Source organism: Marinibaculum pumilum (assembly GCF_042646425.1).
Taxonomy (GTDB): domain Bacteria; phylum Pseudomonadota; class Alphaproteobacteria; order Ferrovibrionales; family Ferrovibrionaceae; genus Marinibaculum; species Marinibaculum pumilum.
Map to the genome: position 1 here is coordinate 85,407 of NZ_JBHRTR010000007.1, position 42,496 is coordinate 127,902.

The 42,496-nt window shown below is 69.6% G+C and carries 39 protein-coding genes; 17 read left to right on the forward strand and 22 right to left on the reverse strand.

What is annotated here, in order from left to right:
- From ACFOGJ_RS02825 to ACFOGJ_RS02855, 7 genes are all read right to left on the reverse strand, one after another.
- Positions 1–465 (reverse strand): DUF4040 domain-containing protein (locus ACFOGJ_RS02825; protein WP_379897947.1); only part of this gene is annotated, 465 nt, incomplete at its 3' end.
- Positions 465–965 carry a monovalent cation/H(+) antiporter subunit G gene (gene mnhG / locus ACFOGJ_RS02830; RefSeq protein WP_379897948.1) on the reverse strand — a complete coding sequence of 167 codons (501 nt, stop codon included), beginning with the start codon at positions 963–965 and terminating at the stop codon, positions 465–467. The genes ACFOGJ_RS02825 and mnhG, both read right to left, overlap by 1 nt.
- A complete protein-coding gene (locus ACFOGJ_RS02835; RefSeq protein WP_379897950.1) occupies positions 962–1,324 on the reverse strand; it encodes a monovalent cation/H+ antiporter complex subunit F in 363 nt (120 codons plus the stop codon). The genes mnhG and ACFOGJ_RS02835 overlap by 4 nt, the downstream gene beginning before the upstream one ends.
- Complete coding sequence (locus ACFOGJ_RS02840; RefSeq protein ID WP_379897952.1) at positions 1,321–1,836, reverse strand: Na+/H+ antiporter subunit E; 516 nt, start codon at positions 1,834–1,836, stop codon at positions 1,321–1,323. The genes ACFOGJ_RS02835 and ACFOGJ_RS02840 overlap by 4 nt, the downstream gene beginning before the upstream one ends.
- A gap of 116 nt (positions 1,837–1,952) precedes the next feature.
- Complete coding sequence (locus ACFOGJ_RS02845) at positions 1,953–2,507, reverse strand: O-acetyl-ADP-ribose deacetylase (RefSeq protein WP_379897953.1); 555 nt, start codon at positions 2,505–2,507, stop codon at positions 1,953–1,955.
- The gene (locus tag ACFOGJ_RS02850) at positions 2,504–3,916 is read right to left on the reverse strand and encodes an AmpG family muropeptide MFS transporter (protein ID WP_379897954.1); all 1,413 of its coding nucleotides are present in this window, start codon (positions 3,914–3,916) and stop codon (positions 2,504–2,506) included. The genes ACFOGJ_RS02845 and ACFOGJ_RS02850 overlap by 4 nt, the downstream gene beginning before the upstream one ends.
- A complete protein-coding gene (locus tag ACFOGJ_RS02855; protein ID WP_379897955.1) occupies positions 3,913–6,186 on the reverse strand; it encodes a PAS domain-containing hybrid sensor histidine kinase/response regulator in 2,274 nt (757 codons plus the stop codon). The genes ACFOGJ_RS02850 and ACFOGJ_RS02855 overlap by 4 nt, the downstream gene beginning before the upstream one ends.
- Before the next feature lie 140 nt (positions 6,187–6,326).
- Here ACFOGJ_RS02855 and ACFOGJ_RS02860 point away from each other — a divergent pair, with 140 nt between their 5' ends.
- Positions 6,327–7,634 carry a hydroxyacid-oxoacid transhydrogenase gene (locus ACFOGJ_RS02860; RefSeq protein WP_379897956.1) on the forward strand — a complete coding sequence of 436 codons (1,308 nt, stop codon included), beginning with the start codon at positions 6,327–6,329 and terminating at the stop codon, positions 7,632–7,634.
- A gap of 42 nt (positions 7,635–7,676) precedes the next feature.
- Here ACFOGJ_RS02860 and ACFOGJ_RS02865 read toward each other — a convergent pair whose 3' ends face one another.
- The 4 genes from ACFOGJ_RS02865 to ACFOGJ_RS02880 all read right to left on the reverse strand — a co-directional run bounded on the left by ACFOGJ_RS02865 (position 7,677) and on the right by ACFOGJ_RS02880 (position 12,134).
- On the reverse strand, positions 7,677–8,651 hold the full coding sequence (locus ACFOGJ_RS02865; RefSeq protein ID WP_379897958.1) for a quinone oxidoreductase family protein: 975 nt from the start codon (positions 8,649–8,651) through the stop codon (positions 7,677–7,679).
- A 52-nt stretch (positions 8,652–8,703) separates the two neighbouring features.
- Positions 8,704–9,408 (reverse strand): dienelactone hydrolase family protein, encoded by a 705-nt coding sequence (locus ACFOGJ_RS02870; protein ID WP_379897960.1) that lies wholly within the window; start codon positions 9,406–9,408, stop codon positions 8,704–8,706.
- Between the two features lie 97 nt (positions 9,409–9,505).
- Positions 9,506–9,961 carry a methylated-DNA--[protein]-cysteine S-methyltransferase gene (locus ACFOGJ_RS02875; protein ID WP_379897962.1) on the reverse strand — a complete coding sequence of 152 codons (456 nt, stop codon included), beginning with the start codon at positions 9,959–9,961 and terminating at the stop codon, positions 9,506–9,508.
- A gap of 49 nt (positions 9,962–10,010) precedes the next feature.
- Positions 10,011–12,134: a thioredoxin domain-containing protein gene (locus tag ACFOGJ_RS02880; protein WP_379897964.1), complete on the reverse strand. Its 2,124-nt coding sequence runs from the start codon at positions 12,132–12,134 to the stop codon at positions 10,011–10,013.
- Between the two features lie 104 nt (positions 12,135–12,238).
- On the opposite strand from ACFOGJ_RS02880, the gene ACFOGJ_RS02885 reads away from it, so the two are divergent.
- The 7 genes from ACFOGJ_RS02885 to ACFOGJ_RS02915 all read left to right on the forward strand — a co-directional run bounded on the left by ACFOGJ_RS02885 (position 12,239) and on the right by ACFOGJ_RS02915 (position 19,044).
- Positions 12,239–12,496: a DUF6489 family protein gene (locus tag ACFOGJ_RS02885; protein ID WP_379897966.1), complete on the forward strand. Its 258-nt coding sequence runs from the start codon at positions 12,239–12,241 to the stop codon at positions 12,494–12,496.
- Entirely contained in the window at positions 12,493–12,873 is a 381-nt protein-coding gene (locus ACFOGJ_RS02890; protein ID WP_379897969.1) for a (2Fe-2S) ferredoxin domain-containing protein, read from the forward strand. Before ACFOGJ_RS02885 ends, ACFOGJ_RS02890 begins: the two co-directional genes overlap by 4 nt.
- 49 nt (positions 12,874–12,922) lie before the next feature.
- On the forward strand, positions 12,923–14,266 hold the full coding sequence (gene mnmE / locus ACFOGJ_RS02895) for a tRNA uridine-5-carboxymethylaminomethyl(34) synthesis GTPase MnmE (protein WP_379897971.1): 1,344 nt from the start codon (positions 12,923–12,925) through the stop codon (positions 14,264–14,266).
- Positions 14,267–14,344: 78 nt separating this feature from the next.
- Complete coding sequence (mnmG, locus tag ACFOGJ_RS02900) at positions 14,345–16,240, forward strand: tRNA uridine-5-carboxymethylaminomethyl(34) synthesis enzyme MnmG (RefSeq protein WP_379897974.1); 1,896 nt, start codon at positions 14,345–14,347, stop codon at positions 16,238–16,240.
- A 59-nt stretch (positions 16,241–16,299) separates the two neighbouring features.
- Complete coding sequence (gene rsmG, locus ACFOGJ_RS02905) at positions 16,300–16,941, forward strand: 16S rRNA (guanine(527)-N(7))-methyltransferase RsmG (RefSeq protein ID WP_379897976.1); 642 nt, start codon at positions 16,300–16,302, stop codon at positions 16,939–16,941.
- 90 nt (positions 16,942–17,031) lie between these two features.
- On the forward strand, positions 17,032–17,883 hold the full coding sequence (locus ACFOGJ_RS02910) for a ParA family protein (protein WP_379897979.1): 852 nt from the start codon (positions 17,032–17,034) through the stop codon (positions 17,881–17,883).
- Positions 17,884–18,021: 138 nt separating this feature from the next.
- Positions 18,022–19,044, forward strand: coding sequence for a ParB/RepB/Spo0J family partition protein (locus ACFOGJ_RS02915; RefSeq protein WP_379897982.1), 1,023 nt, complete (start codon positions 18,022–18,024; stop codon positions 19,042–19,044).
- Positions 19,045–19,174: 130 nt separating this feature from the next.
- Here the strand turns inward: ACFOGJ_RS02915 and holA are convergent, their stop codons facing one another.
- The 6 genes from holA to ACFOGJ_RS02945 all read right to left on the reverse strand — a co-directional run bounded on the left by holA (position 19,175) and on the right by ACFOGJ_RS02945 (position 26,859).
- Positions 19,175–20,209, reverse strand: a complete 1,035-nt coding sequence (gene holA / locus ACFOGJ_RS02920; protein ID WP_379897984.1) for a DNA polymerase III subunit delta — start codon at positions 20,207–20,209, stop codon at positions 19,175–19,177.
- A 31-nt stretch (positions 20,210–20,240) separates the two neighbouring features.
- Positions 20,241–20,771 carry a hypothetical protein gene (locus tag ACFOGJ_RS02925; protein ID WP_379897986.1) on the reverse strand — a complete coding sequence of 177 codons (531 nt, stop codon included), beginning with the start codon at positions 20,769–20,771 and terminating at the stop codon, positions 20,241–20,243.
- Positions 20,758–23,391 (reverse strand): leucine--tRNA ligase, encoded by a 2,634-nt coding sequence (gene leuS / locus ACFOGJ_RS02930; protein WP_379897988.1) that lies wholly within the window; start codon positions 23,389–23,391, stop codon positions 20,758–20,760. Before leuS ends, ACFOGJ_RS02925 begins: the two co-directional genes overlap by 14 nt.
- A gap of 142 nt (positions 23,392–23,533) precedes the next feature.
- Positions 23,534–24,226, reverse strand: a complete 693-nt coding sequence (locus tag ACFOGJ_RS02935; protein ID WP_379897990.1) for a hypothetical protein — start codon at positions 24,224–24,226, stop codon at positions 23,534–23,536.
- The gene (locus ACFOGJ_RS02940) at positions 24,216–26,309 is read right to left on the reverse strand and encodes a tetratricopeptide repeat protein (RefSeq protein WP_379897992.1); all 2,094 of its coding nucleotides are present in this window, start codon (positions 26,307–26,309) and stop codon (positions 24,216–24,218) included. Before ACFOGJ_RS02940 ends, ACFOGJ_RS02935 begins: the two co-directional genes overlap by 11 nt.
- Before the next feature lie 28 nt (positions 26,310–26,337).
- Positions 26,338–26,859: a DUF3576 domain-containing protein gene (locus ACFOGJ_RS02945; RefSeq protein ID WP_379897994.1), complete on the reverse strand. Its 522-nt coding sequence runs from the start codon at positions 26,857–26,859 to the stop codon at positions 26,338–26,340.
- A gap of 468 nt (positions 26,860–27,327) precedes the next feature.
- Between ACFOGJ_RS02945 and ACFOGJ_RS02950 the strand changes: the two genes are divergently transcribed.
- The 4 genes from ACFOGJ_RS02950 to ACFOGJ_RS02965 all read left to right on the forward strand — a co-directional run bounded on the left by ACFOGJ_RS02950 (position 27,328) and on the right by ACFOGJ_RS02965 (position 32,723).
- Entirely contained in the window at positions 27,328–28,587 is a 1,260-nt protein-coding gene (locus tag ACFOGJ_RS02950) for a porin (protein ID WP_379897997.1), read from the forward strand.
- Positions 28,588–29,068: 481 nt separating this feature from the next.
- The gene (locus ACFOGJ_RS02955) at positions 29,069–30,259 is read left to right on the forward strand and encodes a porin (protein ID WP_379897999.1); all 1,191 of its coding nucleotides are present in this window, start codon (positions 29,069–29,071) and stop codon (positions 30,257–30,259) included.
- A 319-nt stretch (positions 30,260–30,578) separates the two neighbouring features.
- Positions 30,579–31,772, forward strand: coding sequence for a porin (locus tag ACFOGJ_RS02960; RefSeq protein ID WP_379898001.1), 1,194 nt, complete (start codon positions 30,579–30,581; stop codon positions 31,770–31,772).
- Positions 31,773–31,898: 126 nt separating this feature from the next.
- Entirely contained in the window at positions 31,899–32,723 is an 825-nt protein-coding gene (locus ACFOGJ_RS02965; protein ID WP_379898004.1) for a sulfotransferase domain-containing protein, read from the forward strand.
- Here the strand turns inward: ACFOGJ_RS02965 and ACFOGJ_RS02970 are convergent.
- Both ACFOGJ_RS02970 and ACFOGJ_RS02975 read right to left on the reverse strand, forming a co-directional pair.
- Entirely contained in the window at positions 32,714–34,048 is a 1,335-nt protein-coding gene (locus ACFOGJ_RS02970) for a glycosyltransferase family 9 protein (RefSeq protein ID WP_379898006.1), read from the reverse strand. The two genes, ACFOGJ_RS02965 and ACFOGJ_RS02970, sit on opposite strands and share 10 nt — an antisense overlap.
- Positions 34,045–34,575 carry a class I SAM-dependent methyltransferase gene (locus ACFOGJ_RS02975; RefSeq protein ID WP_379898008.1) on the reverse strand — a complete coding sequence of 177 codons (531 nt, stop codon included), beginning with the start codon at positions 34,573–34,575 and terminating at the stop codon, positions 34,045–34,047. The genes ACFOGJ_RS02970 and ACFOGJ_RS02975 overlap by 4 nt, the downstream gene beginning before the upstream one ends.
- A gap of 192 nt (positions 34,576–34,767) precedes the next feature.
- Between ACFOGJ_RS02975 and ACFOGJ_RS02980 the strand changes: the two genes are divergently transcribed.
- Positions 34,768–35,478, forward strand: coding sequence for a YggS family pyridoxal phosphate-dependent enzyme (locus tag ACFOGJ_RS02980; RefSeq protein WP_379898010.1), 711 nt, complete (start codon positions 34,768–34,770; stop codon positions 35,476–35,478).
- A gap of 57 nt (positions 35,479–35,535) precedes the next feature.
- Here the strand turns inward: ACFOGJ_RS02980 and ACFOGJ_RS02985 are convergent, their stop codons facing one another.
- Positions 35,536–36,171 (reverse strand): L,D-transpeptidase family protein, encoded by a 636-nt coding sequence (locus ACFOGJ_RS02985; protein ID WP_449288569.1) that lies wholly within the window; start codon positions 36,169–36,171, stop codon positions 35,536–35,538.
- Here ACFOGJ_RS02985 and ACFOGJ_RS02990 point away from each other — a divergent pair.
- Positions 36,114–37,061 (forward strand): DMT family transporter, encoded by a 948-nt coding sequence (locus ACFOGJ_RS02990; protein ID WP_379898013.1) that lies wholly within the window; start codon positions 36,114–36,116, stop codon positions 37,059–37,061. The genes ACFOGJ_RS02985 and ACFOGJ_RS02990 overlap by 58 nt on opposite strands.
- A 3-nt stretch (positions 37,062–37,064) precedes the next feature.
- Here ACFOGJ_RS02990 and ACFOGJ_RS02995 read toward each other — a convergent pair whose 3' ends face one another.
- Both ACFOGJ_RS02995 and ribA read right to left on the reverse strand, forming a co-directional pair.
- Entirely contained in the window at positions 37,065–38,387 is a 1,323-nt protein-coding gene (locus tag ACFOGJ_RS02995; RefSeq protein ID WP_379898015.1) for a hypothetical protein, read from the reverse strand.
- Positions 38,388–38,551: 164 nt separating this feature from the next.
- On the reverse strand, positions 38,552–39,700 hold the full coding sequence (ribA, locus tag ACFOGJ_RS03000) for a GTP cyclohydrolase II (RefSeq protein ID WP_379898017.1): 1,149 nt from the start codon (positions 39,698–39,700) through the stop codon (positions 38,552–38,554).
- 147 nt (positions 39,701–39,847) lie between these two features.
- Between ribA and kynA the strand changes: the two genes are divergently transcribed.
- Genes kynA through ACFOGJ_RS03015 form a run of 3 tightly spaced genes read left to right on the forward strand, consistent with a single transcriptional unit; the run spans position 39,848 to position 42,331 of the window.
- Entirely contained in the window at positions 39,848–40,681 is an 834-nt protein-coding gene (kynA, locus tag ACFOGJ_RS03005) for a tryptophan 2,3-dioxygenase (RefSeq protein ID WP_379898020.1), read from the forward strand.
- An 11-nt stretch (positions 40,682–40,692) separates the two neighbouring features.
- Positions 40,693–41,571, forward strand: a complete 879-nt coding sequence (locus ACFOGJ_RS03010; protein WP_379898021.1) for an alpha/beta hydrolase — start codon at positions 40,693–40,695, stop codon at positions 41,569–41,571.
- Positions 41,572–41,617: 46 nt separating this feature from the next.
- Positions 41,618–42,331, forward strand: a complete 714-nt coding sequence (locus tag ACFOGJ_RS03015; protein ID WP_379898023.1) for a response regulator transcription factor — start codon at positions 41,618–41,620, stop codon at positions 42,329–42,331.
- Positions 42,332–42,496: the final 165 nt, after the last annotated feature.

Consider the following 42,496-nt stretch of genomic DNA (forward strand, 5'->3'; position numbering starts at 1 on the left):
GACCTCCCCCAGGGTGTCGAAGCCGCGATAGCTGGACAGGACCGCGGTGACGACGTTGGGGATGTCGATATCCTCCGGCGTCTGGGAAATGTAGTAGGGCGCGACATGGGAATGCGGTGCGCTCTCCCCTGTGCCAAACAGCGGCAGGTCGAGGGTGCCGTAGATCAGCGCCGCCGCGGTTGCCGCCGCGACCAGCAGCGGCGCCCAGAGATGCCGGCGTACCGGGTATTCCTCGGTCTTGGTCAGGTAGAGGGTGCCCAGCAGCACGACGGTGGAGATGCCGGCGCCGACCGCCGCCTCCGTCATCGCGACGTCGGGTGCGTCGAGCGCGACCATGATGGTGGCCATGACGAAGGAATAGATCGTGCCCAGCACGACCACGCCGAACAGGTTGCGCATGCCGACGATGGTCAGGGTGACGGCCAGCAGGATCAGCAGCAGGCCTGTATTGACCAGCTGTTCCATCACCGGCCCGCCTTTCCGGAATCGCCGCCGGTCGCTTCCGCGGTGCGGGATCCTGCAGCCGCGTCACCCACCGTTTCCGCCGGGGCTTCCTCCCTGTGCAGGCCGTCGGCATGGGCGGCCGGCGGCTTGTCCACCAGGCGTGCCAGGACGGTGCGGGTGGCCTTGTCCTCCCGGTCCAGCAGGGGCCGCACGCCGCGATGCAGGGCACCGCGGGCCAGTGCGTGGGCGGCGATCGGCGATGCGAAAAGCAGCAGGGCGAGGACGACGAGCAGCTTCAACGCGTCCAGGGTGAAGCCGACCTGCAGGGCCATGCCGATCAGCAGCATGCCGGCGCCCAGGCCGTCGATCACGCTGACCGCGTGCATGCGGGTATAGAGATCGGGCATGCGGTGCATGCCGATGGCACCGATCAGGCAGACCAGCGCGCCGCCCACCAGCAGGAACCAGCTGACGATGTGGAGGATCTGGGCGATCCAGTCGCCGGATTCCGCGCCCGTCATGCCGCTCCCCCCTTGCCCGCATCGTGGGCCGGCGCGGCGGTCGGTGCCGGCGTCGACGGCGGCTTGCCATGCAGCGCCGGGGCCTGCTCCTCCAGGCCATGGCCGAGACTGCCGTATCGGAAATATTTCAGGATCGCCACGGTCCCGACCACGTTGAGGAACTGGTAGAGGATGCCCAGGTCGACGAATTCGGGGCGACCGGTGACGAAGCCGCCCAGCACCAGCAGCAGCACAGCCAGGGTGCCGACGGTGTTGCCGGCCAGGATCCGGTCGTAGATCGTCGGGCCGAGCGCGGCGCGCGCCACCGCCAGGGCGAGCGAGGCCAGGACGAGGATGGCCGCCACCACGAACATCGTCATGACGCTGCTCCGGCGGGTGGTGCGGGGGCGGCGGGGTCGGCCAGACCCTCGAACGCGGTAACCCGCTTGGCCATGCCGCCCTCGCGCAGGTCCTCGATGCCGCCGGCCTGCAGGGCATGGACGATGACGCAGTCATCCTCCAGCGCCAGGGTCAGGGTGGCTGGCGTCAGGGTGATTGAATTGGCATAGGTGACCCGCCCTGTCGTGGTCTTCTGTGGCGCCGGCAGGGCGGCGACCGTCGGCGAGAGTGGCATGCGGGGCGCCACGATGATGCGGCAGACCTTGAGGGCGGAGATCACGATCTCCTTCGCGAGCCAGGGCCAGTAGAGGATTGCCCGCAGGCCGAAGCGGACCGGCACGCCTTCCGGGTCGTTCACCGCCATCCGCCGGCTGACCAGGAACACCAGCAGGATCGAGACCGCACCCAGCGCCAGCACGAGCGGCTTGTACAGGTTTGACATCGCAAACCAGAAGGCGACAAGTGCCAGCACGAGGGTGACGGTATGACGCATCGGACTGTTCGGCGCTCCGGACGGTCGGTCGGACGAATGATCGTTGAAGGTGGCGGAATATGGCGTCCGGTCAAGCCCTTAGCAAGCGACACCGGGTCGGGGAGCGGACCGGCGGGTCAGTCCCTGCGCTGCTGGCCGGCGGCCTCTGCGACCGCGGCGCGGCCCTGGGCGAAGGCCTCGGCACCGAAATAGACGAACAGCACCCGCTCCAGCCCGGCCATGCCGGGCAGATCGGAGGTCCAGGTCTCGTCCACGGTGCGGGCGGCGATTCGGGCGGCCCGGTCGGCAGGATAGCCGTAGATTCCGGTCGATATCGCGGGGAAGGCGATGCTGGCGACCTGGTGGCGGCCGGCCAGGATCAGGCTCTCGCGGTAGCAGCTGGCCAGCAGGCGATCCTCGTCGCGGTCGCCGCCATGCCAGACCGGGCCCACGGTATGGATGACATGGGCGGCCGGCAGGCGGTAGCCGGCGGTGATCCGCGCCTGCCCCGTCGGGCAGCCGCCGATGCCGCGGCATTCGGCCAGCAGATCCGGTCCCGCGGCGCGGTGGATCGCGCCGTCCACCCCGCCGCCGCCGAGCAGGCTCTCGTTGGCGGCGTTGACGATGGCATCGACCGTCAGGCGGGTGATATCGGCGTCCAGCACTTCGATGGCGGGCGCGCCTCTCGTCATCGGGGTTCCCCTTCCTCGTTCTCTGCCTTGTCGCCCTGTCCCGTCCTGCTGTCCTGTCCGGGACGGCGGAATCCGACGTAGATGGTGATCCACAGCAGCACCGCCAGGCCCGGCGCGGCCGCCAGGGTGGTGACGACGAAGTAGTGGACCCAGCCTAGATCCTCCACCAGCCAGCCGGTCGGCGCTGTCAGGAAGGTGCGGGCGGCTGAGGCGAAAGCGCTCAAGAGGGCGAACTGGGTGGCGGTGAACTGGACGTTGCACAGCAGCGAGAAGTAGGCCACCAGGGCGGCCGTCCCGACCCCGCCGGTGAGGTTCTCGACGCCGATCGCGGTGGCGAGCATCCAGTCCTGGTGGCCGACCAGCGCCAGGGCGGCGAAGGTCAGGTTCGACAGGGCCTGGGCGATGCCGGCGATCCACAGAGTGGGGCCCAGGCCCAGCCCCCGCATCAGCGCCCCGCCGACGAACAGCCCGCCGAAGGTGGCGGCGGTTCCCAGCACCTTGGCGTAGTTGGCGACCTCCACCTTGTCGAAGCCCAGGTCGACATAGAGCGGCGTGGCCATGTGGCCGGCCATGCTGTCGCCCAGCTTGTACAGCACCGCGAACAGCAGGAAGGCGACCCAGCCGCGGCGTGCCATGAATTCCGAGAAGGGGCCGACAAAGGCGCGCGCGAACCAGGCGGCAAGGCGCTCCGCGACCGGCTGCCGGTGGGCGCGGCCGCCGACCTCCGGTCGAGCACCGGTGATCCGCTCCGTCCCGTTCAGGGGCTCCGGCATCACCAGGATGGTGGCGACGCCGACCAGAATACCGGCGCCCATGATGACGTAGACCATGGACCAGGGCAGGACCGAGGCGAGGTAGAGGGCGCCGGCGCCGGAGGCGAGCATGCCGATGCGGTAGCCGCTGACCACCATGGCGGCGCCGGCGGCGAGCTGGTCGTCCTCCAGCAGCTCGACCCGCCAGGCGTCGGTGACGATGTCCTGACTGGCGGAGAAGAAGGCGACCGCCACGGCCAGCAGGGCGAACAGGGTCAGGTTGGCGGTCGGATCGGTCAGGCCCATCACGATCAGGGCCAGGATCAGGGCGGCCTGCATGGTCAGCGCCCAGCCGCGGCGGCGACCGAAGCGCCGGGTCATGAGGGGTACAGGCAGCTGGTCGATCAGCGGCGCCCAGACGAACTTGAAGGTGTAGGGCAGCGCGACCAGGGCGAAGAGGCCGATGGCGGCGAGGGAAATGCCCTCCTCGCGCAGCCAGAACGCCACCGTGGAGCCGGTCAGGGCCAGCGGCAGGCCCTGGCTGAAACCGACCAGCAGCACCGCGATCAGGCGCGGCCGGGCATAGACCGCGACTGCGGCGGCGAGGCGCTGCGACCAGCCGGCCGGCGGCGCGGCGGCAGGGGACCTGTCGGTCACGCCGTCTGCAGCCGGCCGAGGTCACGCAGCTGCGCGATCTTCCGGTGCAGCACCTCCTCGTCGATCGGCTTCTCGATGAAATCGTCCATGCCGGCCTCCAGGCAGCGTTGCTTCTCGGCCTCCGCGGTGTCGGCGGTCAGGGCCATGATCGGCACCAGGTTCGCCGGCGGCGGCAGCTCGCGGATCTGGCTGGCGGCCTCGACCCCGTCCATGCGGGGCATGTGCAGGTCCATCAGGACCAGGTCGAACTCCCCGCCGGCCGCGGCCATGACGGCGGCGTTGCCGTCTGCAACGTTGACCACCCGGTGCCCGGCGCGGGTCAGCAGGGTCTCCGCCAGCAGGCGGTTGATGCGGTTGTCCTCCGCCAGCAGGATCCGCAGCCCCGGCAGTGCGTCGGTCACGTCGTCGTAGAGCGGCAGCAGCTCGTCCTCGTCGAACCGTTCGCCGACGACCCGCCCGGCATGGCCCTTGGCGGCAACGCCCAGCCGCTGCCGCAGGGAACTGCGGCGCGCCGGCTTCAGCAGATAGCCGTCGAAGCCGGCGGTCCGCAGGCTGTCGAGCCGGTTGCGATGGTCCGGCGGCAGGGTGGCAAGCAGGTACATCTCGTGCAATGCCGGATGGGCGCGGATCTGCGCCGCCAGGTCGGCGGGATCGGCATCGGTCAGCCGGTCGTCGATCAGGGCCAGGTCGAACACGCCGCCGGAATCCGCCGCCCGCTGCAGCGCCAGCAGGGCGCCCTGCCCGGTGCCTTCCACGGTGACCGAGCAGGACATGTCCGTCAGCGCCTGCTCGGTGGCCTGGGCGGTCAGTGGGAAGCCGTCGACCAGAAGCACGTGCAGGTCCAGCTTCTGGTCGCCGCTGCCGATCGAGACGGCGCCGGGCGGCCGCTTCAGCGGCAGGGTGGCCCAGAACCGGGTGCCGCGGTCGGGTTCCGACTGCACGCCGATGGAGCCGCCGGCCAGTTCCACGATGCGCCGGCAGATGGCAAGGCCGAGGCCGGTGCCGCCATAGCGGCGCGAGATGCTGGAATCGACCTGGGTGAATTCCTGGAACAGCTGGGCCTGCGCCTCCGCAGGGATGCCGATGCCGGTATCCTCCACCTCCAGGTAGAGCGCGAAGTCGGCCGCGCCGGCATCGTCGGACCGGGCCTGGCGCAGCCGCAGCACGACGCCGCCGGTCTCGGTGAACTTCACGGCATTGCCGACCAGGTTGGTGACCAGTTGCCGCAGGCGCCCGGCATCGCCGATCACCTTCGTCGGGATCTCCGGCGCGACATAGGTGGCGACATCCACGCCCTTCTCCGCGGCGCGGCTGGCGAGCAGCTCCGCCACCGCCTCGATCTCTGCCAGGATGTCGAATTCCTCCGACGCCAGCTCGAAATGGCCGGCCTCGATCTTGGAATAGTCGAGGATGTCGTTGATCAGCTCCAGCAGCGCGGTGCCGGAATCGCGGACGGCGGCGGCATAGCTGTGCTGTTCCGGGGTCAGCTCGGTCTGCAGCAGCAGGCGGGTCATGCCCAGCACGCCGTTCATCGGCGTCCGGATCTCGTGGCTCATGGTCGCCAGGAAGGCCGACTTGGCGCGGCTTGCCGCCTGCGCCACTTCCGCCGCCTCATGCAGGCCGGCCTCCTCCTCCTTGCGGAGGGTGACGTCGCGTCCGACCCGCTGCAGCTCGATCACCCGGCCGTCGCGATCCCGCACAGCGGCATCCTGCCAGCCGATCCAGCTCCAGCCCTCCGCCAGGTGGACCCGCTGGTCGTAGCGGGCCCGATAGGGCGGCCGGCCCAGATCCGGATGGCCGAGGGGGTCGGCGGGACCGCCCTCCACCTGCAGCGCGAAGGGGGCGCCGATCAGCTCCTCCCGGCTGCGGCCGATGCGCCTGCAATAGGTGTCGTTGACGAAGGTGTAGCAGCCGCGCCGGTCCAGCCGGATGATGAAGTCCTGCTGGCTTTCCACCAGGTTGCGGTAATGCTCTTCGCTGGCGCGCAGGCTGGCATTGGTCTCGTTCATCGCCGTGACGGTGGCGGCCAGCCGTTCCGCCATATCGGCGACCCGCCGGCTTTCCCGGTCGATGCGGCGGCTGGTCCGCAGCGCGTCCAGGAAGCTGATCGCCAGGATCGCGGTACAGATCAGGACGATCGCCGTGATCGACAGCGGCCCCAGGATGCTGGCCTCCTCGCCGGCGGCGATGTCGATCAGGGTGACGGCGATGATCGCGGCGACGGCGACGGCAACCGCAGCGGCGCTGAGATAGGGGCGGCGCATGGCCATGGCGTGTCCCGTCCGGCCCGCGGCGGCGGGGGGTGGGTGATTTTCTGGCGCCCCCATTACCGGCGCCGGCTGCCCGGCAGCTTGATCCGGGGGGACAAGGGCGGAATGATGCGCGCCGTTTCGAACGAGGAGAAAGCGTCTTGGCATTCGCGTCGTATTACCCGCTGGAGCCGGGCAAGGAGAACGTCTTCGTCGTGCAGACGACCCCGATCAAGTACGGGCCGGGCTGCGTGGCCGAACTGGGGGCGGAAGCCAAGGCGATGGGCCTGGCGCGGGTGGCGCTGTTCACCGACCGCCAGGTGCTGGATCTGGCGCCGGCCCAGGCCGCGATCCGCTCCCTGCAGGCGGCAGGGGTGGACGTCACCGTCTACGACCGCACGGAGGTGGAGCCCACCGACATCTCCTTCCAGGAAGCCGCCGACTTCGCGGTGGACGGCGATTTCGACGGGTTCGTCTCGATCGGCGGCGGCTCGGTGATCGATACCGCGAAGGCCGCCAATCTGTTCGCCAGCCATCCGGCCGAGCTCCTCACCTATGTCAACAAGCCGATCGGTCAGGGCGTGCCGGTCCCCGGTCCGCTGAGACCGCATATCGCCTGCCCGACCACGTCCGGTACGGGCAGCGAGTGCACCGGCGTCGCCGTCTTCGACCTGTTGTCGCAGCATGTAAAGACGGGGATCTCGTCGCGCTTCATGAAGCCGAACCTGGCGCTGGTGGACCCCGAATTCACCTACAGCCTGCCGCCGATGGTGGTGGCCGCGACCGGCTTCGACGTCCTCACCCACGCGATCGAATCCTATACAGCGATTCGCTACACCGCGCGCGAGAAACCGGCCGATCCGGCCCTGCGCCCGCCTTATCAGGGCGCCAATCCGCACAGCGACCTGGGCAGCATGGAGGCGATCCGCATGGGCGGCCGCTACCTGCTGCGGGCGGTGCAGGACCCGGAGGACCGGGAGGCGCGCAACGCGATGATGTATGCCGCCACCATGGCCGGGATTTCGTTCGGCAATGCCGGCGTGCATATCCCGCACGCCATGTCCTATTCGGTCGCCGGCATGATCCGCGACTATCACCCGGAAGGCTGGCCCGGAAACGCGCCGATCTGCCCGCACGGCCTGTCGGTGGTGATCAACGCGCCGGCGGCGTTCCGCTTCACCGGCGACGGCGACCCGCAGCGGCACCTGGCAGCGGCGGAGGCGCTGGGCGCGGACATTTCCGGTGCGCAGCCGGCGGCAGCCGGGGCGGTGCTTTCCGACAAGCTGATCGAGCTGATGAAGGCGGCCGGCCTGCCGAACGGCCTGTCGGGCATGGGCTATGGCGAGGCCGACATTCCCGGACTGGTGAAGGGCGCGATCGCGCAGCAGCGGCTGCTCGTCCTGGCGCCGAAGCCGGTGGGCGAGGCGGAACTGGCGGCGCTCTACGCCGACGCGATGACCTACTGGTGAGTCCAGGCCCCGCCGGTTTGGGCCGGCGGGGCTGTTCCCGTCTCAGGGCAGCAGGACGGTGGAGCCGGTGGTCTTGCGGCCCTCCAGGTCCTTGTGCGCCTGGACCGCGTCCGCCAGCGGGTAGGTCTGGTTGACCTCGATCTTCACGATCCCCTTCTGCACCACGTCGAACAGCGCATTGGCGCTGGCAACCAGGTCGTCGCGGGTGGCGGTATAGGTCACCATGGTCGGCCGGGTGACGTAGAGCGAGCCCTTCTGCGCCAGGATGCCGAGGTTGAAGGCATCCACGGGGCCGGAGGCATTGCCGAAGGAGACCATCAGGCCGCGGGGACTGAGGCAGTCGAGGCTTTCGTCGAAGGTCGACTTGCCGATGGAATCGTAGACAACCGGCACGCCTTTGCCGCCGGTGATCTCCATCACCCGGTCCTTGAAGCTCTCGCTGGTGTACAGGACGGTATGGTCGCAGCCATGCGCGCGGGCGAGTGCCGCCTTCTCTTCGTTGCCGACGGTGCCGATCACGGTGGCGCCCAGATGCTTGGCCCAGGCGCAGGCGATCAGGCCCACCCCGCCGGCGGCGGCATGGAACAGGATGGTGTCGCCCGGCTGCACCTTGTAGGTCCGGCGCAGCAGGTATTCGACCGTCATGCCCTTCAGCATCATCGCCGCGGCGGTGCGGTCGTCGATGCCGTCCGGCACCTTCACCACCCTGTCCGCCGGCATCACCCGCTGCTCGGCATAGGAGCCGATCGGCCCGGAGGCATAGGCGACCCGGTCGCCGACGGCCAGGCCGGAGACCCCGTCGCCCAGGGCCTCCACCACGCCGGCACCCTCCATGCCGATGCCGGCGGGCATCGCCATCGGGTAGAGGCCGCTGCGGTGATAGGTGTCGATATAGTTCAGGCCGACGGCGGTATGGCGCAGCAGCACCTCGCCCTTGCCCGGCGCCTGCACCTCAACATCCTCCCAGCGCATCACCTCCGGACCGCCGGTCTCGTGGATGCGGATCGCCTTCACCATGTCGCTCTCTCCCCTGCTGCCGGCGTGCCGGCCTGCCGCGTGCGTCCGGCCGTCACGCCAGGCTTGTCTTGAAGAAGTCGATGGTGCGGGCGTTCGCGGTGTCCGCCGCCACCTTGTCGTAGTGGGCGCCGCCCATCCGGGCGAAGGCATGGTCCTGCTCGGCATATTCGTAGATCACCACGGTATTGTGGCCGGCCAGGCCGTCCTTCACCGCCTTCTGCGCCTCCGGCGGCACGAAGCCGTCCTTGCTGGCGATGTGCAGCATCAGCGGCTTGGTGATGTTGCGCGCCTCGTCCAGCACGTCCTGGATGCCCACGCCGTAATAGCCGACCGCCGCGTCGGCATCGGTCCGGGTGGCGGCGTGATAGGCGAGGCGGCCGCCCAGGCAGTAGCCGACCGCGCCGACCTTGCCGGTGCATTCGTCCATGCCGCGCAGCGCGTCGATGGTGGCGGCGACGTCCTCCATCCCCTTGTCGATGTCGAACTTCTGGAACAGGCCGAACGCCTGCTGCCATTCCGCGTCGGTCTTGTCGGTGATCTGGATGCCGGGCTCGATCCGCCAGAACAGGTCCGGGCAGCAGGCCCAGAAGCCCTGGCTGGCATACCAGTCGGTGATCTCGCGCATTACGGCGTTGACGCCGAAGATCTCCTGCATGACGACGATGCCGGGCGCCTTGCCGCCGCCGGGGGGGGCGGCGAGATAGCCCATGAAGCTGCCACCGTCCTTCGCCGTGATGGTGATTTCCTTGCCTGCCATGGTCTGGGCCTCCCCCTGGGAATGAGTCGCGGCCGGCGGGCCGCGGGTGGGCCGGACTCTAGCCGCGGCCCGCGCGGCCCGGCAAGGCGCCGGCGCATCAGCCCGCCGGCTGCAGCGGCGCCAGGGGCAGCATGGCGCCCTCATGCGCCAGCAGGGCGAGCTTCGTGGTCCGGCCGCCGGCGCCGGAATAGCCGCCCAGACGGCCGCCGGAAGCCAGCACCCGGTGGCAGGGGATGATGATCGGGATCGGGTTCTGGCCGCAGGCGCGGCCGACGGCGCGGGCGACGCTGCCGACCCGTTCCGCCAGGTCGCTGTAGACCTGCCAGGAGCCGTAGGGGATCTGCTGCATCTCCACCCAGACCTGGCGCTGGAAGCCGGTTCCCGCGGGATCGAGCGGCAGGTCGAACCGCTTCAGACGCCGCTCGAAATAGGCGCGCAGCTGGTTGCAGGCCTCCGCCAGAAGCGGCTCCTGGTCCGGCATTTCGCGAGGCGGTCCGTCGGCGGCGATCCAGCCGGTGCGCACGATCAGCCCGTCGGCGACCGTGATCGCCACGCGCCCGACGGGCGTGTCGATGCTGGCCGTGGCCGCGAGCGGCCGCGGCTCAGGCGTCGCGCGCGGCGTCTTCCGGCCCGCCATGACGGGGCGACAGAAGGGAGAGAAGCATTTCCGGTTCGGTCTGCGGCAGGGAGCAGGTCCGGTCCCTGCAGACATAGGCTACGGCGGTGCCGCCCTCTCCGCCTGGCTTGCCCTGTGCGGGATGGCCCGCGGGCAGGCTCGCCGTGTCGCCGCCGGTCCAGAGGATCCGGTTGGCGGCCGGGGCGGACCAGGCGGCGTGGCGCAGGGCGGCGCTGTCGCGGCCGGTGCCGATGATGGCGATGTCGACGGGATCCATGACCAGGTCGGCGGCATTCAACAGGGTTGTGAGGGCGAAGACGTTGCGGCCGAGTTCCGGCATGAAGGCGTCGAGTATGGCTTCCGCCTGCGTCGCCCGCGCCGTTTCGCCGGTCAGTCGCGCATGAGTATACAGAACTTCGACCATCGTGCCGTTGCCGGACGGGATCGCGCCGTCCTGGGCGTTGCGGGTGCGTGTAATCAGCCCTTTCGCGTCGTCGGCGGTGAGGTAGTAGCCGCCATTGTCCCTGTCCCAATAGTGCGAATCGAGGATCTCGAGCCAGGTCCGGACATCGTCGAGATAGGCCTGTTCGCCGCTGGCCTGGTGCAGCAGCAGGGCCGCCCGGCAGACCTGCGCATAATCGTCGAGCAGGGCGGTGTGCCGGGCACGGCCGGCGCGGGCGGCATGCAGCAGGCGCGGCCCGTCGCGCATCCCGTCGCGGACGAAACGGTAGGCGGCCTCGGCCGCGTGCTGCCAGTCGGTGCGGCCGAACGCCTGCGCGGCCTCCGTCAGGGCGGCGATCATCATGCCGTTCCAGTCGGCCAGGACCTTGTCGTCCCAGCCCGGGCGCACCCGTTGTTCGCGATAGGCGAACAGGCGCCGGCGGCACTCCGCCAGCTTCTCTTCCGTCGCCGGGTCGCCGAGGCCGGGGGAGGCCAGGCGGTTGGGGATGTTGCGACCTTCCCAGTTGCCGGCGGCGCTGATGTCATAATACGCGGCGAACAGCTCCGCATCGTCGCCAAGGACGGCTTCGACCTCGGCCGCCGACCAGGTGTAGAAGCGGCCCTCCTCGCCTTCGGAATCGGCGTCCAGGCTGGCGGCGAAGCCGCCGCCCTCCGCCACCATTTCGCGCAGCAGCCAGTCGACGGTCTCCTCCACCCGCTGCCGGTAGAGGGGATCGCCTGTCAGGCAATGGACCCGGGTCAGCAGCCCGACCAGCTGGGCATTGTCGTAGAGCATCTTCTCGAAATGCGGCACCAGCCAGCGGGCATCCGTCGAGTAGCGGGCAAAGCCCCCGCCCAGATGGTCGTAGATGCCGCCCTGGCACATGCTGTCCAGCGCCAGGGTGACGGCGTCGGCCAGATCCTGCCGCCCGCTCCGCAGATGCGCCCGCCACAACAGCTCCAGCACACCGGTATGGGGGAATTTCGGCGCGCCGCCGAAGCCGCCGTCCTGCATGTCCATATGCTCCAGAAGCCGTTCGGCGACCCGGTCCAGCAGGGCGGGGGAGAGGTCGGGCAGGCGGGCATCGGCGGGCAGTTCCGGCGGCGCGGCCATGCGCTGCAGGCCGTTCATCAGCGCGGCGCGGTTCTTCTCGATCCCCTGGGGATCGCTGCGATAGACCTCTGCGATGCGTTCCAGGACGGAAGGGAAGCCGGGGCGCCCGAATTTCGGCTCCGACGGGAAATAGGTGCCGCCCCAGAACGGTTCGCCGTCGGGGGTGAGGAACATGGTCAGCGGCCAGCCGCCATGCTCGCCGAGCATGGCGAGCGCGGCCTGGTAGATCGTGTCGATGTCCGGGCGCTCCTCCCGGTCGACCTTCACGTTGACGAACAGGCGGTTCATCAGCGCGGCGATCTCCGGATCCTCGAAGCTCTCATGCGCCATGACATGGCACCAGTGGCAGGCGGCATAGCCGATGCTGAGCAGGATCGGACGGTCCAGCGCCTTGGCCCGGGCCAGGGTCTCCGGTCCCCAGGCCTGCCAGTGCACCGGATTGTCCTTGTGCTGCAGCAGGTACGGCGAGGTCTCCCGATCCAGGTTGTTGCGGTCCGGATTGCTGCGGTCGGGATTGCTGCGCTCGGGGGTGCTGCTGTCGCGGTCGGTGGTCATGACCGTCCTTTCGCCGATCGGCGTTCCGGTGACATTATGGGCCCGACGGTTTGCCCGCCGGCCGCCCTGCGGATGCGAGGCCTAATCTGGCACGGAAGGTCAGGATGAAAATACATGTCGACGTCGATTGCACGCCGGAGGAGGCGCGCACTTTCTTCGGCCTGCCGGACGTGCAGCCGATGCAGGAGGCGCTGATGAGCCAGATCCAGGAGCGCATGCAGATGGCTCTGGCGCAGACGGATCCCGACGTGCTGATGAAGACCTGGCTGCCGGTGGGCATGGCGGGCTTCGAACAGCTGCAGAAGATGTTCTGGTCGAACCTGTCCGGCGGCGGCCGCAGCCGCGACGGAGAGCGGTCATGACGGCGGATGGCCGGACCCAGGTCGCCGGCGGTGGCGACGCGGCGGAGGACCCGGCGCCCTATTTCGTGCGCCACGTCTTCGTCTGCACCAACGAACGGGCGGCGGGTCATCCCCGCGGCTGCTGCAAGGAGAAGGGGTCCATCGGCCTGCGCGACTATATGAAGGCGAAGGCGAAGGCGATGGGACTTGCGGGCATCCGGGTCAACAGCGCCGGCTGCCTCGACCGCTGCGAACTGGGCCCGACGATGGTGATCTATCCGGAAGGCGTCTGGTATCGGGTGGAGACCCGCCAGGATGTGGACGAGGTGCTGGAGTCCCATGTCGCCCGGGGCGAGCGGGTGGCGCGGCTGATGCTGCGTCCGGAGGACGGCCCCTAGGAGCCGCCCGGCCGCGTGCCGCCGCGGAGCGCCGGGCCGGCCGTCTGTCATGGACACGATCTTCGCGTTGGCCAGCGGCAGCGGCACTGCCGGTGTGGCCGTCTACCGTCTGTCGGGGCCCGCTGCCCGTGCGGCGTTGGAGGCGCTGACCGGCAGGGCGGCGCCGCCGCCGCGGCAGGCCGTGCTGCGGCGGCTTCGCGACCGCGATGGCGGTGAGATCGATCGCGGCCTGGTGCTCTGGTTTCCGGCGCCGGCGAGCTTCACCGGTGAGGATGTGGCCGAGCTTCACCTGCATGGCGGCCGGGCGGTTCGGGCGGCGCTGTACCGTGCATTGCAGGCGCTGCCCGGATGCCGTCCCGCGGAGGCGGGGGAGTTCACCCGTCGGGCGTTCGAGAACGGGTTGCTGGACCTGACCCAGGCGGAGGGGCTGGCGGATCTGGTCGCGGCCGAGACGGAGGGACAGCGACGTCAGGCCCTGCGCCAGATGGGCGGTGCCCTTGCTGCGCTGTACGAGGGGTGGCGCGCGGAGCTGGTGGACTGCCTGGCACTGCTGGAAAGCGATATCGACTTCACCGATGAGGATCTGCCGGATGACGTCTCTGCGCCGGTCTTCGGCCGGCTGGCGGATCTGGCCGCGGCGATGCGCTCGCATCTGGCGGACGGGCATCGCGGGGAGCGGCTTCGGGAAGGTGTGCGGGTCGCCATCGTCGGCCCGCCGAATGTCGGCAAGTCGAGCCTTCTGAACGCGCTGGCCCGGCGCGAGGTCGCCATCGTCACGGACATTGCCGGGACCACCCGCGACGTTCTGGAGGTGGTGCTGGACCTGGACGGGGTGCCGGCGGTGGTCGCGGACACGGCCGGCCTGCGCTGCAGCAGCGATGCTGTCGAGCAGGAGGGGGTGCGGCGGGCGATGGCGCGGGCCACAGCGGACGATGTCAGGCTGCTGGTCCTCGATTCGTCGGCCCTGCCGGCCGATGCCGCCGGGTTCCGCGAGCTGCTGCAGCCCCCGTCGATCGTGGTGGCCAACAAGGCGGACCTGGCGGCCCTGCCGGACGGCTATCGGTTCGGCGGGTCTGTGGTATTGCCGCTGTCCGTACGGTCCGGCGAGGGGATCGGGGCGCTTCTGGATCGTCTCTCTGTCATGATGGCGGAATGCGCGGCACCGACCGGCGAGGCCGGCATCACGCGGGAGCGGCATCGCCATGCGGTTGCGGCGGCGGCCGATGCGCTGGACCGTGCGGCGGGGTTCGCGGGCGGGTCAGGGTCGGTGGCCCTGGAACTCGTGGCGGAGGATGTGCGCCTTGCGGCGCGGTCCCTCGGGACGATCACCGGGCGGGTCGACGTCGAGGAGATTCTGGGTGCCATCTTCTCGCGCTTCTGCATCGGGAAATAGGCGCTGCGGGCAGGATGTTTCACGTGAAACATCGCACCGCTTGCGTCGTGACGATGCAGGGCGTAGATCCGCGATGTCATGCCGAACAGCCAAGAGACCAAGACATCCTACGACATCATCGTCGTCGGCGCGGGCCATGCCGGATGCGAGGCGGCCGCGGCCGCGGCACGGCTTGGCGCACGCACCCTGCTGCTGACCCACCGGCTCGACACGATCGGGGCGATGTCGTGCAACCCGGCATTCGGCGGCCTCGGGAAGGGGCATCTGATCCGGGAGATCGACGCCCTGGACGGGGTCATGGCCCGGGCGGCCGATGCCGCAGGCATCCAGTTCCGGCTTCTGAACCGCTCGAAGGGACCGGCCGTCCGCGGGCCGCGGGCCCAGGCCGACCGGCGGCTCTATCGCCGGGCGATGCGCGGCCTGCTGGCCCGCCAGGCGGGGCTGGAGATCCGGACCGGCGCGGTGGAGGACCTGATCGTCGCCCGGGGCCGGGTGACCGGCGTCGTGACCGCGGCAGGCGAACGGCTTGCCGCGGGCCGGGTCGTCCTGACGACCGGCACTTTCCTGTCCGGCATGATCCATATCGGGGAAGAGCGGTTTCCCGCCGGTCGAATGGGAGAGGCCCCGGCGACCGGTCTCTCCGGCACCCTGGCCCGTGCAGGCCTCGCACTGGGCCGGCTGAAGACGGGGACTCCGCCGCGCCTGGACGGCCGAACCATCGACTGGTCGCCCCTTGAGCGCCAGCCTGGCGACGATCCGCCGGAGCCGTTCTCCACTTTGACCGGCCGGATCACGACGCCGCAGGTGGCCTGCGCGATCACCTATACCGGCACCGAAGGCCACGACCTGATCCGGGCGAACATCCACCGGGCGCCGATCTATAGCGGTCAGATCGCCGGCACCGGGCCGCGCTACTGCCCGTCGATCGAGGACAAGGTGGTCCGCTTCGCCGACAAGGGCCGGCACCAGATCTTCCTCGAACCTGAAGGGCTCGACGATCCGGTGGTCTATCCGAACGGCATTTCGACCTCCCTGCCGCGGGACGTGCAGGCCGCTCTGCTGAAGACGATCCCGGGCCTGCAGCAGGCGGTGATGCTGCAGCCGGGTTATGCGATCGAATACGATTTCGTGGATCCGCGGGAATTGCGCGCCAGCCTGGAATGCCGGCGGCTTCCGGGCCTGTTCCTGGCCGGCCAGATCAACGGCACGACCGGTTACGAGGAGGCCGCGGCGCAGGGCCTGATGGCGGGCCTGAACGCGGCCCTTGCCGCCGGCGGCAGCGCGCCTTTCATCCTGGACCGTGCCGATGCCTATATCGGGGTGCTGATCGACGATCTGGTGACCCGCGGCACCGGCGAGCCCTATCGAATGTTCACGTCGCGGGCCGAATACCGGCTGTCGCTGCGGGCCGACAATGCGGACCAGAGGTTGACCCCCCTCGGGTTGGCGATCGGTTGTGTGGGTCGGGTGCGCCGGGCGGCCTGGGCGGCAAAGGCGGCTGCGCTGGCGGAGGCCAGGGAGATGCTGGCCGCCGTCTCTGCCACGCCGACGGCACTGGCCGCCGCCGGTCTTCAGGTGAACCAGGACGGCAAGGCCCGGTCGGGCGTTGATCTTCTGGCCCTGCCGGAGATATCGGTGTCGCGTCTGGCTGGGATCTGGCCGGTGCTCGGGCGGATCCGGGCAGATATCGGGGACCAGGTCCGGATCGATTCGCTCTATGCCGGCTATCTGGAGCGTCAGGCGGCAGACATCCGCGCCTTCCGCAGGGATGAGGCGCTTCTGCTGCCGGATGACTTGGACTATGCCGCGGTCCCCGGCTTGTCTCGGGAGGTGCAGCAGAAACTCGCAGCCGCGCGACCGTCCAGTCTGGCGCAGGCCGCCCGGATCTCGGGGGTGACGCCGGCGGCCCTGACCGTGCTGCTCGGACATGTCCGGCGGGCCGGGTCGGGGCAGCTACAGGCGGCGCAGGGCTAGGGCAGATGCCGGGTTCACCGGAAGCGGTGCGCGCGGCCTGCGATGTTTCACGTGAAACAATGGCGCGCCTGGAGATCTATGTCGCGCTTCTCCGCAAATGGCAGAAGGCCCTGAACCTGATCGGGCGCGGCACGGAGAAGGAGATCTGGCACCGCCACATCACCGATTCGGCGCAGCTGCTGCGCCATGCCCCGCCGGACGGCCGATGGCTGGACCTCGGATCGGGCGCCGGGTTGCCGGGGCTGGTGGTCGCCATCTGCAGCGACCGGGAGGTCACCCTTGTCGAGAGCGACAGCCGGAAATGCACCTTCCTGCGGGAGGCAGCCCGCGCCACCGGCGCCCGGGCCGAAATCCGCAACAGTCGCATCGAAGACCTGCATGGCGCCCCTGGAATGGGGGATTTTGCCGTCGTTTCGGCCCGCGCCCTGGCGCCGCTGCCGGAGCTGCTGGCCCTGTCTGCGCCATTCTTCGGCAGGACCACGGTGGGGCTGTTCCAGAAGGGTGCGCGCTGGCAGGACGAATTGACCGCCGCGGCGGAATCCTGGATATTCGATGCAACGCCCTCGGGCAGCCTGACACATCCAGACAGCGTCGTTTTGCGCCTCACCCAGCCGATGCCGCGGAGCCAAGCGGGACCGGGCGGGACCATGTCGCCGGCGGGGAACGTGTCGCCGGCGGCTGAATCCGGCCGCGGGGCTTGACCCGGTGGAACCGGCCGTGCCGGGGTCCGGCACCGGCCGGTCCGGGCATGGCCGAGACATCTCTGCTGAGCCAGATCCAAGGAGACAGCAATGGCCGAACGCGAGGCCGACGCGACACCGCACCCGTCGGAGCGGGGCGGGGCCGGCAAAGGCCCGCGCGCCCGGGTGATCTGCCTTGCCAACCAGAAGGGCGGGGTGGGCAAGACCACCACGGCGATCAACCTGGGTACCGCGCTGGCGGCGATCGGCGAAAAGGTCCTGCTGATCGACCTCGACCCGCAGGGCAATGCCTCGACCGGGCTTGGCGTCGGGCGCAGCGACCGCACCGTGACCACCTACGAGGTCCTCACCGGACAGACCGGATTGCAGCAGGCCGCTTTGTCGACCGTGGTTCCCGGCCTCGACCTCGTGGCATCGACGGTGGATCTTTCCGGCGCGGAGATCGAGCTTGCCGACGAGGCGGAGCCCCAGCGCCAGCTCCAGAAGGCGATTGCCGGCCTGCCGGCCGATTACGATCATGTGCTGGTCGATTGCCCGCCATCGCTGTCCCTGCTGACGATCAACGGCCTGGTGGCGGCGGATGCCGTCCTGGTGCCGCTGCAATGCGAGTTCTTCGCCCTGGAAGGCCTCAGCCAGCTGTTGCGCACCGTCGAGCGGGTGCGCGCCTCCTACAACCCGCGGCTGGAACTGCATGGCATCGTGCTCACCATGTTCGACCGCCGGAACAACCTGTCGGAGCAGGTGGCCAGCGATGTGCGCGAGCATATGGGCGACCAGGTCTACGAGACGGTGATTCCCCGCAATGTGCGGCTGTCGGAGGCGCCGAGCCATGGTAAGCCGGCGCTGGTCTATGACATGAAGTGCCCGGGCAGCGAGGCGTATATGCAGCTGGCGCGGGAGGTGATCCGTCGGGAACGCGCCCAGGCCAACAAGGCCGCTTAGCGACGCTGCCGGTCCCGCAACGGGCGCAAACCCCGAATCCCGGGCCGGAGATCGCGACCGGAGAGCCGGTCACCGACAGCCGCAGCGATGGCGCCGGCCGGCCGGTAGGGCCGGGTGGTCAGCAGGTATGGAGGGCCAATGGCCGACAACAAAGCCAAACGGAAAGGGCTCGGGCGCGGTCTTGCCGCCCTGCTGGGCGATGAGCCGGCGATCGTGGCCGCAGGCGCCGGGACGGACGGCGCCGGCGAGGGGGCCCGGATCGCACCGGACCGGATCCTCGCGGTCAGCGACCTGAAGCCCAATCCCTATCAGCCCCGGCGGCATTTCGACGAAGATGCGCTGGCTGACCTGGTGGAATCCGTCCGCGCCAAGGGCGTGCTGATCCCGCTTCTGGTACGCCCCCTGCCGGCCGGCACGCCGGCGGAGGGGGAGCGGTTCGAGATCATCGCCGGCGAACGCCGCTGGCGGGCCGCGCAGCGCGCCGGCCTGCACGACGTGCCGGTGGTCGTGCGCGAGATCACCGATGTCGCCGCCCTGGAAATCGCGATCGTCGAGAATGTCCAGCGCGCCGACCTGAACGCGCTGGAGGAGGCCCGCGGCTACCGGCGCCTGATGGACGAATTCGGCTATACCCAGGAAAAGGTGGCCGAGGCGATCGGCAAGAGCCGCAGCCATGTCGCCAACCTGATCCGGCTGCTGGGACTGCCGACGGAGGTGCAGTCCTACCTGTCCGACGGCCGGCTCTCGGCCGGCCATGCGCGTGCGCTGGTCACGGCGGAGGACCCTCTCGGGCTGGCGAAGAAGATCGTCTCCGGGGATCTTTCCGTGCGGCAGGCGGAGGCGCTGGCGGCCGGGGCCCGGCAGGGCGGCGCAGCGCCGAAGGGCAAGGGGAAGGGCCGCGCGGCGGCCGGCGGCGACGCCGATATCCAGGACCTCGAGGCGCGGCTGTCCAACGGGTTGGGGATGAAGGTCTCGATCCGGCATGGCGGGCGCAGTGGCGAGGTCCGGATCGCCTATGGCGGCCTGGAACAGCTCGACGCCCTGATCCAGGTTCTGGAGGGCGGCGCTGGTAGGGCAAGCGAAGCGGACGAGGACCCGATCGACGACGAAGAGCTTGCCGATGTGCTGGAAGCGGAGCTCGGCGCCCTGCGCGACGACTGATCCGGGCCCCGGACGACCCGAGGCGTACCGGATCAAACTTTGTCGACGCACGCCGTGAAATTCGATTAACGTATTGATTTTAAAAAGAAAAACACCACTGTCCAAATTTTGATAGGGCCGCGGCCGGCCGTCAGTAGCGCCGGCCCGCCCGGCTTCGTGCGGCCAGGGCGATTCGCAGCAAGGCCCGCCGGCAGATCGTCCGATCGGGCATCCCGGTGGTCTTGCAGTCGCGCTCCGCCTCCATCGCGATGTCGATCGCCTGCGACACCAGATCCGGGGACCAGATCGACAGCTGCCGTTTCATCGACGACCGGCGGCTGAAATGGACCCGCATCCGTCCGATCACCGAATCGTCGGGTTGCCCGCCACTGCGCTCCGCCGCGGCAAGCTGCAGCCGCTGCAGGTGGCGCTGCATGGCGCGGATCAGGGAGATCGGGCTCTCGGCCGCCAGGAAGCTGCGATCCAGCGCCTGTTCAAGACCCGCGACATCGCCATCGGCCGCGGCGAAGATCGTGTCGTCCAGGGTATGGGCGCCGCTGTCGCCGATCGCCGCGGCACAATCCTCCAGGGTCAGTTCCCGCGCCGCCCCGGCATAGAGAACCAGCTTCTCCAGTTCCCTGCGGCTGACCATCCGGTCGCTGCCCAGATGCTCCACCAGATAGCTGCGGGCGCCGGGATCGACGCCGATCCCGGCGCCGCCCAGCACCTCGTCGATCAACCGGTCCAGCCCGGCCCGGTCGTCGGCATAGCAGCCGATCGCGGCGCCGGACTCGGCGCCCTCGAATGCCTTGCGCAGGCTGGAGCGGGGGGTCAGCTCGCCGGCCTCGACCACGATGAGCGCGTCGCCCGCCGGTGCGTCCAGGAAGCCCGCGAACAGTTTTCCATGCTTGTCGCTGACACCGGAGATCATCACGACCCGGCGTCCGCCGCCGAACGCCATGGAGGCGGCCTCGTCCGCCAGGCGCGCGGGGTCGTCCGACAGGGTGTCCCCGGTCAGGGTCACCACCCGGAACGCATCCTGCAGGTCGTCCGTGACGGTGCCGGCCAGCTTCAGGGCGCGTTCGCGGACCAGGCCGCGGTCGCTGCCGAACAGCAACACCGCCTGGATGCCGGGATCCGGGCGGGCGATGAACCGGTCGGCCCGGGCGCCGGTCAGCTTCACCATCGCGCGGCGGCTCCTCCCTTACCGCGGCCGCTCAGCGCCGTTGCGGATCGGAGAAATAGACGCCGATGCGCAGCGACAGCTGTTCCGCAAGGTCGGCCGCTGCGCGCTCGCGCGCATCGTCATAGCCCGTCAGGTTGGCATAATCCGACCGCAGCACGTTGTAGGAGGCGACCGATTTCGCCGTGCCGTCGAACAGCCTGGTATTCTCCTCCAGGTCGACCACGGCGAAGGCCGCGAACAGGGTCAGGTTGATGCGGGTCACCTCGTCGCTGCGGGTGATCAGCACGCCCGATTCCGTCTCGCTCAGCGCCAGGTCCAGGCGATAGCGCTTTTCGACCTGGCGGCCGGAGGGGTTGAGCCGGTCGGCCAGCGGCACATAGACAAGCTGCGCCAGCCGGGAGCTGGGCCGCGGCAGCTGGATCTGCGCCAGTTCCGCCGGTGCCGCCGCGCTCGCCTGCTCGCCGTACAGCGGCCGGAAGCCGCAGCCGGACAGCAGGGCGGTCGCCAGGCCGGCGGCCGCGCCGGCGAGGATCCGCCGGCGGCTTGCCTCAGACCACGACATTGACGATCCGGTTGGGCACGACGATCACCTTGCGCACCGGCTTGTCGCCAATCGCGCGGCGGACATTGTCATTGGCCAGCGCCGCCTCGCGCAGGGTCTCCTGGTCCTCGTCGCGGGGCACCGTCAGGGTGGCGCGCAGCTTGCCGGCGACCTGCACGCCGATGGTCACCTGGTCCTGCGCCAGGAAGGCGGGGTCCGCCTTCGGCCAGGGCTGGTCCGCCAGCAGGCCGTCATGGCCCAGCTGCGACCAGATCTCCTCCGCCAGGTGCGGCATCATCGGTCCGATCAGGACCGCCATGCGTTCCAGCGCGCGGCGCAGCACCGCCGCATCGGCCGCGGTCAGGCCGCCCTTCGGCTTCGCCCCGGCCAGCAGGTTGGCGAAGGAATGGATCTCCGCCACCGCCTTGTTGAAGTGGAAGACCTCCAGGGTGGCGGTGACATTGGCGACCGCCTTGTGGGTGCCGCGCCGCAGCTCCGCCGCCCAGTCCGCCAGGTCCGCAGCGTCCAGGGCATCGGGGTCGATATCGTCCGACGCGGCATCGCGCAGCAGCGCCACCGCATCCTCCTGCAGCCGCCACAGCCGCTGGGTGAACCGCCAGGCACCGGCGACGCCGTCCTCGGTCCATTCCAGGTCGCGCTCCGGCGGGCTGTCGGACAGCATGAACCAGCGCGCGGTGTCCGCGCCGTACTGCTCGATGATGGCGCCCGGATCGACGGTGTTGCGCTTCGACTTCGACATCTTCTCCGACCGGCCGGCGGTGACCGGCCGGCCGTCGGCCACTGCCACCAGCGCGCCGGACGCATCCTTGGTCACCTCGTCCGGCGACAGCCAGCCGCCGCCCTCCGCACGGTAGGTCTCGTGGCAGACCATCCCTTGGGTGAACAGGCCGGCGAACGGTTCCTCCACCGCGATCTTGCCGACCTGGCGGAGCGCCTTCACGAAGAAGCGGGCATAGAGCAGGTGCAGGATCGCATGCTCGATGCCGCCGATATACTGGTCGACCGGCAGCCAGGGATCGACGATCTCCCGCGGCAGCGGGGTCTCCGCCCGCGGGCTGCAGAAGCGGGCGAAATACCAGCTCGAATCGACGAAGGTGTCGCAGGTGTCGGTTTCCCGCTGCGCCGGCCCGCCGCAGCTGGGGCAGTCGACATGCTTCCAGGTCGGGTGCGCGTCCAGCGGGTTGCCCGGCACGTCGAAGCGGACATCCTCCGGCAGTTCCACCGGCAGCTGCGCCCGCGGCACCGGGACCAGGCCGCAGGACGGGCAGTGCACCACCGGGATCGGGCAGCCCCAGTAGCGCTGCCGGCTGATCCCCCAGTCGCGCAGGCGATAGGTGATCGCACCGGTGCCGCAGCCCAGCTCCTCCAGCCGCGCGATCACCCGGTCCTTCGCCTCCGGCACGGTCAGCCCGTCCAAAAAGGCGGAATTGACGATCCGCGCCTCCTCGCCGTCGTCGACATAGGCCTCCGCGCCGATCCCGTCGGGCGCGCCGTCGGCGGCCTGCACCACCTGTCGCACCGGCAGCCCGTAGGCGCGCGCGAAGTCCAGGTCGCGCTGGTCATGCGCCGGACAGCCGAAGATCGCGCCGGTGCCGTAGCCCATCAGCACGAAATTGGCGATGTAGACCGGCAGGTCGCCATGGCTCCAGCCATCGCCCGCCAGCACGTGGCGCACCGTCAGGCCGGTATCGTAGCCGCGCTTCTCCTGCGTCTGCATCGCCGCCTCGGCGGTGGAGGTGCGGCGGCATTCCTCGATGAAGGCCTGCGCCGCGGGGTCGCGCGCGGCCACCTCCAGCGCCAGCGGGTGGTCCGGCGCCAGGGCGATGAAGCTCGCGCCGTACAGGGTGTCCGGCCGGGTGGTGAAGACCTCGACCTCGGCGATGCCGCCATCCGTGCTGCCGGGCGTCCGGCCGCTGACCGGAAAGCGGACCTGTGCGCCGCGCGAGCGGCCGATCCAGTTGCGCTGCATGTTGCGCACCCGGTCGGGCCAGCGCTCCAGCCGGTCCAGCGCCTCCAGCAGCTCGTCGTTGAAGGCGGTGATCCGGAAGAACCACTGCTCCAGCTTGCGCTTCTCCACCAGGGCGCCGGAGCGCCAGCCGCGGCCGTCGATCACCTGCTCGTTGGCCAGCACGGTCTGGTCGACCGGGTCCCAGTTCACCTCCGCCGCGCGGCGGTACAGCAGGCCGCCGTCCAGCAGGTCCAGGATCAGTTCCTGCTGGTGCCGGTAATAGCCGGGATGGCAGGTGGCCAGTTCGCGCGACCAGTCAAGCGACAGGCCCATGCGCTGCAGCTCGGCGCGCATCGCCGCGATGTTGCTGTAGGTCCATTCGCGCGGATGCACGCCGCGCTCGCGCGCGGCATTCTCCGCCGGCAGGCCGAACGCGTCCCAGCCCATCGGGTGCAGCACCGCGCAGCCCTGCGCCCGCTTGTAGCGGGCGACGACATCGCCGAGGGTATAGCAGCGGACATGCCCCATATGGATGCGCCCCGACGGATAGGGGAACATCTCAAGGACGTAGTAGCGCTCGCCCGGCGCATCGTCCGGCACCTGGAACGTGCCCTTCTCGCTCCAGACGGCCTGCCATTTCTCTTCGACTGTCTTCGCGTTGTAGCGCGACATCTTCTGACCTCGGGAATCACGGGTCCCGCGGGCGCGGTCCCGGCGGGAAGGCTGAACTCGGTCGTTGCACGGTCCGGCAACGGGCGGCGATCATAGGTGCACCCGCCCAGGCTTCAAGTATCGGCGGCGGCGGTCGCCGCTGTCAGCCGCCGGCCTTCACGGCCGCCTCTTCCTGCAGCCAGAGATCGCCGTAGGTGACGTCCTGCCATTGCGCGAACCAGGGCCCGCCGCGGGTGTAGTGCACCACCTTCGGCGGCGCGTCCGCCGGCGGCGCGCACCAGCCTTCCAGCCAGTTCCAGGTTTCCGGCACCGCCCCGATCAGGTTGTCCTCCAGCCACTGGAACTGGTGCAGGAAGGCGCCGGTCGAGGCATTGACCAGCTCCGGCGTCAGCACCGCATTGGCCGGATGGCCGCAATTGTACAGCACCATGCTGGACCAGTTCTTGCGCCGGTAGCGGGTCTGCACCGCGCCATCCATCTTCACCGTTTCCGGCGGGCGGTGATCATGATGCACGCACATCACCGCGAACCTGTCGTCGCGCAGGTCGTACAGTTCGGCGATATCGCCCAGCCACAGGAAATCGCAGTCGCAGAACAGGGCCCAGCCGCGGAAGCCGGCCAGATGCGGCACCAGGAAGCGGGTATAGGTGAATTCGGTCGAGGCAAGCGGATCCTTGTCCCGCCAGTACAGGCCCGCCGACCGCAGCTCCTCCTGCACCAGGGGCGCCACCCGCACCGGCCGGCTGGCATGGCGCTCCGCCGAGTGGCGGCAGACCTCGTAGGCGATCGCCTCCCGGGAATCGAAGCCGACATACAGGGGGATCTCATCGCTCATCGTCAGGCTCCTCTGCCGCCGCCCGGCCGTCGCGCAGCAGGCCGGACAGGATATCGGCGGCGCGCGACATCACCTGCGGCCAGGCCTCGTCCTGTCCCTGCCGGACCAGGCGGGCGGTCGGGTACCAGGGACTGTCGAGCCGCGCCCGCTGCCAGCGCCAACTCGGCGCCGCGGGCACGACGGCAAGGCAGGGCCGGCCCAGCCCGCCGGCCAGATGCACCAGCGTGTTCGCCATCGAGGCGACGGCATCGGTCGCGGCAACGGCTGCGGCCAGTTCGTCCAGGTCGCCGGCCGGGTCCGGGCCGTCGACGACGGTCATGCCGTAGATCTCCGCCGCCGCCGCAAACCGCGCCGCAGCGTCGGCGCCGTATTGCATGTTGACCCAGACAAGTCCAGGCAGGCGCAGCACCGGCGACCAGTCCTCCAGGGTGGCGCCGCGGCGCCGGCGCTCGCCCGGCGTCACGCCGCCGCGCCAGGACAGGCCCACGATCGCGCCGCCGGCGCCGCCGGCATCGCGCCAGCGGGCCCGCCAGTCCGCAACCGCCTGCCGGTCCGCGGCCAGGAAGGCGGGCCTGGCGGGAAAATCCGCCTCGCGCTGCCTGTAGTGCCGCGGCAGGTCGCCGATCGGCAGCGCCGCCGTGGCGGAAGGTGGCGGGTTGGCCGCCGTCGTCACCCGCAGTCCGGGAAAGGACCGCGCGAAGAGCGGCGCCAGCCGCGGCCCGGTCTGCAGGGTCACCTCCGCCCCGGCGGCCAGAAGGTCGGGCAGGCAGCTGGCGAACATGATCTCGTCGCCGGGGCCCTGCTCCGGCCAGACGAACAGGTGCCGTCCTGCCGGGTCGTCGCCGTTCCAGGCCGGCAGCCCGGTTTCCTGCGCCGGCGTCGGGAAGTCCGGCACCTGCCAGCGGCTGACATAGCCGTCCCAGCCCGCCGCGTAGCGACCGCAGAGCAGGTCATGCAGCGCGCGGTTCCAGCGCAGCTGCGCCTGCTCCGGCGCGGCGGCGGCGGCGCGGTCGAACATCTCCGTCGCGGCTTCGTCGTCGCCGGCTTCCTGCAGGACGGTGGCGAGGCCGATCACCGCCGGCGGCCAGGACGGGTCGTCGCGCAGGGCGGCGCGATGATGGGTTTCCGCGGCGGCCAGATCGCCCAATGCCTGCCGGGCATGGCCGGCATGGAGCTGCGCGCCGCGATGCCCGGGGTCCAGGCCGATGGCCCGCTGCAGCATGGGCAGGGCCTGCTCCGGCCGGCCATCGGCCAGCAGCGCGGCGCCCAGAAGCGACAGCAGCTCGGCATCGGCGGATGGCGCTTGGGCCGGTGCGGACAGCAGCGCGGCCGCATCGGCGGGCCGCCCCGCCTCCAGCAGGGCGGCGGCCTCCGATCCGGCAAGCCCCTCGACCATCGGCGGGCCGCCGTCGCGGGCGGCGGCGAACCAGGGCAGCGCCGCCTCTGCCCGGCCGGTGGCCGCCAGATGGCGGGCAAGGCCGGCCGCAAGGCGCCGATGCCCCGGCGATCCGGACGGCTGCGTCGCCAGGCCGTCCCGCCAGGCCGCATCCGCCTCGGCCTCGCGGCCGGCGGCGGCCAGGGCAATCGCCCGGTTCTCGTGCGCCGGCAGGTGGTTCGGGTCGCGGCGGATCGCCTCCGCCAGGGCATCCGCCGCTTCCGGAAACCGGCCGAGCCCGTGCAGCACGACGCCGCGGCCATAGGCGGCCTGGGCCAGGCCGGGGGCGCGGCGCTCCGCCTCCGCGAACGCAGCCAGGGCGTCCTCTGCCCGTCCCGCCTGCTGCAGGGCGGCGCCCAGGCTGCAGGCAAGGCCGGCATCCCTGCGGTCGAGACGCATGGCTTGGGAAAAGGCGGCCGCTGCGGCCGGCGGATCGCCAAGCTGCAGCCGCGCTGTGCCGCGGAAGGCATGCACCGCGGCCTGCATGGGCGCCGGCAGGCGGGCCAGCGCGGGCGCCGACTCGAAGGGCCGCAGCAGGTCGAGCACCTGAGCCGGCCGGCCGTTGGCCAGCGCCTGCTGCGCTGTGGTCAGGATCGTGCGCGGATCGCGGCCGCCGGAACCGTTTCGCGCACCGCGCCGCTCAGCCACGGACAGGCAGCCTCCCGGTTCCGCGGACTCAGCCGCCGGCCTGGTCGATCCGCAGCTGGCGGGCGCGGGCGAGGATCGCGTTCTCGAGGTTGGTCGCCGTGTCGTCGGCCACCGGCTCCTGCAGCCAGTCGCCGCCGTTGCGGCGCTGGCGGAAGACAGCCACCTTCACCCCGTCGGAGCGCAGGGTGCGGTCCAATATATAGACGGTCATCTTGAACCGTTCGTCGGGCGATGCCGGCGGCGTGTACCAGTCGGTGATGATGACGCCGCCGAACGGGTCGGCGGAGGCCAGCGGCATAAAGGAGATGGTGTCCAGGGAGGCGCGCCACAGGAAGCTGTTCACGCCGATCCCGCCGCCGCCGCCGCTGCCGTCGGCGGCATCGCTGCCGCCGCCGAAGATCGACAGGCCGCCGGGACCGAACACCGTATTCTGCTCGGTACGGCCGCTCGGGTCGTAGCGGTTCCGCCCGACCTTCTCCGGATAGCTGTATTCCACGTCGCCGGATTCGCAGGCGCCAAGGAGCAGCAGGGCGATGGCAGAGGCTGCCACAAGTCTTATCGATGCCGCATGCATGGAGCGATTCTCGTCGTCCCTTCTGAAGCAGGGGTGATGACGCCGGTGCCTGTGCGCCCCTTCGGGGCCTGCACGGTGCAGCAACGGTGCCGCGCCGACGCGGCCCGCAACCTACGCCTCTATCCCCGCGCGGCAAAGATACACCAGATAAAGGGGGCCGGAACGTCTTCTTCCCCAAATATGACACCCTGCCGGGGATGCGCAATAGCCGGGGCGATTCCGCCCGCCATGGCAGCGGGATTCCGCCGGGGAAGCTTGGAATCCCAGGCCGCGCGGCGTCATGTGACGCAACTGTCACAGTGCGCGGATTTCACCACAATGCCGCCCAGCGATTTGTTGACGGGGAAAGGGGGCCGATGGCCTTATACGCCTCGGGGTGCGAACCGGAGCGCGGTTCGTCATTGTTAGCAACGTTCGTCGCTACGCACATTGGAGATAAACAGCATGAAGAAGGTCCTCTACGGCACGACGGCTCTGGTCGCTGCCGGCGTTCTGGCCAGCGCTTCTGCGTCCGCCCAGGACAAGGCCGGACCGGTCGAGCTCAAGGTCGGCGGCTACATGGCCGCCCACATGGCCTATACCGACCAGGACACCGGCGCCACGCAGGCCGTCGGCGATCGTCGCAACTTCGGGTTCTTCCGCGAAGGCGAGATCATCTTCAAGGGTCAGACCCGTCTGGACAACGGCCTGCTGGTCGGCGTGAACGTCCAGCTCGAGGCCGAGGACTCCACCGACCAGATCGACGAAGCCTACATCTTCTTCGACAGCCCGTTCGGCCGTGTCGAGTTCGGCGCGACCGACCAGGCCGCGTCCAAGATGTACTACGGCTCGCCGAGCTTCATCCCGGGCTTCAACCCGGCGATTCAGAACTTGGTCGACTGGAACTCGAACGCGGCCACCGCGAACGTCTCGTCGATGAACCTGATGCTCTACAACTTCAACGACGCAGAGCACATCACCTACTACACCCCGCGCTTCTTCGGCTTCCAGATCGGTGTGTCCTACACCCCTGAGAACTGCCAGGCGGGTAACAACGAGGCCGGCGGCGGCCTGACCACCCCGCGGGGCTGCGGCGGTGCCTATGCCGGCCAGATCGCCAACAAGGTGTCCGGTCAGCAGTCCGACCTGTTCGATATCGCGGCGAACTACGTGAACTCCTTCAACGGGTTCGACGTGGCGGTCTATGGCGGTTGGCAGGGCTCCACCCTGGACGTGGAGAACAACAACGGCCTGACCCCCGGCTCGATCGTGACCGGCGGCAACGAGGCGATCCGCGCCTGGGGCGCCGGCGCTCAGCTGGGCTATGCCGGCTTCTCCGTCGGCGGTGCCTACAAGAAGCAGAACACCGGCCTCTTCGCCAGCACCGGCGGCAAGAACATGGACCAGACCTCCTGGACCGTGGGCGTCGGCTACAAGACCGGCCCGTGGGGCATCGGCATCGACTACTCGCAGATCAAGCAGGAGCAGGGCGTGCTGATCGGCGCGGCCGGCACCATCGCTTCGGCGACCGACGTTGCGGGTGAGGACGAGGGCACCTTCCTCCAGATCGGTGGCACCTATCTGGTCGGCCCCGGCATCACCGCTTTCGTCGGCGCCACCCACGCCACGATGGACGATGGTTCCAACGGCGTCGTCGCCGGTACCACCAATTCGGTGGACAACACCGCGACGGTGTTCCGCGTCGGTACGAACATCAACTTCTGATCCTCGTACCCACAAGCTTCGGGTCTTCGGGCCCGGGAACGGGGGCGCTTCGGCGCCCCCGTTTTTTTTGGACGGCTGTCCCTCTCGGCCATCCCGCGCCGCTCGGCTGGGCGGCGGGCCGGGCCGGGCACGCGGCGGCGGGGCCAGGACAGGCCCATCCCGGCAATACCGGCCGCGGACGATGTCGCAGTGCAACATGATCCAGATCCGGATTCTTCTCCGGCAGATCCGGAGCCGGCGCCATGCCTTCCGATCGGACATGTCCGCATCCCATTCTGCCTACGTATGCAGCTTGCGGGCATGCGGCGCCCATATTGTATGCAGCGCCACGCTGCTGTGTTGTTTCAGTCACTGCAGCGTCACAAAGATGCGCACCTGCTAGGCAAAAGTCTTTTTTTGCACCGCAAGATATGGCCCTATGCCGACATGGAATGCGGGCTGCTGCATGGGGGCGGGCCCTGTCGTGACGAGAGGTTTAGCAATGCGCGGAACTCTTTTGGCCACAACGATCCTGGCCGGAACGGCCGTGATGGCCGCGGGCGCTGCCCAGGCGCAGGACAAGGCGGGGCCCGTCGAGCTGACGGTCGGCGGCTACATGCAGGGATATATGAACTATGCCTCGCAGTCGGATGGCGCGGGCCCGGACAACGTGTCGGGCACGGCTGATGACGCGCCGGGCCATAACCGCCGCAATTTCGGCTTCCTGCGCGAGGGCGAGATCCACTTCACCGGCCGCACCGTGCTGGACAACGGCCTGCGGGTCGGCGTCCATGTCGAGCTGGAGGCCGAGGACGACGTCAACCAGATCGACGAATCCTATGTCTGGTTCGAGAACAATCTGGGCCGCATCCAGTTCGGCAAGGCCTATCCGGCGTCCTACATCATGTTCTACGGCGCGCCGACCCCGGTCGACGGGCTGGGCATCAACACCCCGAACTTCCTGCCGGTGAACTCCTCCAACTCCTCCGGCGTCGGCAACCTGATCTCGACCCCGGCGACCTATGTGGGCGTCTCCAAGGTCGAACATCTGACCTACTTCACCCCGCGGATTGTTGGCATCCAGCTGGGCGTGTCCTATGCCCCGACGGCCTGCCAGGCGGGCAATGCCGGCACCAATGCCTGCGGCGGCTCCTATGCCGGCCAGCAGGTCGCCAACGTCGCTGGCCAGGCCTATGACCAGCTGTCGGTGGGTGCCAACTACGTCAACACCTTCGGCGGCTTCGATGTCGGCGTCTATGGCGGCTACATCCAGACCGAGAACGGCGTGGCCGCCGGTGCGATCGGCACCAATACCGGCGACATGAAGCAGTGGGGCTTCGGCGCCAGCGTCGGCTATATGGGCTTCACCCTGGGCGGCGGCTATCGCAAGAGCGAAGACATCGGCATGACCCGCGGCCTGGACGGCTGGGACTGGAACGTGGGCCTGACCTACACCACCGGGCCCTGGACCGTCGGCGGCCAGTACGGCCAGACCGAATACGACCTCGCCCCGCGGACCGACGACTTCAACGGTGCCTCCGTCGGCGCCCAGTACGAGCTCGGCCCGGGCATCAATCTCGGCGTGGCGGTGCAGTATTTCGACTGGGGTACCAATTCCACCAATCCGGCGATCAGCGTGCCGGCCACGAACGAGGCCTGGAACGTCTCTGCGGGGACCTCTCTCACCTTCTGATCGGGTCCCCCTTCGAACCTGTGACTGCCGGATCCGCGACCTGCGGATCCGCGCTCCACGGATCGCACCCAAGATCGCCGGCCCGGAGGCAGCCCCTCCGGGCCGGCTTTCTTTTGCCCGGCAGCATGATGGCCGGCACCGGCGATCACGGAATCTGTTGCAGTCATGCCGCACTGCACATGAAACGACGTCGAGTCATCCCCGCGTCACGAAAGCTTAGCAAAACCCGCCTAGGGTCCAGTCATCGGACAAGGTCGATGGATTCGTCGAGGCGGATCGGTCGGCAGCTTCAATTTTCGCAGTGGGCGGAGGGGATTCGATGCGGAAACACCTGCTTGGCGCGACAGCGCTGGTGGCGGCGGCAGCCCTGGGGGCGACCGCGGCGGAAGCCCAGGACGGCGGCAAGCCGATCCAGCTGGGCATGAGCGGCAATATGTACGGCTTCTTCAGCGTCGTCAGCCAGGACGACGGCATCGGGCCGGACAATGTCTCCGGCACCGCCGACGACGCGCCCGGCCACGACCGCCGCAACAACGGCTTCAGCCGTCGCGGCCGCATCCACTTCACCGGCAAGACCACCCTGGACAACGGCCTGCAGGTCGGCGTCCAGGTCCGCCTCAACGCATTGGATTGCCGCGACCAGATCGACCAGTCCTACATCTGGTTCAGCTCCCAGTTCGGCAAGGTCGAGTTCGGCAAGGCGAACGGCGCCGGCGACGAGATGTTCATCGGCGCACCGAACCCGGTGCCCCATCTGGGCCTGAACACGCCGGACATCCTGGTGGTCAACCAGACCAACAGCTTCGGCAACGGCAACCTGGCCGCCACCCCGGCGACCATCGTCTATACCAGCAAGCGGGAGCGCCTGAACTACTTCACGCCGCGCTTCTTCGGCATCCAGCTTGGCGTGTCCTACACCCCGGTGAATTGCTCCCAGGGCAATGGCGGCAGCCGGCCCTGCGGCGGATCCTATGCCGGCCAGTTGCAGGACAACCTGGCCCGCGGCTATGACATCATCGAGACGGCCGCGAACTACGAGAACAGCTTCGGCGGCGTCGATGTCGGCCTCTATGCCGCCTACTTCACCAGCAGCAACGGCAACGGGATCACCCGGACCGTCGGCGTCGGTGGCACCGGCGAGGAGAGCCAGTGGGGTGTCGGCGGCCAGCTCGGCTACCAGGGCATCGCCTTCGGCGGCGGCTATCGCCGCAGCTTCGACGACGGCTACAACCCGGACCAGGACAGCTGGGACTGGAATGTCGGCCTGACCTACACCACCGGCCCCTGGGAGGGCGGTGTGATGTATGCCAACAAGAAGACCAAGTATATCGGCCAGGAAGACACCTTCGACGGCGTGTCCGTCGGCGGCTCCTACCTGCTCGGCCCCGGCATCTCGCTGATCGCCGGCGTGCAGTACTACGATTGGGAGACCAATTCGACGAACGCGGCGATCCAGAGCTACTCGACCAACAAGGCCTGGAGCGCCTCGATCGGTACCAGCGTCGACTTCTAGCCGACGCGGCGACGAACGCACCCCCGAAATGGCAACCCGCCGCGGCCCGGCCGCGGCGGGTTTGTCTTTTTGCCGCCGATGCCGATATCCCTTGCCCCGCTTCAGGGATTGCGCTTAGACAGGCCCATGGCTGGCATCATCTGGCTCGCGTCCTATCCGAAATCCGGCAACACCTGGCTGCGCGCGTTCCTGCACAACCTGCTGCGGGATCCCGCGAAGCCGATGGACATCAACCAGCTCACCCAGTTCACCCATGGCGACACCCTGCGGCACTGGTTCGACCGTGCCGCCGGCGAATCGATCGAGGGCTGGAGCGAGGAGCGGATCGCACAGCTGCGACCGGAGGTCCACAGACTGATCTCCGAAAGCTGGCCGGATTCGGTCTTCGTGAAGACCCACAATGCCCTGGCGCAGCACAATGGCGTGCCCCTGATCACCATGGAGTACACGACCGCGGCGATCTATGTCGTCCGGGACCCGCGCGACGTGGCGATCTCGATGACCCACCATTTCGGCCTGACCCTCGATCAGGCCATCACCATGATGGGCAACGAGGCGGCGGCCACCGCGATGACCGACCTGAACGTGCAGCAGTTCTACGGCACCTGGTCGGAGCATGTGGAGAGCTGGACGGACCAGGCCGGGCAGAGCCTGCATGTCGTCCGCTACGAGGATATGCACAGCCGGCCGCGTGCCGCCTTCGGCGGGGTGGTGCAGTTCCTTGGCCTGCCGCCCGATCGCAAGCGCCTGGACAAGGCGATCCGCTTCGCCTCCTTCAAGGTCCTGCAGGGTCAGGAGCGGAAGGAGGGATTCCGCGAGAAATCCGTCCACGCCGATGCCTTCTTCCGCTCCGGCCAGGTCGGCCAGTGGCGGCGGATCATGACCCCGGAACAGGCGGCCGCGATCGAGACGGCGCACGGCACCGTCATGCGCCGCTTCGGCTATCTCTGATCCGTTCCGCCACCTGCGGCCGCGCGGCGTCGCGCCAGGTCGGCCATGACATGCTCGCCCAGGGCGGCCGGCGCCGCCCGCAGCGATGCGATGCAGGGCACCGACTCCCGGAACAGCCGCTCCACCGACCGCGGGTCCGGCCGGTTCGGCAGGGTCGGCAGGTCGGACACCGGCGCCTCCAGCGACCCCATGCAGCCGATCCGGCCGTCGCGATGCTGGCGCACCTTGGCCAGGCCGCAGGGCGCCGTGCACCAGGGGCCGGAGAAGGGGATGGTCCAGCGGTCCAGGTTGGAGAAGCGGCCCTGCAGCACCTCGCCCGGAGCGGAGCTGTAGACCGCCACCCCGGGGGTGCCGAACAGTTTACTCATATGGGCCGGGCCCGAATCGGCGAACACCGCGTAGTCGAAGGCGCCGACCGCCTCCAGCAGGTCACCGATCTTCGGAAAGACGTCGACGATCCGGCAGCCGGCAGGCAGCAGCGGCGCCACCGCCTGGCGGTACAGCCGGCCCTGCTGCTGGTTGGCGTTCAGGCAGACGGTCACCTGCCCCTCGGGTGCCAGGCGCCGCGCCAGGTCGGCGCAGACCTCCACCGGCAGGGTCCGCAGCGGCGAGGAGGCCAGCGGCAGGATGCCGATCTCCAGCGGCCGGTCCGTCGGCAGGGCGCGTGCCTGCGGTCGGTACCGCTCCGCGGGCTGCAGGCCGAAGACCGCCAGCAGCTGGCTTTCCATGTCGACCGGCCAGATGTCGATATTGCCGCGGCCTTCCAGCTGGCCGAAATCGACGACGATGTCCCAGCGCTTCAGCTCGGCTCGGCCGATCCACAGGGTATAGACCGTGGCGACCCCCGCCGTCAGGTAGATGTCGGCGGTGGACCGCGCCCCGAAAACGCCGATCGCCCGCGCACCGCTCTGCTCGGCGAAGGCCTGCAGGAACAGCACCGTCCCGACATTGTCGCCCAGCGCCCCGCTGGGCAGCAGGAAGAGGACCCGCCTGTTGCGGAAGTCCGTCTCGCCCCAGGCGGGGAACGGCAGGCAGGGCAGGCTGCTCTGCTCCTCGACGATCCGGAAGACCTGCGGATTGCGCAGGATCACGTGCTGCAGGAACTCGTCCGACGAGGTCAGGTAGCGCTCCCCGGCGCGCCCCTCCTGACCGGCCTCGGGCCGGCAATTGTGCTGGTTGAAGGAGAATGGCTCGCGGGCGGCAAAGGTCAGCATCTGGGTGCTGGACGGCACGGTCGCAGGGCCGCCCCGGCGCGCCGCCGCGCCTCCCGCCCTCCGGTCGCGGTCGCGCCGCTCCGTCCCGCGCTGCCCGGCGCGGCGGCTCATGCCGGCTTCACCGCCCGCAGGACGATGGTGGTCTCCGCAATCACATTGTTGTAGAGCCGGGATGCTTCCATCACGTCGCGCTGGCTTGCCTCGCCGCGCGCGATCCGGTCCCGCCACAGCCGGTCCGGCACGATATTGACCGACTGCAGGGCGAAGTCGACCTCCAGATACAGGGCCAGCGGCGTGTTCGCGGAGCCCGCCTTCTGCCATTCCAGGCAGCGGGCGCGGGAAAAGAGCTCCAGTCCCTGCGGGGTGATCGGCCGCACATGGGTCGGGTCGTTCAGGAACTGGTCGTGCCGGGGGTGGGGGACGGTGATCGTGACCTCGGCGCCGTCGCGGCAGACCCGGTAGAGTTCCTTGACGATTCCCAGATAGACCGACGTCTCCGCGCCCAGATGCTCCAGCACGTGGCGCAGCACCACGGCCTCGGCGCTGCCGTCCGGCCAGGGCCAGGGCAGGGCCTCCAGGTCCACGACCTGGTCGGGCGCGCTCGCCGCCTCCTTGTCGACATTGATCCAACCGTCCATTTTCTTGGATCCGCAGCCGAGGTTCAGGCGCATGCGATCCTCCGGGGGCAGGTATCGGCCTGACGCGGACCAGGACGGGGCCCGGGGCCGTATACTGCACGGCGGCAGGCGGGGGACCCGGCCGGCATGTCCCGGTCGCGGCGCGACCGGGTGAGCGGGTCTTGGGGGAGGATGGCAGATGACGGCGCGAACATGGCCGAGAACATAGCAAAGACTGGCGACGAGGCGAGGGGCGATGCCGGCGATATCGCCGGCAGTCTGGCCGCGGTGCGCGACCGCATCGCCGCCGCCGCGGCCCAGGCCGGACGGCAGGCGTCCGATGTCACCCTGGTCGCGGTGGCCAAGACCCGTCCCGAGGCCGATGTCCGGGCCGCCTGTGCCGCCGGCCAGCGCGTCTTCGGCGAGAACCGGGTGCAGGAAGCGCAGGGAAAGTATCCCCAGGTGCGGGCGGACGTGCCCGACCTGGAACTGCACCTGATCGGCCCGCTGCAGACCAACAAGGCCGCCGATGCCGTTGCCCTGTTCGATGTGATCGAGACGGTCGACCGGCCGAAGCTGGCGACGGTGCTTGCCCGCGAGATGGAGAAGGCCGGCCGCCGCCCGACCTGCCTGGTACAGGTCAATACCGGGGAGGAGCCGCAGAAAGCCGGCGTGGCGCCTGCCGAAGCCGATGCCTTCATCGCGCAATGTCGCGACGAGCTCGGACTGCCGGTCGCAGGCGTGATGTGCATCCCGCCCGCGGACGAGGAGCCGGCCATGCATTTCGCGCTGCTGAAGAAGATCGCCGATCGCAACGGCCTGGCGGTGGTGTCGATGGGCATGAGCGCGGACTACGAGACCGGGATCGCCCAGGGCGCCACCCATGTCCGGGTGGGCAGCGCGATCTTCGGTGCCCGCGGCTGACCCCCCTTGCCGCAAGCGATATCCAAGCTTTGCCGCGGCCCCGCGCATCGGCCGGGGTCAGTCCGGGAGGGATCCCCTGCCTTGTACGAGGACCAGGTCGCCGGCCCGCATCCGCGCGGCAATCCGGCGCAACACAGGCAGCGGCACGGCGATACAGCCGGCGGTCGGGCGCAGGCCGGGCCGGGCCACATGCATGAAGATGGCGCTTCCCGCGCCGGGCCGCGGCGGCGAATCGTTGTAGCCCAGCTCGATCACCAGGTCGTAGAGCCGGTCCGGCCGCTGCAGCCGCTCGGCACTGCCGGCGATCGGCAGGCGGACCCGACGGTTGTAGGCGGGATGATCCGGCTGGTCGCACCAGCCGTCCCGCGGCCCGGTCGGACGCACCGCCAGGCCGCTGCGCGGCGGGAAGAGGCGGCCGGGCCGGTAGTACAGCCGTCGCACCGGCCACAGCCCGGCCGGCGTGGCGCCGTCGCCCTCCCTTTTGCCGGTCCGGACACCGCCCTTGCCGAGAGCGCAGGCGGTGGCGATGCCGCGGCCGGCCAGGATGCCGATCCGGCCGGCGCCGCAGGGGGTGACCCGCCAGGTCGCGGCGCCGCCGCCGAACCGGTCCGGGCCTGGCGGCGGATCCCCGGCCGATGATCGCCCTTCCCGGACTGCGCCGTGCGGGCCGCACGGACTATCTGCTTCTGGCATTGCTGTCCCTGCAATGGAGCACGGCCTACCTGTTCATCGATCTTGCCGCCGACGACGTGCCGCCGGCAACGATCTCTGCCGTGCGCAATCTGGGCGGCGCGATCGCGCTGCTGACCCTGGCGCGCATTCTGGGCGAACGCTTCCCCCGCGACTGGCGCATGCTGGCCGTCTTTCCGGTGACCGGCTTCCTGGGCAGCTTCCTGCCCTTCGTTCTGCTGGGGCGCGCCGCGCAGAGTGTGGATTCCGGGCTGATCGCGATCCTGGTGGGCTTCATGCCGCTGGCCGCCTTCATCGCGGCGCATCTGCTGACCGAGGACGAGAAGCTGACCGGCCGGCGCCTGCTGGGCATCATGGTCGGCATGGCCGGCATCGTGTGGCTGGTGGGGCCCCAGGCGCTCGAGAGCCTTGGTGTCGGCAGCGAGGCCCAGATGATCGGGCAGTTCGCCGCCCTTGGCTCCGCGCTGTCATGGGCGGTCGGCAACCTGGTGGCGCGGCGGATCTCCGGCGTGCCGCTGGTCACCGCCGCCGCCTGTGTCCTGCTGGGCGGTTCCCTCTACGCGGTGCCGGCGTCGCTGGTCTTCGACGCGCCCTGGACATTGGAGCTTTCGGATACCGCAATCATCGGCCTGGTGGGCCTGACGTTCTGGACCAGTGCCTCTGCCAGCATCGTGTTCGTGCGGCTGGTCACCACGATCGGCGCGACCTTCGTGGCGTGGAGCAATTTCGTGAACCCGGTCCTGGGGGTGATCTGGGGGGCGCTGTTCCTGGGGGAGGCCCTGCCCTTGCGGGCATTCCTGGTGCTGGGGCTCATCCTGCTGGGCATCGCCGTGGCACAGCTGCCCCTGGCGGCGATCTTCCGGCGCCGCCCGCCGGGAGGCGCAAAGCCGTAGGGGTCAGTAGCTGACGTCGACGCTGGGCGCGGCCGCCTGGGCGGCGGCACCGCGCTGGCGGTAGACCTCGTTTGCCAGGGCCTGCGCGGCCATCTGCGGCGAGGCCGGGACCGGCGAGGCGACGACATCCGCCGTGCCGAGGCCGTACCAGCGCCGGCCGCCGCGGGAATCCCCGTCCAGCGGCATGTAGGTATGGCTGCCGGGGCGGGCGGGTGCCGTGAGGGCGGCCTGCTGCACCTGGGCCTGAGGCTGGGCCGTCTGCGACTGGCCCTGCGCCTGGACCGGCGGCCGCCCGGCATCGGCATCGGCAACGGAGGGCGGGGGCGGGACCTGGGCGCCGGCCTCAGCTGGCGTCGCCTGGTTCAGGGCCTGGCCGATCCGTGCGCGCATCGCCGCATCGGGCGAAGCGACCAGGCCGCTGGCGGCCATGGCCTTCTGTGCGTGGCGCAGCCGGGCATCCAGGTCTGGCGGCAGGGCCGGCATGTCGGTTGCCTGCGCATTGGCGATGCGGCTCAGGGCCGCGGCGCCCGGGTTGCCGCCCGGGTTGGCGCTCGGCATGTCGTTCTGTGCCGCCGGTGCCTGGCCCGCTCCGGCCTGCGCCGGATCCAGCGATGCCACCTGGGCCGGCGGCACCGTCTGCGACGGAGCGGCAGCCTGTGGCGGCGCGGCGGGGGCATCGGCGCCGGAGGCCGGATGGGCGCTCCTCGCCCGGAACATGGCGCCTGCGTCCAGGGCGGCGGCATTGGCGGCTGCGGTCTGCGATGCGGCCGCGACAGCCGGCTGCCGCCCGGCATCCGCCGTTGCCGGGCGTGTTGCGGGCTGGGCGGCCGCCAGGGCCGCGGCAACACTTGCCTGGTCGCCGGCGGAGGTTGCGGAAGCGGCCTGGGCGGCGGCCGGCGCCTTGTCGGCCGCACCGTCCTGCGCGGCACCGGCCAGCTGCACCTGCCCGACGGTCACGTCGCCCGACGGCGCTTCCTCATCGTCGCCGATCATCGCCATGACATGGCCGCCGATCGAATCGCCGGTAACGGCCTCGAAGGCGGCGTTGGCGACCGAACCGGCGGCGCCGATCACGCCGCCGAACAGCAGGCCGCCGACGACGGAGGGACCGGTGGCGATCTTGTCGCCGGTGAGTTCGGTATAGATGGAGCCGACGACCGGAATGTGATGCAGCGGGTTGATCGCATCCAGCAGCGAATCGAAGGTCAGGCCCTCCGCACCGAACAGCGCCTTCTCGGCCGCGGCGTCATGATAGATGCCGCGCGCCTCGGGCCGTTCCAGGGCCTCGCCGTAATAGCCTTGCTCTGCCAGTGCCGGGGTCAACATAGCGCATAACTCCTCGGCAGATCCCTTCGCAGGATTCGGGCCAAAGAGAGAGCTATTTGAAATCAATGACTTGGCGGATGTCTGCTGTGACGGTGCAGGAAGTGCCGGGCAGATCCGACCGGGCAGGCTCCCAGCGGGGCGGGCTGCGGGTACCGCCGGGCCGGCTAGAGATAGTGGCCGGACTTCTTGCGCTTGGTGTCGAGATAGAACTCGTTATGGGCGTTCGCGGCGAAGGCCAGCGGCACCCGCTCGGCGACGGTGACGCCGCAGGCTTCCAGCCCCGCCACCTTGTCGGGATTGTTGGTCAGCAGCCGCACCGCGTCGAAACCGAGGAGGCGCAGCATCTCCGCCGCCGGCAGGAATACCCTTTCATCCGCGTCGAAGCCGATCCGCAGGTTCGCCTCCACCGTGTCGAAGCCCTGGTCCTGGATCCGGTAGGCGCGCAGCTTGTTGATCAGGCCGATGCCGCGCCCCTCCTGTGCCAGGTAGAGCAGCACGCCGCCGCCGGCGGCATCCATCTGCCGGATCGCGCCGCGCAGCTGCTCGCCGCAGTCGCAGCGCATGCTGCCCAGCAGGTCGCCGGTGAAGCATTCCGAATGGATCCGCGCCAGGACCGGCGCATGCCGGTCCGGTTGGCCGACGATCACCGCCAGATGCTCCGGTCCGCCATCGGCCGGCCGGAAGGCCTGGATCCGGGCCTGGGCGGCATCGTGCAGCGGCAGGCGCACCGGCTGGCCGAGCGGCTTCAGCGACCGGGCCGCATATTCGTCATGCGCCAGCACGGTCTTCGGATCCAGCGCGATCAGGTCCAGTCGTCCGGCCAGCCTGTCTGCCGCCTCATCGGTCGCGGCCACCACCATCGCCGGCAGCAGCTGCGCCAGTTTCGCCAGCTTCACGGCGGCAAGGGCCGCCTCCCCCGGTGGTTCCCGAAGCCATTCGAAGGGCCCGATCAGCGGCCGGTCGAGGTCGGTGGCCGGGTCGGCCAGGTCGCGGAGGGTCCGGGCGTCCATCTCGGGGATCACCCGCACGCCGACCACCGAATGGCCGGTGCGCTTGATGTGCAGGACGGCCGCCCGGGCCGCCGTGACGAATGTCCGCACGTCGGCCTGCCCGGACCCGTCCCGGCGGGCGGCCTCGCGCAGGGTTGCCAGGGCCGGCGTGTCCAGATGCTCGGCGGCATGGGCCAGCAGCGCGCCCTGTCCGGCTTCGACCACGACCGGCAGGCCGCGCCGGAGGTCGGCGAGCGCCCGGCCGATGCGCCGATGCTGGCGGGTCGCCTGAAGGGAAGGCGCGAAGCCTTTTGCGGGGATCATGGCTGCATGCTACGCGGCCGGCACCATGTGCTGCAACGCCGGGAAAAAGCGCAGCCCGGACAATGATTTTTCCAATGCTCATGCCTCGGCGGAATTGTAGAGTGGGGGCCGGGAACGTACATGGCCCCGGCGGGCCGGACGGTGGAAATGACATCTGACAAGACCCTGGAGGAGGGAATCTTCACCGACTTCGAGGGTCGGATGTCCTATTCCGACTATCTGTGCCTCGACAAGGTGCTCGCGGCGCAGCGCCCGGTGTCGGACAGCCATGACGAACTGCTGTTCATCACCATCCACCAGGCGACAGAGCTGTGGATGAAGCTGATGCGCCATGAGGTGCTGGGCGCCACACGCAGCATTGCCGCCGACGACCTGCAGCCGGCCTTCAAGATGCTGGCCCGGGTGTCCCGCATCCAGGCGCAGATCATCCAGTCGTGGGACATCCTGTCCACCCTGACGCCCGCCGACTACCTGGCGTTCCGCGACCGGCTGGGACAGGCCTCCGGCTTTCAGTCCGCCGGCTACCGGCTGCTGGAATTCGCGCTCGGCAACCGGGACCGGTCCCTGCTGGCGCCGTTCCGCCACGATACCGCGATGCATGCCGAGCTTGCGGCGGCGCTCGCGGCGCCCAGCATCTATGACGAGGCCGTGCATTGCCTTGCCCGCTCGGGCTTCGAGATCGCCGAGACGGTGCTGGCGCGCGACCGCACCCAGACCTGGCAGGAGGACCGCACGGTGCTGGACGCCTGGCGGCAGGTCTATCGCGACGTCGACCGCCATTGGGACCTCTACCAGCTGGCGGAGAAGCTGGTCGATGTCGAGGACTGGTTCCAGCAATGGCGGTTCCGGCACCTCAAGACTGTCGAGCGGATCATCGGAATGCGGCGTGGTACCGGGGGCTCGGCCGGTGTCACCTACCTGAAAAAAGCGCTGGACTTCGCGTTCTTTCCTGAATTATGGGCGCTACGAACCGAGTTGTGAGGGAGGGTTGCATGGCTGCGGTCTGGCTTGAGTACGACCAGGAAGCGCTGGACGCGCAGTACAACAACCGTCTGGCGGTGCCGACGGTCCAGAACCATTTCGACAACTGGAAGGCGTGGAGCGCCGGCACCCGGGAGGCGCTGAACTGCCGGCTGAACCAGTCCTATGGCCGGACCGGTGCGGAAAAGCTGAATATCTTTCCGGCACCGCGCGGCAATGCGCCGATCCAGCTGTTCGTCCATGGCGGCTACTGGCAGTCGATGGACAAGTCGGACTTCGACTATATCGCGGAAGGGCTGGCGCCGCTGGGCGCCAACGTGCTGGTGGTGAACTACGGCCTGGCGCCGAACGTCGGCATGGACGATATCGTCCGGCAGATCCGCTCCGCCTGCGCCTGGGCCTGGCGCAATGCGAAGGACTTCAACGGCGATCCCAACAGGATCTTCATCTCCGGCCATTCCGCCGGCGCGCATCTCGCCGCGATGGCGGCGCTGACCGACTGGCAGGCCTTCGATCCGGAACTGCCGCCGGACCTGGTGAAGGGGGCCTGCTGCGTCTCCGGCATCTACGAGCTGGAACCGATCCGGCTGTCCTACCTGAACGCCAACCTGCAGCTCGATCCGCAGAGCGCGGCGCGCAACTCGCCGCTGCAGATCCTGCAGGAGGACAAGCGCCGCCTGCCGCCGGTGTCGATGGTGTTGTGCGTGGGCGGCGACGAGAGCAAGGAGTTCAAGCGCCAGCAGGAGGCGTTCGGCGCGGCCTGGACGGGCCGCGGCCTGGCCTGCGAGGTGATCCCGCGGCCCGGACTGCATCATTTCAACGTCATCGACGAGCTGGCCGACCTCGATAGCCCCTTGAACCTTGCCGTACTGCGCCAGATGGGGTTGTAGTACCGCCGTACCGTCCAGAAGTACGGCCCTGCAGGGAGGCACCGGCATGGCGCGCGCAAGACAGATCCTGCTGATCGACGATGACGAGATCCTCCGCGATTCCCTGGCGGAGCAGCTGGAGCTGACGGGCGAATTCGCCACCGCCTGCGCCTCCACCGGCGCGGAGGGCATCGCCTCTGCCGGCAGTGGCGATTTCGAGGTGATCCTGCTTGATGTCGGCCTGCCGGACAGCGACGGCCGCGAGGTCTGCCGACAGCTGCGCGAGGCCAAGGTGGCGGCCCCGATCATCATGCTGACCGGCGCCACCGGCGACGAGGATACCATCACCGGCCTCGATGCCGGCGCAAACGACTATGTCACCAAGCCGTTCAAGTTCAACATTCTGCTGGCCCGCATCCGGGCCCAGCTCCGCCAGCACGAGCAGAGCGAGGACGCCGTCTTCGGTATCGGTCCCTATACCTTCAAGCCCAGCGCCAAGCTGCTCGTCGACGACGAGCGAAAGGGCAAGAAGATCCGGCTGACGGAGAAGGAGACCGCGATCCTCAAATACCTGTATCGGGCGGAGGGTGCGGTGGTGGGGCGCCAGACTTTGCTGACCGAGGTCTGGGGCTACAACGCGGAGGTCACCACGCATACGCTGGAGACCCACATCTACCGGCTGCGCCAGAAGATCGAGCGGGACCCGGCCAGTGCCGCCATCCTGGTGACGGAGCCGGGTGGCTACCGGCTGGTGCCAGGTACCGCCGCGCACGGCGGCTGAACGGACGGCGGGCTGAACGGAGCCGGGGCTTTCTCCGCCGCCGCGTGGCCGGCCTTCTTCGCCCAACCAGCCATTTTCGCCCAGCTAGGTCGTAAACTCATAAATTTGTAGCATGGGATTGCGAACAGTGATTCAAGCTCCGTGAGGAGGAGCTTTGATGAGCCA

What these genes read in the sequence shown, in the direction of transcription:
- mnmG (WP_379897974.1), top strand. Translation starts at nt 14,345, where the DNA reads ATGCCGAACAGCCAAGAGACCAAGACATCCTACGACATCATCGTCGTC.
- ACFOGJ_RS02840 (WP_379897952.1), bottom strand. Translation starts at nt 1,836, where the DNA reads ATGCGTCATACCGTCACCCTCGTGCTGGCACTTGTCGCCTTCTGGTTT.
- ACFOGJ_RS02955 (WP_379897999.1), top strand. Translation starts at nt 29,069, where the DNA reads ATGCGCGGAACTCTTTTGGCCACAACGATCCTGGCCGGAACGGCCGTG.
- ACFOGJ_RS02985 (WP_449288569.1), bottom strand. Translation starts at nt 36,171, where the DNA reads ATGCCAGAAGCAGATAGTCCGTGCGGCCCGCACGGCGCAGTCCGGGAA.
- ACFOGJ_RS02845 (WP_379897953.1), bottom strand. Translation starts at nt 2,507, where the DNA reads ATGACGAGAGGCGCGCCCGCCATCGAAGTGCTGGACGCCGATATCACC.
- rsmG (WP_379897976.1), top strand. Translation starts at nt 16,300, where the DNA reads ATGGCGCGCCTGGAGATCTATGTCGCGCTTCTCCGCAAATGGCAGAAG.
- holA (WP_379897984.1), bottom strand. Translation starts at nt 20,209, where the DNA reads ATGGTGAAGCTGACCGGCGCCCGGGCCGACCGGTTCATCGCCCGCCCG.
- ACFOGJ_RS02910 (WP_379897979.1), top strand. Translation starts at nt 17,032, where the DNA reads ATGGCCGAACGCGAGGCCGACGCGACACCGCACCCGTCGGAGCGGGGC.
- ACFOGJ_RS02975 (WP_379898008.1), bottom strand. Translation starts at nt 34,575, where the DNA reads ATGGACGGTTGGATCAATGTCGACAAGGAGGCGGCGAGCGCGCCCGAC.
- ribA (WP_379898017.1), bottom strand. Translation starts at nt 39,700, where the DNA reads ATGATCCCCGCAAAAGGCTTCGCGCCTTCCCTTCAGGCGACCCGCCAG.
- ACFOGJ_RS03015 (WP_379898023.1), top strand. Translation starts at nt 41,618, where the DNA reads ATGGCGCGCGCAAGACAGATCCTGCTGATCGACGATGACGAGATCCTC.
- ACFOGJ_RS02995 (WP_379898015.1), bottom strand. Translation starts at nt 38,387, where the DNA reads ATGTTGACCCCGGCACTGGCAGAGCAAGGCTATTACGGCGAGGCCCTG.
- ACFOGJ_RS02870 (WP_379897960.1), bottom strand. Translation starts at nt 9,408, where the DNA reads ATGGCAGGCAAGGAAATCACCATCACGGCGAAGGACGGTGGCAGCTTC.
- ACFOGJ_RS02960 (WP_379898001.1), top strand. Translation starts at nt 30,579, where the DNA reads ATGCGGAAACACCTGCTTGGCGCGACAGCGCTGGTGGCGGCGGCAGCC.
- ACFOGJ_RS02935 (WP_379897990.1), bottom strand. Translation starts at nt 24,226, where the DNA reads ATGAGCGATGAGATCCCCCTGTATGTCGGCTTCGATTCCCGGGAGGCG.
- mnhG (WP_379897948.1), bottom strand. Translation starts at nt 965, where the DNA reads ATGACGGGCGCGGAATCCGGCGACTGGATCGCCCAGATCCTCCACATC.
- ACFOGJ_RS02990 (WP_379898013.1), top strand. Translation starts at nt 36,114, where the DNA reads ATGATCGCCCTTCCCGGACTGCGCCGTGCGGGCCGCACGGACTATCTG.
- ACFOGJ_RS02835 (WP_379897950.1), bottom strand. Translation starts at nt 1,324, where the DNA reads ATGACGATGTTCGTGGTGGCGGCCATCCTCGTCCTGGCCTCGCTCGCC.
- ACFOGJ_RS02855 (WP_379897955.1), bottom strand. Translation starts at nt 6,186, where the DNA reads ATGGCCATGCGCCGCCCCTATCTCAGCGCCGCTGCGGTTGCCGTCGCC.
- ACFOGJ_RS03010 (WP_379898021.1), top strand. Translation starts at nt 40,693, where the DNA reads ATGGCTGCGGTCTGGCTTGAGTACGACCAGGAAGCGCTGGACGCGCAG.
- kynA (WP_379898020.1), top strand. Translation starts at nt 39,848, where the DNA reads ATGACATCTGACAAGACCCTGGAGGAGGGAATCTTCACCGACTTCGAG.
- ACFOGJ_RS02950 (WP_379897997.1), top strand. Translation starts at nt 27,328, where the DNA reads ATGAAGAAGGTCCTCTACGGCACGACGGCTCTGGTCGCTGCCGGCGTT.
- ACFOGJ_RS02980 (WP_379898010.1), top strand. Translation starts at nt 34,768, where the DNA reads ATGGCCGAGAACATAGCAAAGACTGGCGACGAGGCGAGGGGCGATGCC.
- ACFOGJ_RS02885 (WP_379897966.1), top strand. Translation starts at nt 12,239, where the DNA reads ATGAAAATACATGTCGACGTCGATTGCACGCCGGAGGAGGCGCGCACT.
- mnmE (WP_379897971.1), top strand. Translation starts at nt 12,923, where the DNA reads ATGGACACGATCTTCGCGTTGGCCAGCGGCAGCGGCACTGCCGGTGTG.
- ACFOGJ_RS02890 (WP_379897969.1), top strand. Translation starts at nt 12,493, where the DNA reads ATGACGGCGGATGGCCGGACCCAGGTCGCCGGCGGTGGCGACGCGGCG.
- ACFOGJ_RS02915 (WP_379897982.1), top strand. Translation starts at nt 18,022, where the DNA reads ATGGCCGACAACAAAGCCAAACGGAAAGGGCTCGGGCGCGGTCTTGCC.
- ACFOGJ_RS02925 (WP_379897986.1), bottom strand. Translation starts at nt 20,771, where the DNA reads ATGTCGTGGTCTGAGGCAAGCCGCCGGCGGATCCTCGCCGGCGCGGCC.
- ACFOGJ_RS02880 (WP_379897964.1), bottom strand. Translation starts at nt 12,134, where the DNA reads ATGACCACCGACCGCGACAGCAGCACCCCCGAGCGCAGCAATCCCGAC.
- ACFOGJ_RS02970 (WP_379898006.1), bottom strand. Translation starts at nt 34,048, where the DNA reads ATGAGCCGCCGCGCCGGGCAGCGCGGGACGGAGCGGCGCGACCGCGAC.
- leuS (WP_379897988.1), bottom strand. Translation starts at nt 23,391, where the DNA reads ATGTCGCGCTACAACGCGAAGACAGTCGAAGAGAAATGGCAGGCCGTC.
- ACFOGJ_RS02965 (WP_379898004.1), top strand. Translation starts at nt 31,899, where the DNA reads ATGGCTGGCATCATCTGGCTCGCGTCCTATCCGAAATCCGGCAACACC.
- ACFOGJ_RS02865 (WP_379897958.1), bottom strand. Translation starts at nt 8,651, where the DNA reads ATGGTGAAGGCGATCCGCATCCACGAGACCGGCGGTCCGGAGGTGATG.